The organism is Actinoplanes cyaneus (assembly GCF_016862095.1).
Lineage (GTDB): Bacteria > Actinomycetota > Actinomycetes > Mycobacteriales > Micromonosporaceae > Actinoplanes > Actinoplanes cyaneus.
In genome coordinates this window covers 1-57,671 of the sequence record NZ_BOMH01000030.1, presented here as the reverse complement: position 1 = coordinate 57,671, position 57,671 = coordinate 1, and the positions used below count along the sequence as shown (strand labels likewise).

Annotated in this window: 40 protein-coding genes and 1 pseudogene (1 of these 41 running past the window's edge); 29 read left to right on the top strand and 12 right to left on the bottom strand. The window is 71.8% G+C overall.

What is annotated here, in order from left to right:
* On the top strand, positions 1-1,229 hold the 3' portion of the coding sequence (locus Acy02nite_RS19900; protein WP_203742637.1) for a hypothetical protein. Its footprint begins 52 nt before the window's first position; only the last 1,229 of its 1,281 coding nucleotides appear in the window; the start codon falls outside the window, past its left edge; its stop codon occupies positions 1,227-1,229.
* Positions 1,230-1,285: 56 nt separating this feature from the next.
* On the opposite strand, the gene Acy02nite_RS19895 is transcribed toward Acy02nite_RS19900, so the two are convergent.
* A complete protein-coding gene (locus Acy02nite_RS19895) occupies positions 1,286-2,365 on the bottom strand; it encodes a hypothetical protein (RefSeq protein WP_203742635.1) in 1,080 nt (359 codons plus the stop codon).
* A gap of 1 nt (position 2,366) precedes the next feature.
* Entirely contained in the window at positions 2,367-2,951 is a 585-nt protein-coding gene (locus tag Acy02nite_RS19890) for a hypothetical protein (protein ID WP_203742633.1), read from the bottom strand.
* A gap of 279 nt (positions 2,952-3,230) precedes the next feature.
* Between Acy02nite_RS19890 and Acy02nite_RS19885 the strand changes: the two genes are divergently transcribed.
* The 5 genes from Acy02nite_RS19885 to Acy02nite_RS19865 all read left to right on the top strand — a co-directional run bounded on the left by Acy02nite_RS19885 (position 3,231) and on the right by Acy02nite_RS19865 (position 13,087).
* Positions 3,231-6,032, top strand: coding sequence for a S8 family serine peptidase (locus Acy02nite_RS19885; protein WP_239175033.1), 2,802 nt, complete (start codon positions 3,231-3,233; stop codon positions 6,030-6,032).
* A gap of 106 nt (positions 6,033-6,138) precedes the next feature.
* Positions 6,139-6,309 carry a hypothetical protein gene (locus tag Acy02nite_RS19880; RefSeq protein ID WP_203742632.1) on the top strand — a complete coding sequence of 57 codons (171 nt, stop codon included), beginning with the start codon at positions 6,139-6,141 and terminating at the stop codon, positions 6,307-6,309.
* A 4-nt stretch (positions 6,310-6,313) separates the two neighbouring features.
* Positions 6,314-8,188, top strand: a complete 1,875-nt coding sequence (locus Acy02nite_RS19875; protein ID WP_203742631.1) for a VMAP-C domain-containing protein — start codon at positions 6,314-6,316, stop codon at positions 8,186-8,188.
* A complete protein-coding gene (locus tag Acy02nite_RS19870) occupies positions 8,181-9,176 on the top strand; it encodes an AAA family ATPase (RefSeq protein WP_239175031.1) in 996 nt (331 codons plus the stop codon). Before Acy02nite_RS19875 ends, Acy02nite_RS19870 begins: the two co-directional genes overlap by 8 nt.
* Entirely contained in the window at positions 9,173-13,087 is a 3,915-nt protein-coding gene (locus Acy02nite_RS19865) for an SAV_2336 N-terminal domain-related protein (protein ID WP_203742630.1), read from the top strand. The genes Acy02nite_RS19870 and Acy02nite_RS19865 overlap by 4 nt, the downstream gene beginning before the upstream one ends.
* Positions 13,088-13,092: 5 nt before the next feature.
* Here the strand turns inward: Acy02nite_RS19865 and Acy02nite_RS19860 are convergent, their stop codons facing one another.
* Entirely contained in the window at positions 13,093-17,895 is a 4,803-nt protein-coding gene (locus tag Acy02nite_RS19860; RefSeq protein WP_203742629.1) for a pentapeptide repeat-containing protein, read from the bottom strand.
* A 448-nt stretch (positions 17,896-18,343) separates the two neighbouring features.
* On the opposite strand from Acy02nite_RS19860, the gene Acy02nite_RS19855 reads away from it, so the two are divergent.
* The 6 genes from Acy02nite_RS19855 to menC all read left to right on the top strand — a co-directional run bounded on the left by Acy02nite_RS19855 (position 18,344) and on the right by menC (position 25,343).
* Positions 18,344-20,191 (top strand): SCO2524 family protein, encoded by a 1,848-nt coding sequence (locus tag Acy02nite_RS19855; RefSeq protein ID WP_203742628.1) that lies wholly within the window; start codon positions 18,344-18,346, stop codon positions 20,189-20,191.
* 1 nt (position 20,192) lies between these two features.
* Positions 20,193-21,122 (top strand): SCO2523 family variant P-loop protein, encoded by a 930-nt coding sequence (locus tag Acy02nite_RS19850; protein ID WP_203742627.1) that lies wholly within the window; start codon positions 20,193-20,195, stop codon positions 21,120-21,122.
* The gene (locus Acy02nite_RS19845; RefSeq protein ID WP_203742626.1) at positions 21,119-22,147 is read left to right on the top strand and encodes an SCO2522 family protein; all 1,029 of its coding nucleotides are present in this window, start codon (positions 21,119-21,121) and stop codon (positions 22,145-22,147) included. Before Acy02nite_RS19850 ends, Acy02nite_RS19845 begins: the two co-directional genes overlap by 4 nt.
* Positions 22,131-23,078: an SCO2521 family protein gene (locus Acy02nite_RS19840; RefSeq protein ID WP_203742625.1), complete on the top strand. Its 948-nt coding sequence runs from the start codon at positions 22,131-22,133 to the stop codon at positions 23,076-23,078. The genes Acy02nite_RS19845 and Acy02nite_RS19840 overlap by 17 nt, the downstream gene beginning before the upstream one ends.
* Positions 23,079-23,373: 295 nt before the next feature.
* Positions 23,374-24,207 carry a GNAT family N-acetyltransferase gene (locus Acy02nite_RS19835; RefSeq protein ID WP_203742624.1) on the top strand — a complete coding sequence of 278 codons (834 nt, stop codon included), beginning with the start codon at positions 23,374-23,376 and terminating at the stop codon, positions 24,205-24,207.
* Positions 24,204-25,343 (top strand): o-succinylbenzoate synthase, encoded by a 1,140-nt coding sequence (gene menC / locus Acy02nite_RS19830; RefSeq protein ID WP_203742623.1) that lies wholly within the window; start codon positions 24,204-24,206, stop codon positions 25,341-25,343. The genes Acy02nite_RS19835 and menC overlap by 4 nt, the downstream gene beginning before the upstream one ends.
* Before the next feature lie 212 nt (positions 25,344-25,555).
* On the opposite strand, the gene Acy02nite_RS47215 is transcribed toward menC, so the two are convergent.
* A complete protein-coding gene (locus tag Acy02nite_RS47215; RefSeq protein ID WP_203742622.1) occupies positions 25,556-26,218 on the bottom strand; it encodes a type 1 periplasmic-binding domain-containing protein in 663 nt (220 codons plus the stop codon).
* A gap of 163 nt (positions 26,219-26,381) precedes the next feature.
* On the opposite strand from Acy02nite_RS47215, the gene Acy02nite_RS19820 reads away from it, so the two are divergent.
* The 3 genes from Acy02nite_RS19820 (at position 26,382) to Acy02nite_RS19810 (ending at position 30,937) form a co-directional block, all read left to right on the top strand.
* Positions 26,382-27,569, top strand: coding sequence for a HupE/UreJ family protein (locus tag Acy02nite_RS19820; protein ID WP_239175029.1), 1,188 nt, complete (start codon positions 26,382-26,384; stop codon positions 27,567-27,569).
* A 137-nt stretch (positions 27,570-27,706) separates the two neighbouring features.
* A complete protein-coding gene (locus Acy02nite_RS19815) occupies positions 27,707-29,668 on the top strand; it encodes a purple acid phosphatase family protein (protein ID WP_203742621.1) in 1,962 nt (653 codons plus the stop codon).
* Between the two features lie 75 nt (positions 29,669-29,743).
* Positions 29,744-30,937, top strand: coding sequence for a WxL protein peptidoglycan domain-containing protein (locus tag Acy02nite_RS19810; RefSeq protein ID WP_203742620.1), 1,194 nt, complete (start codon positions 29,744-29,746; stop codon positions 30,935-30,937).
* Between the two features lie 90 nt (positions 30,938-31,027).
* Here the strand turns inward: Acy02nite_RS19810 and Acy02nite_RS19805 are convergent, their stop codons facing one another.
* Both Acy02nite_RS19805 and Acy02nite_RS19800 read right to left on the bottom strand, forming a co-directional pair.
* Positions 31,028-31,969, bottom strand: coding sequence for an ABC-2 membrane transporter-related protein (locus Acy02nite_RS19805; protein ID WP_203742619.1), 942 nt, complete (start codon positions 31,967-31,969; stop codon positions 31,028-31,030).
* Positions 31,966-32,679 (bottom strand): ABC transporter ATP-binding protein, encoded by a 714-nt coding sequence (locus Acy02nite_RS19800; protein WP_203742618.1) that lies wholly within the window; start codon positions 32,677-32,679, stop codon positions 31,966-31,968. Before Acy02nite_RS19800 ends, Acy02nite_RS19805 begins: the two co-directional genes overlap by 4 nt.
* A 107-nt stretch (positions 32,680-32,786) precedes the next feature.
* On the opposite strand from Acy02nite_RS19800, the gene Acy02nite_RS19795 reads away from it, so the two are divergent.
* Together Acy02nite_RS19795 and Acy02nite_RS19790 are read left to right on the top strand one after the other, a co-directional pair.
* On the top strand, positions 32,787-33,905 hold the full coding sequence (locus tag Acy02nite_RS19795; protein WP_239175027.1) for a sensor histidine kinase: 1,119 nt from the start codon (positions 32,787-32,789) through the stop codon (positions 33,903-33,905).
* On the top strand, positions 33,902-34,588 hold the full coding sequence (locus Acy02nite_RS19790; RefSeq protein WP_203742617.1) for a response regulator: 687 nt from the start codon (positions 33,902-33,904) through the stop codon (positions 34,586-34,588). The genes Acy02nite_RS19795 and Acy02nite_RS19790 overlap by 4 nt, the downstream gene beginning before the upstream one ends.
* A gap of 286 nt (positions 34,589-34,874) precedes the next feature.
* On the opposite strand, the gene Acy02nite_RS19785 is transcribed toward Acy02nite_RS19790, so the two are convergent.
* Together Acy02nite_RS19785 and Acy02nite_RS19780 are read right to left on the bottom strand one after the other, a co-directional pair.
* Positions 34,875-36,080 (bottom strand): pyridoxal phosphate-dependent aminotransferase, encoded by a 1,206-nt coding sequence (locus tag Acy02nite_RS19785; protein ID WP_203742616.1) that lies wholly within the window; start codon positions 36,078-36,080, stop codon positions 34,875-34,877.
* A 123-nt stretch (positions 36,081-36,203) separates the two neighbouring features.
* Entirely contained in the window at positions 36,204-36,869 is a 666-nt protein-coding gene (locus tag Acy02nite_RS19780) for a TetR/AcrR family transcriptional regulator (RefSeq protein WP_239175025.1), read from the bottom strand.
* 77 nt (positions 36,870-36,946) lie between these two features.
* Here Acy02nite_RS19780 and Acy02nite_RS19775 point away from each other — a divergent pair, with 77 nt between their 5' ends.
* Positions 36,947-38,377 carry an MFS transporter gene (locus tag Acy02nite_RS19775; protein ID WP_203742613.1) on the top strand — a complete coding sequence of 477 codons (1,431 nt, stop codon included), beginning with the start codon at positions 36,947-36,949 and terminating at the stop codon, positions 38,375-38,377.
* Positions 38,378-38,421: 44 nt separating this feature from the next.
* A pseudogene (locus tag Acy02nite_RS19770) lies at positions 38,422-39,492 on the top strand (benzoate/H(+) symporter BenE family transporter); the annotation flags it as partial.
* 27 nt (positions 39,493-39,519) lie between these two features.
* On the opposite strand, the gene Acy02nite_RS19765 reads toward Acy02nite_RS19770, so the two are convergent.
* On the bottom strand, positions 39,520-40,236 hold the full coding sequence (locus Acy02nite_RS19765; RefSeq protein WP_239175024.1) for a nicotinamide mononucleotide transporter family protein: 717 nt from the start codon (positions 40,234-40,236) through the stop codon (positions 39,520-39,522).
* A gap of 58 nt (positions 40,237-40,294) precedes the next feature.
* Here Acy02nite_RS19765 and Acy02nite_RS19760 point away from each other — a divergent pair, with 58 nt between their 5' ends.
* The 5 genes from Acy02nite_RS19760 to Acy02nite_RS19740 all read left to right on the top strand — a co-directional run bounded on the left by Acy02nite_RS19760 (position 40,295) and on the right by Acy02nite_RS19740 (position 48,929).
* Positions 40,295-41,296: a magnesium transporter CorA family protein gene (locus Acy02nite_RS19760; RefSeq protein WP_239175023.1), complete on the top strand. Its 1,002-nt coding sequence runs from the start codon at positions 40,295-40,297 to the stop codon at positions 41,294-41,296.
* A 33-nt stretch (positions 41,297-41,329) separates the two neighbouring features.
* Complete coding sequence (locus Acy02nite_RS19755; protein ID WP_203742611.1) at positions 41,330-41,974, top strand: ABC transporter ATP-binding protein; 645 nt, start codon at positions 41,330-41,332, stop codon at positions 41,972-41,974.
* An 89-nt stretch (positions 41,975-42,063) separates the two neighbouring features.
* Positions 42,064-45,057, top strand: a complete 2,994-nt coding sequence (locus tag Acy02nite_RS19750) for an FtsX-like permease family protein (protein ID WP_203742610.1) — start codon at positions 42,064-42,066, stop codon at positions 45,055-45,057.
* Positions 45,054-47,990 (top strand): FtsX-like permease family protein, encoded by a 2,937-nt coding sequence (locus tag Acy02nite_RS19745; RefSeq protein ID WP_203742609.1) that lies wholly within the window; start codon positions 45,054-45,056, stop codon positions 47,988-47,990. Before Acy02nite_RS19750 ends, Acy02nite_RS19745 begins: the two co-directional genes overlap by 4 nt.
* Before the next feature lie 186 nt (positions 47,991-48,176).
* Positions 48,177-48,929: a DUF4142 domain-containing protein gene (locus Acy02nite_RS19740; protein ID WP_239175022.1), complete on the top strand. Its 753-nt coding sequence runs from the start codon at positions 48,177-48,179 to the stop codon at positions 48,927-48,929.
* 146 nt (positions 48,930-49,075) lie between these two features.
* Here the strand turns inward: Acy02nite_RS19740 and Acy02nite_RS19735 are convergent, their stop codons facing one another.
* Positions 49,076-49,918, bottom strand: a complete 843-nt coding sequence (locus Acy02nite_RS19735; RefSeq protein WP_203742608.1) for an ABC transporter ATP-binding protein — start codon at positions 49,916-49,918, stop codon at positions 49,076-49,078.
* A 67-nt stretch (positions 49,919-49,985) separates the two neighbouring features.
* On the opposite strand from Acy02nite_RS19735, the gene Acy02nite_RS19730 reads away from it, so the two are divergent.
* From Acy02nite_RS19730 to Acy02nite_RS19715, 4 genes are all read left to right on the top strand, one after another.
* Positions 49,986-50,924, top strand: a complete 939-nt coding sequence (locus Acy02nite_RS19730) for a ribose-phosphate diphosphokinase (RefSeq protein ID WP_203742607.1) — start codon at positions 49,986-49,988, stop codon at positions 50,922-50,924.
* Positions 50,925-51,014: 90 nt separating this feature from the next.
* The gene (locus Acy02nite_RS19725; protein WP_239175021.1) at positions 51,015-53,048 is read left to right on the top strand and encodes a hybrid sensor histidine kinase/response regulator; all 2,034 of its coding nucleotides are present in this window, start codon (positions 51,015-51,017) and stop codon (positions 53,046-53,048) included.
* 158 nt (positions 53,049-53,206) lie between these two features.
* Complete coding sequence (locus Acy02nite_RS19720) at positions 53,207-54,868, top strand: serine/threonine-protein kinase (RefSeq protein ID WP_203742604.1); 1,662 nt, start codon at positions 53,207-53,209, stop codon at positions 54,866-54,868.
* Between the two features lie 46 nt (positions 54,869-54,914).
* Entirely contained in the window at positions 54,915-55,574 is a 660-nt protein-coding gene (locus Acy02nite_RS19715; RefSeq protein WP_203742602.1) for a hypothetical protein, read from the top strand.
* Positions 55,575-55,586: 12 nt separating this feature from the next.
* Here Acy02nite_RS19715 and Acy02nite_RS19710 read toward each other — a convergent pair whose 3' ends face one another.
* Both Acy02nite_RS19710 and Acy02nite_RS19705 read right to left on the bottom strand, forming a co-directional pair.
* Complete coding sequence (locus Acy02nite_RS19710; RefSeq protein WP_203742600.1) at positions 55,587-55,883, bottom strand: PLD nuclease N-terminal domain-containing protein; 297 nt, start codon at positions 55,881-55,883, stop codon at positions 55,587-55,589.
* A gap of 219 nt (positions 55,884-56,102) precedes the next feature.
* Entirely contained in the window at positions 56,103-56,888 is a 786-nt protein-coding gene (locus Acy02nite_RS19705; RefSeq protein ID WP_203742599.1) for an SGNH/GDSL hydrolase family protein, read from the bottom strand.
* A gap of 242 nt (positions 56,889-57,130) precedes the next feature.
* Between Acy02nite_RS19705 and Acy02nite_RS19700 the strand changes: the two genes are divergently transcribed.
* Entirely contained in the window at positions 57,131-57,508 is a 378-nt protein-coding gene (locus tag Acy02nite_RS19700) for a hypothetical protein (RefSeq protein WP_203742598.1), read from the top strand.
* The last annotated feature ends 163 nt before the right edge of the window (positions 57,509-57,671 follow it).

Here is a 57,671-nt window from a genome sequence, read left to right as displayed (position 1 = left end):
CGGTCGGCTGTGCCAAGCAGATCGAGCAGCTCGAGCCGAAGCTGGAGATCAAGAAGGCGGCCGAGGCCCTGGGCGCGACCGGCAAGGCCGGGTTCACCCTCAAGGCCGGCGGCAGCGTCGACGATCTGATCGCGCTGGCCAAGAAGGACGCCGGCACCGGCGCGGACGCGTTCACCGACGAGGACGCGGACATGCTGCGCAAGCTCTACAACTCGTCGTTCACCATCGGCTGGGACAAGGGCGGCGACGGCGTCACCGACGACCGCGGCTCGATCAGCGCGGTGATCGACGGGGTCACCGGGGTGGACCTGCGGGTCATCGACCAGGTGGCCTACGTCAAGGCGCCGGTGGCCGAGCTCGCCGCGAAGTTCGGCGCCTCGAAGGCGGACGTCGACGGGATGCGCAAGGAGCTGGGCTCGTCGATCGACGGCCTGGACACCCTGGTCGACGGCGGCTGGGTCTCGGTCGCCATGACCGACCTGCAGAAGATGAGCGGGGCCGCCGGCGCCGGTGTCACCCCGAGCGCCGACGCGGCGCAGAACGAGAAGGTCGCCGCCGAGCTCAAGGCGAGCGCGCAGAGCCTGATCGAGGGCGCCGACGTGGTCCGCGACGAGAAGGACAAGACGCACCTGACCGCCACCACGTCGACGACGAAGGCGTACGAGCAGGGCAAGCGCCTGGTCGAGTCGCTGTCGAAGATCGGTGGCGAGTCCACGTCCGGCATGGTCGGCAAGACGCTCGGCTCCGAGCTGGACAAGCCGCCGGCGGACAAGCCGATCGTGCTGGACCTGTGGATCGACAACGGTCAGTTCAAGGCGTTCGAGATCAACCTGCTCCAGTTCGCCGAGGGTGGCACCGGCCGGGCGTCCCTGCGGGTCGAGGTCACCTCCGGGGTGGACATCGCCGCCCCGACCGGCGCCAAGAAGGTGGACCTCAGCAAGCTGGCCGAGTCGCTGGGCGCCTCGGGCCCAGGCACGGGCGCGGCCGCCGGTGGCGCCGAGGAGTGGGCCGACCTCATCGGCTCGCAGGCCATGCTGCTCGCCATGACCAAGGGCGGCAAGCCGGCGTCGCACCTCAAGGAGGCCGTCGCCAAGATGACCCTGCCGGGCGTGAGCGCGAAGGTCGTCCGGTCCGGGGTCGCGCAGGTCACCTCGGGCACGAGCGTCGCCTGCGTGACGCTGCCGGCCAGCGCCGACGGGGACCCGAAGGTCGTCGCGCACGCCTGCTGACGTCCGTCACCGCGCACCGTGGAGCCCGTCCCTGTCCCAGGGGCGGGCTCCCGCTGTCACACGGCGGCGCCGCGTGCCTCGGCCTTGCGTTCCTCGAGCGCCTCGTACCAGCGATAGCCCCGGTCCCCGCAGTTGTCCCGGATCGAGTGCTTGAGGCCGGCGGTCCGGGAGTTCAGGGTGCGGACCCGATCCAGGCCGTACGTGGTCAGGTCGTTCAGCGGCCCGACAGACCGGGCCAGAATCGACCCGGCGCTGTCGAGCGCCGGGTCGTGCTGTTCCCGGCGGCCCTGCGGCCGCGCGCACTGCGCCTGGCAGCGGGCCAGGATGTCGGAGAGCAGCCGGGCCGAGGACTGCGCCGAGCGGTACTGCTCGTGCATCCGGTCCGCGCAGTTGAACGACTCGAAGTGCAGGTCGCACAGGGCGACGAAACCGACGTGCACCCGCGCGCCGGAGAGCACCGCGTCGACCTGCTCGGCGATCGACTCCATCCGGGCGGTGTCGGCCCGCAACCGGCTCGCCATCTCCTCCGCGTGCACGGCCGCGGCCCGCACCACGTCGGCGGTCACCGGCTCCTGGTACGGCTGCCGGTCGTGCACGCGGAACCCGATCAGCAGCGTCGCCATCACGAGCGTCGGCGGCGCGAACAGGACGAGGACCGCGATGCCCGAGACCTGCTCGGTCACGCCCACGTGCATGGTGCCGGACAGGTCGGCGTAGAGCAGCGTCCCCAGCATCACCACGGTCATCGAGGCCAGAAGCAGACCGGACCTTCCCGCGTACGCCTCCAGCAGTGCTCTGCGGCGCCGGAGACGCACCGCGGCCAGCGCCTCCGGCGTGCGGTAGACGTCCTCCGGGCACTCGCTCGGCCGGCCGCGCAGCCAGCCCTGTTTCGGACTGCTCAGCCAGATCAGGGCCGCGGCGACCAGCGGTGACAGCAGGGCCAGGCCCCACCAGCCGAGGTGCTGCGGCGTACCGGCGGAAAGGTCCTTGACCAGCAGGTAGATGGCGAAGGCGGGCGCGCACAGGATCCCGATCGGAACCGCGATCACTGTCGCGACGAGCGAGAACAAGCAGGACGCGACGAGGCCCATGCCGATCAGGGAGGCACCGGCGTCGGCGTCCGAGCGGCGGGCCATGTCAGCGGCTCCGGCGGGGGCGCCGGGACCGGGGCGCGGGTGGCTCACCGGGGTCCCAGGCGGGCACGTCGAAGCCGGCCGGCCGGTTGGCGACCGCGCCCGCGCCGTTGAGCACCGAGTCGATCGCGTCGACCATCGAGTTGCTCTGCGCGCCGTGATGGTGCACCAGTTGCACGGTCAGCGTCTGGATCATCTGCATGTAGTACGACTTCTCCCGGCCGCGGGCCCGGGCCATGTCCCGCTGCATGTTGTCCAGAGCGCGGCGGAGACTCTTCGCGCTCAGCTCGGCGTCGCCCAGCCGGGTGCGCATCTCCCGGAGTGCGGACGAGGACGTGCGGCGGCGCTCGGCGAGCTCGGCCAGCCGGATCTCCTTGGCGTTGTCGGCCCGCCGCTCCTCGAGGTCCAGCTTGCGACCCTTGTGGCGCTGGTCCAGCTGCATCTCCCGGTAGTCGACGACCAGTGCGCCGGCCTCGGCGAAGATGCGCGCCGCGGCGCCGAGCGGGCTGAGCGAGTCGGCGACCCGGGCGACCACGTCGCCGAAGACCAGGCCGCCGCCCTGCGATGTCTGCACGAGACTGTCATTCACGGGCCGGGACCGTAACGCCCTGGCCGGGGCGGTCACTGACGGATCTCGGACGACTGCCGCGCACGCCACCCGTTAGGGGCCGCAACTGCGCACGGCGGCGTGCTCCTACCCCGCGCGCGGGATGGCCGCCCGCTGCCCCGGGTGATAACCGGCGCACGCAGATGGACCGAGAGTGATCGGCGCTTTGCGTTCTGTTGATCTCTCGTGGCAACTAGCATCCACGTACATCGAATTGATGTTTATCAGTGGGGGGCTGTCTTGGAAGTCAGGGGACGCAGTGTGCGCCGCGCGGTGACCGGAGTCGCCGCCACGGTGCTGGTCGTGGGTGCGTGGGCGCCCGGTGCCGGGGCGCGGGGACCGCAGGACGTGGAGAGCCGGGCATACGGGCAGATCGGCGCGTTGCAGCAGCTGAAGAAGTCGCTGTCCGGCGCGGAACGCAAACTGGACAGCCGGCTCGCGGTCGAGCTGCGGCAGCGCTCCGGGAAGGTGGCGGCGAGCGCGCTGCCGAAGGTGTCCACCGGGGTCGCGGTCACCAAGGCCGGGACCACCCGGGTCGAGGTGCACGCGAACAAGGTCGGCGACGACCTGCTCGACCGGCTGCGCAAGGCCGGGGCCGGGATCCGGTATCCGTCCGCGGCGACCGGGACCGTGCTGGTCGAGGCGCCGCTCACCGCGCTGACGACGATCGCCGGCTGGTCCGACGTGACCGCTGTCGGCATCGCGCACGGGCTGATCAGCGCCCACGAGACCGACCCGCGGAGCAAGCCCGCCGCCGAGTCGAAGGAGGCCCGGGCGGCCCGGGTCGAGCAGAACGTGCGGGCCGCCGTGTCGAAGGCCGCGGCGGTGGCGCCGAGCCAGGGCTCGGTGGTCTCCGAGGGGGATCGGACGCACGCGGCGGACACCGCCCGTACGCGCTACAAGGTGACCGGCACCGGGGTGAAGGTCTGCGCGCTCTCCGACGGCGTGAGCTCCCTCGCGGCCTCGCAGGCGAGCGGCGACCTGCCGGCCGACGTCGACGTGCTCCCCGGCCAGGAGGGTGACGGCGACGAGGGCACCGCGATGCTGGAGATCATCCACGACGTCGTGCCGAACGCCCGGCTGGGCTTCGCGACCGCGTTCACCAGCGAGGCGAGCTTCGCGGACAACATCCGGGCGCTGCGCTTCACGGCCGGCTGCGACATCATCGTGGACGACGTCGTGTACTACCACGAGAGCCCGTTCCAGGACGGCCTGCCGGCGCAGGCGGTCAACGCGGTGACCGCGGACGGCGCGTTCTACTTCAGCTCGGCCGGCAACGAGGGCAACAAGCTCGACGGGACCTCCGGCAACTGGGAGGGCGACTTCGCCGACTCGGGCCGCGGGATCGGCAAGTTCGCCGGGCAGGCCCACGACTTCGACCCGGGCCCGGGCGTGCAGGTCTTCGACCCGCTCTCGCCGAACAGCGCCCGGCGCGTGACGACACTGTGGTGGGCGGACCCGCTGGCCGCCTCCGCGAACGACTACGACCTCTACCTGATCGACGCGGCCGGCAACGTCTCGGACTTCTCGCAGGACACCCAGGACGGCAACGACGACCCGTTCGAGATCCTGCAGACCGGCGCCGGGAGCAACCAGAAGCTGGCCGTCGTGAAGTACTCCGGCGCTGACCGGTACCTGCAGCTCAGCGTCTTCCGCGGACGGTTCGCGGACTCGCCGGACGGCACGCTCAAGGCGTTCTCGACGCCCGGGATCACCCGCGGGCACAGCGCGGCGGCGAACGCGTTCTCGGTCGCCGCGGCGCCGGCCGCCGAGCCGCTCCCGTTCGACCTGGAGGACGGCGACCCGCCGAACCCGGCCGGGCCCTACCCGAACGTCTTCACCAAACAGTCCAAGCCGGAACGATTCACCTCGGACGGGCCGCGGCGGATCTTCTTCAAGGCCGACGGCACCCCCGTCACGCCCGGCGACTTCAGCGCGACCGGCGGCACCGTGCGGAACAAGCCGGAGATCACCGCTGCCGACGGCGTGCTGACCTCCGTGCCGGACTTCGCGCCGTTCTTCGGCACCTCGGCGGCCGCGCCGCACGCCGCCGCGATCGCCGCGCTGGCGCTCTCCGGCAACCCCGGGCTGACCAACACCGAGATCCGGTCGGCGCTCACCGGGACCGCGCTCGACCTCACCCCCGCCGGTTACGACAACCGCACCGGCTACGGCGTGGTCCGCGCCGACCTGCTGCTGCGCGACACCGGCGCGACCCCCCAGCCCCTGGTGCGGGCCGGGACACCGACGGTCACGCCGGTGACCGGTGACGGGGACGCCTACCTGGAACCGGGCGAGAACGCGACGGTGGCCCTCCCGGCGGTCAACGTCGGCGACGGCACGGCCACCGGCGTCAGCGTCGTGGTCGGCACCGACGACAGCCGGGCGGTCGTCACGCCGCGCGCCGTGTCGTACGGGAACATCGCCGCGGGCGCGTCGAAGTCGAAGAACTTCACGCTCAAGCTCGCCGCCGACTATCCGGTCGGCAAGCCGGTCACCCTGTCCGTGAAGATCACGTTCGCCGGCTACCTCTCCCCGACCACCGGCAGCGTCGTGGTCGCGACCGGGCAGCCGTCGACGACCGTGCGGGACTTCGCCTACACCGGCCCGGCCGTCGCCATCCCGGACAACGACCCGACCGGTGCCTCGGCCACCGTCAACGTCAGCGGGGTCGGCTACGCCTCCGCGCTGACCTTCTCGATCGACGGCACGGCCTGCACCACCAGCGCGGGCTCGGGCATCGACCACACGTACGTCAAGGACCTGGTCGGAACGCTGACCGCACCGGACGGCCGGAAGGCGACACTGTTCGCGCGGGCCGGCGGCAGCGGGGACAACCTGTGCCAGGTGGTGTTCGACGACGCCGCCGCGACGCCGTTCGCGTCCGCGGAGACCGGCGACGCGCCGTTCACCGGGGCGTGGCGGCCGGACGACCCGCTCGCCGCACTGCGGGTCTCGCCGGCGGACGGCGCGTGGACGTTCCACGTGGCCGACCTGGCCGGGACGGATGTCGGGTCGCTGCGGGCGTTCTCGCTGCACCTGACCGGCTTCGAACCGGCGTAGCGCTGACGGCCCGGACGGGGAGAAACCCCGTCCGGGCCTTCTGCCGGGTGTGCCCGGGGCATTACGGTTGCACCAAGAGTGACCTCGTCGAAGCGGAGGGACACGGGTGCGCGAGCTGATCGAGGTGGAACGCCCGGCCGCCCGGGCCACAGTGGAGCCCGGACGGGAGGGTGCCGGCATCGGCTCCGGCGAGAGGTTCGCCGGTCGGCCGGTGATCCCCGGACGGGCCGGCCCGGACGCGCCGCGGGGCCCGTGGCGCGCCGGCGAGCCCGGGTGACGGCGTGTCCGGTCCCACGGTCGTCGACCAGCTCACCGACCACCTGCGCAAGTGCCTGGTCCTGATCTCCGAGCCGGTGGGCGGCAGCGGGTTCTTCATCGCGCCGAACATGATCGTGACCTGCGCGCACGTGGCAGGCGGGCCGGGCAGCCGGGTCACGGTCCGGTGGCGTGGGCAGGAACTGCGCGGACTCGTCAGGTGGGGTTCGGCACCGGGCCCGGGGCACGAGATCTCGCCGTACCCGGATGTGGCGGTCGTCGAGGTCGAGCTGCCGGAGGGCAGCCAGCAGCCGGTGGTGTGGCTCGACGACCACCGGCCGGCGTCGAGTGCGGACTTCGTCGCGCTCGGGCACGCCGACGTGTTCGGGAGGTCGCCCGAGCGGACCACCGGCCGGTACACGCACGGCGGGGAGTACGCGAAGATGATCAGGCTCGTCGGCGACACGGTCGAATCCGGGATGTCGGGCGGCCCGGTGCTGAACATCGAGACCGGCGGCATCTGCGGGATCACCAAGGCGGCCCGGCAGGTGGGTCAGATGTCCGGGGGCGTGGCCGTCCTGATCCGGGCGTTGCGCCTGATCATGCCGGCTGAGGCGTACCGCGCTCTTCGCCGGGGCCACGAGGCGCACCACCGCCGCAATCACGCGTGGTTCCGTGCGGCCGGCAATGGCACGATCGAGGTCCGGCGCGAGTCTCACCTGCGGGAACTCCTCGCCCAGCTGCCACCGATGGGGGACGACGAATACCTGGCGGACTATCGGAGGGTCGCCGGGGACCCGGCCGCCGAGCCGTCGCATCCGCTGCTCGATCACGGTGACGTGGTCGCCGAGCTGGCCGAACTGGCGCGGCCGTCGGACGGGCTGCCGCCCGTCATGGCGTACACGATGCTCCGCGCCCGGTCGGCGCGCGACTCGCTGGCCGAGCAACTCGTCCAGTGGGCGATGATGACCGCGCAGACCTCCGAGGACTGGGAACGGGTGCAGGTCACCCGGTCCGGCGCCGCGACCGCCCCGGCCGCCGGGCTGTCGTCGGTGCTGGTCCACGTGCGTCCGCTGGGCTCGAACCAGCAGCGCTACCGGTGCGAGATCTGGAAGCACGACGGCGTCGCGGTGGCCGCGCTCGACCTCGGGGGACCGGATTTCTCGGCCGGCGAGCTCTGGGCACATCTGCGGGAACACCTGCCCCGTCTGGCCCGGCGCACGTCCGGCGCCCGGGCGCCGATGATCGAGCTGGTGCTGCCGATCGAGCTGCTCGACGAGGCGGTCGAGCACTGGCCGCGACCAGGCCGGCGAACCGTCTCGGTGCTCGGGCTGAACAACCCGGTGGTGGTCCGCGCGGTGGAGAGGTTCGAGCTGGACCCGGCGGAGCCGGACGACGAGGAGGTGCTCGCCAACTGGCAGGAGCGCTGGGACGCGCTGGCCGGTGAGCTGATCGGCGTCGACGCGCCCACCCTGAAGACCGTGGCCTGCGAGGACCGGCTCGACAAGGAGAAGCTGCAGGCCGAGATCGCGCAGAACCGCAGCCTCGGCACGTTGGTACTGCCGGACACCCCCCAGCGGTGGGCCCGGCTGCGCACGGCGCTCGACATCGGCCTGGACAGCGGGATCCCGATCATGCTGTGGCGCCGCAAGGGCTGCGGCGGTGAGACCGGGGTGGACCACACCGGGTGCGCCGGCTCGGAACTGGGCGAGGCGGTCGCGAGGGCGCTTCTCGGGGTGCGGCGCGACGACGTACCCGAGCAGATCCTGCAGATGCGGCAACTCGCGGCCGCCGAGAAGGGGCCGGAGTGCGGGAACGACGTCGTCCTGTTCTGGGACGACCCGGGGCGCCGGGTGAACCGGGCGCTCATGACGCCACCGAGGGGGGACGCGGGTGGGTGAGTTCCGGATCTACCGGGGCACGGGGGAGGTGGACACCGGAGGTGAGCGGATCCTCCGGCGGGCCGGCGCGCCGCCGTGGCGGGAGTTCGACGGCGGGCCCGTCACCGGGTTCGAGCGGGACGCGCCGGTCGGACGGCGGCTACCGGACCGGGCCCGGGTGGCGCCCTACCAGCCCGACGAGAAAACCGTCCGGATGGTCAACGTGGCGCTGCACCTGCGCCGCCCGCTGCTCGTCACCGGCGACCCGGGCACCGGCAAGTCGACGCTCGCCTACGCCGTCGCGCACGAGCTGATGCTCGGCGGCGTGCTGCGCTGGCCGATCACCAGCCGGTCGACGCTGCTTTCCGGTCTCTACACCTACGACGCGGTCGGCCGGATCGAGGAGGCCAGCCTGCGACCGGGCCAGGAGCCGGACATCGGCCGATTCCTGCGGCTCGGCCCGCTCGGCACCGCGTTCGCGCCCTACGAGCTGCCCCGCGTGCTGCTCATCGACGAGATCGACAAGGGGGACATCGATCTGCCGAACGAACTGCTCGACATCTTCGAGGTGGGCGAGTACCGCATCCCCGAGCTGGAACGCGTCGCCGACCGCACGCCGCTGGTGCGGGTCCGCCCGGCCGACGACGGTGAACGGGTGGGTGTCGAGGGCGGCCGGGTGCGCTGCCGGGAGTTCCCGTTCGTGGTCCTGACCAGCAACGGCGAGCGCGAGTTCCCGCCCGCGTTCCTGCGGCGCTGCGTCCGGCTGGAGCTCGACGCGCCGGACGAGCCCCGGTTGCGGGCCATCGTCGAGGCGCACCTGGGCCCCACGACGATGGCCGCCGCGAACGCGCTGATCGCCGAGTTCATGACCCTGCGCGCCACTTCCGCACTCGCCACCGATCAGGTGCTCAACGCCGCGTACCTGTTGCATGTCGCCGGGGGCGAGGGCCAGCCGGATCGCGACGAGTTGGTCAAGGTGGTGTTGCGCGAGCTGAGCGGGCCGGCGTGACCGCTCCGATCGATCGGTGGCTGGCGATCCTGCGAGCAGCCGGGATGGATCTGACCCCGGCCGAGGCCGCCGAAGCCCTCTGGCTGGCCATGCAGGTCGAGCTGTCCCCCGCGGCATCCGAGGCGGACGGTCCGGCGCCCGCCGGGCCGCTGTCCGGGGAGTCCGGCGCCCCGGACGGGCGCGTCGACCTCCGGCTGCCCGTGCCCCCCGTGCCCCCCGTGCCGGACCGGGAGGCGGAGCCGCCCGCCGTGGTGACCACGGCGGACGGGACGCAGGAGCACGTCACCTTCGCGGGCGCCGCGGGCCGGCCGCTGCGTGTGCCCACGGCACGGGCCCTGCCGCACAGCGGCCGCACGATGTACGCGCTGCGCCCGCTGAAACGCCGGTTGCCCTCCACCCGTCAGGTCGTCATCGACGAGGGGGCCACCGCCCGGCAGATCGCCGAACGCGGGATCTGGACCCCGGTCTGGCGGCCCGCGCCGGAGCGCTGGCTGCACCTCACCCTGCTGCTCGACGACAGCTCGGTCCCCGGCATCTGGCACCAGCTCGGCCGGGAGGTGAGCGTCCTGCTGGAACGGCTGGGCGCGTTCCGGACGATGCGGGTGCTGCACCTCGGGCTCGACGCCGCCGGGAGGCCCGGGGTGGTCCGGCCCGCCGGCGCCCGGCCGTCGCTGAAACGGCTCGCCGAACGGCCCGGCGACCACCTTCTCCTGGTGCTCAGCGACGGTATCGGTGAACCCTGGCACGACGGGCGGATGTCCGGGCTGCTCGCCCTCTGGAGCCGGCGCGCGAGCGTGGCGATCCTGCAGCCGCTGCCCGAGCGGCTCTGGTCACGCACCGGGCTGGCGCCGCGGGCCGGCCGGCTGTTCGCGCCGCGGGCCGGGGCGCCGGCATCGGCGTACACCTTCCGACCGGTCATGCGGCGGCGCAGGCCGGCCGGCGGCAGCGTGCCGGTGCCGATCCTGGAGATCGATCCGCGCTGGCTGAGCACGTGGTCACGGCTGGTCGCGGGTCGGGCGCCGGGTGGGATCGACGCGGTGGTGACGCCTGCCGGGGCGGCGCCGCGCACCCGCCGGCCGGTGCAGCAGGCTCCCGGTCTGCCGGCCGCTCGGCGGGTGCGCGACTTCCGCGCCGGTGCATCGCCCGAGGCGGCCGATCTGGCTCGCTACCTGTCGGTCGTGAGGCCGCTCAACCTCGCCGTGATGCGGCTGCTGCAAGCCGTGATGCTGCCCGGCTCGGGGCTGGCGCACCTGTCCGAGGTGCTCTGCGGAGGCCTGCTGAAACCGATCTCGGAGTTGTCCGGCCGGTCCGCTGACGAGCAGCACTTCACGTTCCTGCCCGGCGTGCGGCACGCCCTGCGGGCGCACGGGGAGACGGACGATCCGAGCCGGGTCTACGAGGAGGTCTCCGCCTACCTCGAACGGCATCCGGAGCGGACCGGTGTGCTGTTCACCGCGCTGGCCACGATGCCGGTGGACGAGCCGGGCGAAACCGGTGCGGCCGAGCCCTTCGCGAGCATCGGCACCGACGTGCTGCGACGGTTCATCAGCGGCCTGAACGGCGGTGGGCGGCCGCTGGGCCCGACCCGGAACCGGCTGACCATCCTGCACCTGCGCGAACCGGTGTCTGACGCCGATCTGCCCGAGGGCGTCGCGCCGGACCTGATCGTCGTCACCGGCAGCGTCGCCCGCCGTGCCACCTCGCCCGAGTACCGGACCGCGTACGAGCGGCTCGCGGAACTGAGCGCCGGGCTGGAGCTGCCGCCCGGGCGGATCGTCGTGACACCCGGGCTCACCGACGTCAACGAGGGACTGTGCCTGGCGTACTTCCTCGAGCGGAGCGCGGACGGGCTCGAGCCGATCCCGCCGTACTGGCCGAAGTGGGAGCCGTTCGCGGCGATGACCAAGAACCTGCCCGGCGGCAGCGCGTTCCAGCCACACCAACCCTGGCAGATGTACGAGATCCCGAAGCTGCGCACTGTCGTGGCCGCGCTCAACTCCACCGTCCCGGTCAGCCACCTGCCGGGCGAACGCGATGCTGGCGGCCTCGGCGAGGCTCAGCTGACCTGGTTCGCCGACCGGTTGCGCGACTACGAGGACCGCGGCTGGCTCCGGATCGGCGTCGTCCACCACGACACCGCGGAGCTGGCCGTGCTCGCCCCGCACCTGGACGTGGTGCTGCACGGGCAGGGCGGCGGGGTGCGGGAGCTCGGCCTGACCGGGGTGCCGGCGATCGGGACGCCGGACCGGGCGCAGGTGGTCGACCTGCGTCCGGGGGCGTTGCGGGTGGGTGGGGTGACGCACGAGTTCGGGAACCACTGGTGGCTCGCCGAGGAAGGCCCGCCACCGCCTCCGAAGGCCGCCGACAACCCCACCGACCCGTCCCGGACCGACCTGCTGGCCCGGGTGGCCCAGGCGTACCGGCTCCGCCACCCGGACGTGCCGCTGGTGGAGCGCCGCTGGCAGTCGTCGCCCGACGGTTACCTGGTCGCCTCGCCCGGCGCCGAACGGCACTGCATCGGAGTCTTCGACGGTGAGCCCACGGCCGGCCTCGTCGAGCGTTTCCGGGACGAGGTGGTCCGGCGGGAGGGGCGGGTCCGGGACGCCACGCTGGTCTGCCGCGTGATGCCGGTCGACCCGGCGGTCCGGGACCGCGGGGCGGACCGCGGCATCCGGGTGATCGACTTCGCCGACTTCCAGCTCGGCGACGACCTGCTGCGGTTCGCCGAGGCGCAGGCGGCCCGGCTCGGCGACGACCCGGCCTTCACGCCTGGCCTCTACGTTCCGCCGCTCTACACGCTGCGCCCGGAGACGCCGGGCGACGGCGACCTGCTGGAACTCGTCCGCAGCAGGCTCGCCGAGGCCACCGGCGGGTTCGTCTGGCTCACCGGCGCCGGCGGCACGGGCAAGACCTTCCTGCTTCGGGAACTGGCCCGGCGCATGCACGCCGGCCACGATCCGCTGTTGCCGGTCCTGATCGACCTCCGGAGCTTCGAGCAGGCGTACAGCCTGGACGAGCTGGTGGCGATCCAGTTCTTCCGGCACGGCCTGCGCCGGTTCAACCTGGACGAGTTCCGTTACCTGCGGCGCGAGGGACGCGTGGTGCTGCTCCTCGACGGTCTGCAGGAACAGGTCGCCCGGGCGCTGGACGCCGTGCTGCGCGTCGCCGGGGAGCACACGGCCATCGTCGTCGCGAGCCGCGGGCCGGACCTCCCGGCCGTCGCCCTCGACGCGGACCCCCTGGTCGTGCGCCTGACCGGCTTCGACGACGCACGCATCGCCGACTTCCTGACCCGGCGGCTCGGCTCGCGGCGGCGAGCGGAGGCCCGGCGGAACCTGCTCGGGCGGATCGACGGGCTGGTGGGCATGGTCGGCAACCCGCGGCTGCTGGCCCTGCTGGCCGGTGTCCCGCAGGACCGGCTGCGGGCCGCAACCGACGTTCCGGCCCTCTACCGGGAGATGGTGGGCGAATGGCTGGAACAACCGGGTGACCGTGATCCGTCGTCGCAACGGTGGCAGGCGGTGACCCTGCTGGCCCGCCGGCTGTGGGAGACCGGTGAGCGGGCGCTCGGCGCCGACGTCCTGGGTTCGACGGCCGACGTGCTGGCCCGGCTCGCCGGTCCCGGTGCGCCCCTGCTCCGGGATCCGGACCGCCGTTTCCGTTTCGCCGACCCGTCGGTTCTGGGGTGGCTGGTCGCGCGGGAGATCGCCGGCCGCCTGGAGCTCGGCCCGCGCTCGGGCGGGCTGCGCGTCCTGCTCGGCAGGGAGCTGTCCCCGCTGATGGTGGAGTTCCTCGCCGACCTCGCCGGCCGTGACCGGGTCCGCGCCTGGGCGGCCGAGGCGCTCGCCGACCCGGAGTCACCCGAGGAGATCCGGGCGGCGGCCCGGCGGATGCTCGACCACCCTGTCTGACCCGCTCACCAGAGCCGGTCACCGGGCCGCGCGGGTCTCAGATCCGGCACGTACGGATCGAGGTCGCCCGGATCGAAGCGGCACATGCCCATGGCGTACCAGTACTCGTCGCCCGGCCGCCCGCGCAGGACGTACCGCTGGTCGTGGAAGAGGACCACGGATCCCTTGTCGGCCAGCGGGACGAGGACCGCGTGGGGCGTGGATCGGCCGGTCTCCCAGATCCGGACGGCCTGATCCCCGCCGGCGACCGCCAGCCGCTGCCCGTCGGGGGTGTAGCTCAGCGAGCGGATCCACCCGGGCTGACCGGTCAGGGTGTCGGTCGGCCGCCCGGTCGCGGTGTCCCAGATCCGGATCGTGCCGTCGGTCCCGCCGCTGGCCAGGTGCCCGCCGTCCGGTGAGTAGGCGATGGCGGTCACCACGCCCTCGTGCCCGGTGAGGATCAGCGGTGGATCGTCGACCGTGCTGTGCAGCCGGATCACCCCATCCTCGTCCGCGCTGGCCATCTGGCGGCCGTTCGGGGAGAAGGCGATCGCCCGGACCGTGCTGGTGTGCCCGGCCCGGCTCTGCCGTTTGCCGGTGGGCAGGGGCCAGATCCGGATGGTCCCGTTGGTGCCGCCGCCGACGACGAACCGCCCGTCCGGGGTGAAGGCCACCGCCCAGAACCCGAGAGCGGTGACGGTGCCGTCCTGGCCGGCGAAGATGCGGGGCGCGTCCTTGCCGGTGACGTCCCACAGCCGTACGGTGCCGTCGGCGCCCGCGCTGGCCAGGTGGCGGCCGTCCGGGTCGAACGCGATGGAGTGCACGGCGCCCCGGTGACCGGTCAGCGGCGGCTCGGACTCGCCGGTGCCGACGTTCCAGATCCGGATGCCCCCGTCCGCGCCGGCGGTGGCGAGCTGGTGGCCGTCGCGGGTGGCGGCGATGGCGGTGACGGCCGGGTCCGCGACGGCCGGCTCGGTGAGGACGCGAGGTGGGGTCCCGGCGGCCGGCTGCCACAGCCGTACCGAGCCGTCGCCGGCGCCGACCGCCATCCACGGGTCGTCCGCCCGGCCCGCGAAGCAGAGCGCCCGGGCGTCACCCCCGGCGGGGCGCAGGATCCGTTCCGGCTGCCGGTCGTCGGTGTCCCAGATCCGGACGGTACGGTCGCTGCTCGCGCTCGCCAGATGCTCCCCGTCCGGGTAGTAGGCGAGGGAGTGCACCGGACCGGCGTGCCGGCCGGTCAGCGGTGGCAGCGGCCGGCCGGCCAGGCTGTCCCAGACCCAGATCACACCCTCGTCGCCGGCGCTGGCCAGCCGGCGTCCGTCCGGGTGGAACGCGACGGCGTGGATGCACTGGGTGTGCCCGGTCAGCCGGTGCATGACGGCCTCGGCCCCGACGTCCCAGACCAGCACCTGGCGATCGTCGCCGACGCTGGCGATCCGGTCCCCGGCCGGCGCCCAGGCGACCGCGTGCACCTGACCCGTGTGCCCGGTCAGGAGCTGCGCGGCCCGGCCGGTGGCGGTGTCCCAGATCCGGACTGCCTCGTCGTCCCCCGCGCTGGCCAGGTGCCCGCCGAGCGGGTTGTAGGCGAGCGCGCGGATCCGCCCGCCGTGCCCGGCCAGCGTATGCACGGCCTGACCGGTGGCGGTGTCCCAGATCCGGATGATCTCGTCGTCGCCGGCGCTCGCCAGTTGCTGCCCGTCCGGGCTGAAGGCGAGCGCGCGGATCCGCCCCATGTGCCCGGCGAGCGCGTAGACCGGTCGGCCGGACGTGGTGTCCCAGACCCGCACGGTCTCGTCCTCCCCGGCGCTGGCCAGGAACCGGTCGTCGGGGGTGAGCGCGAGCGCCCACAGCGCCCTGGTGTGACCCGGCAGCGTCCGCAGCATCCGCAACGGCCGGCGGTGCAGCGCGTCCCAGATCCGGATCATGCCGTCCGCGCCGGCGCCGGCGAGCAGCTTCATGCCGGGGACCACCGCGACCGCGTGGATCACGGCGGACGACGCGATCTGCGGCTCCGGGCCGCCGGCCGACGGTAGCGCCGCGCCGAGCGTGTCGGCCTCGCTCAGCGCCTCCGCGTCCAGGCCCTGGGCCGCGACCAGGGCGGCCCGCCGCAGCCGGGTGCCGGCCAGGACGGCGTCGGTCATCTCGGAGCCGAGCAACCGGGCGCCGCTGAGGTCGGCGCCGGTGAGATCGGCCCCGCGCAGCGTGGCCCGGTCCAGCCGGGCGTCGGTGAGGTTGGCGCCGGTGAGCGTGGCGCCGGTGAGGTCGGCGCCGATCAGGCTGGCGCCGGTGAGGTCGGCGTCGCTGAGGTCGGCGCCGGCCAGGAAGCGAGCGGACAGGTCCTGACCGGTCAGGTCCGAGCCGGCCATGTTGAACGGCGACGACGACCGGGTCACGCCGAGGAACCGCAGCACCTCGACCGCGTTGCGCCCGACGACGCGCGAGGTGGGCCGCCCGGCCAGGATCCCCTCGGCCCACTCCCGCATGACGTCCCGGCCGGCCAGCCCGCACAGGAACTCGATCATCAGGGACGACCATCGGTGGCCGACCAGACCGGTCGCGGCGATGCTCTCGCCGACCAGGTGGTTGGCGATCAGCCATTCACGGACCGAGTCGTGCACGAAGGTGAACCGATGATCGCCGACCCGGACCAGGAGCGTGCTGGAGCCGAGCACGTGGGCGCTCTCCTGCGGCTCCAGGGTGGCGGCGTCGCCCACGGTGGCGGTGGTCAGCCGGGACAGGTGGTCCGCCGCGTCGCCGAGGTCCTCCAGGCTCAGGCTTCCGTCGGGCTGGTCCCACAGGCGCAGGGCCAGATGCGTGACGGCCTCCAGGAGGACGGCCTCGCTCGGCGCGTCCGGGCCGAGGCGTTCCAGCCGGTGCGCCTCGTAGGCCAGCCACTTGTCCAGGACCTGCCGGTACAGGTCGGCCGCGGTGATCGGGCCGCCGGCGTTGCTGGCCAGGCTGAGCCGGTCCTCGCCGAGGTCGGTGATGAACGCGAGCATCCGCGGGTTGCGGGAGAGCGGCAGCAGTCTGCGCACCCGGTGCAGCAGGTCGAAGCGGGTCTGCGCGCCCTCGGGATCGCGCAGCTGGTTGGTGAGATAGGCGACGATCTGTTCGTCGTCGAAGTTGGCCAGCCGGACCACCTGGCGGTCCGTGCCGAGCTGCGCGCCGAGCGCGGTCAGCACGTCGGTGTCGGTCAGGAAGTGCTGGTCACGGCTGGTGACGACCACCTTCGCCCGGTCCTCGGCGGCCTGCACGATGGTGTCCAGGTGGTTGGTCGCCCGGTCGTAGCTCACCCGGGTGGCGAGCTCGTCGAAGCCGTCGAAGAGCAGCGTGACCCGGCCCTCGCGGCGCAGGTAGCGGAAGACGTCCAGGTCGAACTTGCGCTGGCCCTGCCGGGCGAGCTGCACCGCCACGAGCTCGTCCAGGCTGTACGCCTTCTCGAAGCCACGGAGGTCGATGAGGACCGGCACGGTCGAGGCGTCGTCCTCGGCCATCCGCCGCGCCAGTTCCTTGAGCAGGAACGTCTTGCCGTGCCCGAACGTGCCCAGGACCACGACCAGGCGGCCGTTGGAGGTGCGGACCCAGTCGCGCAGCCAGGTGAGCAGATCGGTGGCGGGCCGGGCCTCGGACGGCGCGAACGACGGTGGCAGGAACTCGGTGAAACGCTGCGGCACGTAGAGGTCCGACCGGTAGACCTGGTCGTGGGTCAGCTCGGCCGCCTGGTTGCGGGCGAAGAGCGCGAGATCCGGGCCGACCTGGTAATCGGGGAAGGTGATGAGCTCGACGTCGTGGGTCCTGGCGAAGGCGTGGACCTCCGGGCCGGCGGCGTCGCCGGAGTGCACGAGATGGGCGATGCCGGTGCGGAAACGGGCCAGCACCTCCACGAACCACTCGATGTCGGCCCGCGACGGCGTGCCCGCGCACACCCCGACCGGGTACTGCTCCGCCGGCCCCAGATCACCGCGGTTGCGGTCGGGTGAAACCCGCAGGTACGCGAGGTGGTCCGAGTTCTGCCGGTGGACCGGCACGATCTCGGCGCCCTTGTTGCGCAGGGTGCACACCTCGGCCACCTGCGCGGTGAGCCGCCGCATGGCTGGTGGTGGCTCGGGCCGGCGCGGGCGGGGGATCGGCCGGCGCGGATAGGGGTGCGGCAGACGGATCGGCTCGGCACCGGGCGCGGTGCGGACGGTCTCCGGCCGTGCCTCGATGAGCTGCCAGGCCGGTCCGCTGCCGAGGATCGGGACGCCGGCGTCGCCGAGCCGGGACAGGAGGGGCTCACCGGCCTGCCCGTGCAGCACCACATCCAGATGCGGGCCCAGCATCTCGGCGAACCGGCCCGCGTCGGAGATGGCGCCCGGCCCCTCGGGCCGGTGGTGGATCACCCCGATCCGCAGCCAGTCGCGGCGATCGGCGGTGTCCAGCTGGTTGGCGAACCAGTCGATCTGGGTGTCGCCGAGACAGCCGTGCTCGTCCTGCTCCAGGTGGGTCAGCGCCATCGTGGAGTTGAAGCCGGCGACCACGACCCGCAGGGCGGGGAATTCGGTGAGGGACCACGGCTGGTCCTTGGGCAACTCCGCGCCGTGGAACCGGCGGAGCATCGTGGAGAACGGCTGCCATTTCTCCCAGTACGGCGGGACCGCCTTCTCCTCATTGGACTCGCGTCGCATGAAGTAGGCGTGGCACATGCCGCGGTTGACGTCACGGGTGCCGGGGACGAGAACGATGCGCCGGCTCTCGATCCCGAGGGCGTCCCGGAGTGCGCTCAGGAACTGATGAGCGGCCTCGTATTCGCCGGTCGTCGCGCGTTCGGCGAGATCACCGGAGATCATTATCAGATCGGGCGGCGCCGGTGCCCCGGCCGAAGAGAGATCATTGAGCAAATCGTCGACGAGACCGCGGATCTCATGCTGCGAGCGCGTTCCCGCTTCGGGGGAACGCACGGCGGCCGGAAAGTCCCGGCAGTGCAGGATCATGATCGGTGACGTGGCGTAAACCGGCGTTCTCCCAACTTGCGGGAGCCCTCTCCTGAGGTCGAAGGCCTTCGGAGCGATCTCGGATGACCATGCGAGTCACGAGACTAGCAAGCATTGATGATCCATTGCAGGGGTTTCCCTGATACGGATTAACGTGACTAATGTCCACAATGTTCGGGGTCCCCGGCGGGGCGGTGAGAGGATATGCTACGCCGCAGAAGATCGGTGATTCCTGAGGTGTCGCGCGACTTTGGCCGGTCGCAAAGCACATTTACCAGGGCGAATGAACGGTGGTTGCCGACCGATGAGACTCCAGCCGCGCCAGGAATTGCTGTCAGTGTGGAAGTCGATATCACGCTGGTGCGGCCCGGCCCGGTCCTTCAACTGGGCCGACCGCGGCGGGCGGAATTCGATCAGCGACGCCGAGTTGCTGCTGTGCCTGTTGCTGCCACCGCAGCGGCTGACCGAGATCCGCTTCGACCGGCCGGACACCACCCAGTCCGACGTGCTGCAGGCGCTCGGATCGTTCGGCGGGCCGGTCGACATCCCGCAGCGGGTGGTCGAGCTCATCGGGAGCTACCTCGCGACGTACACCGATCCCAAGACCCAGCTTCCGGTGTTCGCCGGTGGCAACTATCTCACCACCGCGCCCGACGACCACCGTGAGCCGACCGAGGAGCAGCTCGAGCTCGAGGTGGTGGACGCGTTCGCCACCTCGGTGGTGCTCTGCAGCGCGGTGATCCGGTTCCTCCGCGACTACCGCGGGCAGGTTCAGCGCAGGGGTTATCTGGACGAGATCGCGCGGGTCGAGGGGGAGACCCAGAAACGGCTCACCGCGGCGATGGCCGGCCTGCAGCGCAGCTTCACCATCAGCGTGTTCGACGCGGACAGTCCGCAGGGCAGGGTGCTGCGGGAGACGTCGTTCCCAGGCTCGGACTACTCCGGCGACCTTGTCGGCCGGATCCGGCGTTCGCTGCGGCCGGTCATGGCCGGTCTGCGCGAGCTGGGAACCTTCAACGACCAGGTCGACGACCTGCTGGACAACCGAGGGGACAAGCTGTTCGAGTGCGGATGGTCCTGGGGCGTGGTGCAGGGCGCGCCCGAGGTGAAGACCTCCATCGGCACCTTCAACGCGCCGGGCCCCGCCGAGCCGGCGCCGTATCTCTACTTCACCGTGGTTGCGATCGACGGCATCCGGGACCTGTTCTCCCAGGAGACCAGGCTGGCGGGCCTGCTCAACGAGGAGCAGCAGTCATTGGCCCGCGTCCTGCAGTTGCAGTGGGACCTGGCCCAGCGGTACTGGTCGGCCGTCGCCACCCTCGGCGATCAGCGATGGCCGGTCGAGGAGCTGCCCTGGCGGACCACCGACGAGGAGGAGAGCGACTACTACAGCCTCCTGGTCGTCTCCCTGGTCCGGCATGCGCTCGCCGACCGCGGCGCACCCGACGCCGACCTCGCCCGGATCACCAACGTCCTGTCCGATCTGGCCGACCGCGGCCGGATCCGGCGGCGCCCGCTGGCCGACGACCCCGCGCTCCAGATGCACCAGCCGGGCCGGTGGGTCACGCTCGTCGGCGCGGACCAGGTGGGGGCGGACTCCCCGCCGATCGGCTGGCGGCTCGGCGAGCTGTCCAGCCTGCTCCTCGGCCGCGTGCTCGCGATCGCGGCGCAGGTCAACAACCCGCAGCAGGAGGCCCGTCTGGTGGGGCTGGCCGACGACATCTGGCGGCATCTGCACCAGCGCCGCCTGGGTGACGACACCCCCGGCGCCGGCCTTTGGGACGACCCCAGCAGCGTCTACCCGACCCTGCCCCGCCGGGACAAGCCCAGCTGGTACCACACCACCCGGGTCGTGCAGTGCATGAGCACCGCCGCGGAGTACATCCAGCGTGAATCCCCACCCGGCTCCCGATTGTCCGAATATGCGGCTGACCTCCTCGGCGAGGCCGAGCGGGTCTTCGACAAGGAGCAACTGCGCAACTCCAGCGGCGGCGGCCCCGCTCTGCGCGACAGCCTCACCAAGCAGGGCATCGGCATCCGCCGCGCCCGTCAGTTGATGGCGACCCGGCCGGGCAGCGCCGTCGCGATCCTCCACGCGGTCCTGCGCGAGCTGGACAAGCTCGCCGCGGCCCGGGAAGCGGCTGGGGACTAGGGTGCTGGTCTTCGCGGCCTCCGACAAGGGCGGTACGGGGAGGTCGGTCACGAGTTGCAACGTCGTGTACCGCAGCGCCCTCTCCGGCTCCGACGTCTGCTACCTGGACTTCGACTTCGGGTCCCCGACCGCCGGATCGATCTTCCAGATCAACGATGTCACCCGGGGCGTCCGGCGTGGCGGTATGCACTCCTACCTGCTGGAACCGGACATTCAGACGACCGGCGAGCCGCACCGCATCGACGTGTGGACCCAGTCGTCACGGGCCAGTCTGCGGCAGCGGCCACCCGGCTCCGGCAAGCTGATGCTCTTCCCCGGCGATCAGGACGGCGGCGAGTTCGGGCCGGACAAGGAGGCGCTGCGCCGCTGCGTGCACCTGCTCCAGGCGCTGGACGAGGAGTTCGACATGTGCCTCATCGATCTGAGCGCCGGACGGTCGTACGCGACGCAATTGGTTCTCGAGGCGACAGCGGATCCCGCCCTTCGTGGCGTGGCGGCCCGCTGGCTGGTCTTCCACCGGTGGACCCGGCAGCACATCCCGGCCGCGGCGGGGCTCGTCTACGGCAAGGACGGGATTCTCGACGTCGGGGTGCGGGCCGGCCACGACAAGGACGAGTTGCAGGCGGCGATCAAGTTCGTCCGGACCGCTGTGGTCGACCCGGACTCGATCGAGCTGAGCGGTCTGCGCCCGGCGCAGGTCGCCTGGCTGCGTGACTGCGACGAGGATCTGGGTCAGCTCGCCGCGAAACACCAGGTGGGCCGCCGGGCGATGCTGGGCGAGGTCCCGCTCGACCCGGTGCTGCAGTGGCGCGAGCAGCTGATCTCCGACAACGATGTGGTGGCGCGGGACATCGCCAACAACGCGACAGTGGACGCGTTCGACGACCTAGCCCGCAAGCTCGCGGCAGACGAGGAGTGGGCCAGCCTATGAGAGACGGCACCGGATTCTCCGAGTCCACCGCTGACACCCGGGTGGAGAAGACGCCGCTGTCCCACCTGTCGGTCGAGCTGGGCCACTTCTACGCCCCGGACCTGGAGCTGGACGAGCACTTCTTCATCGAGCACTTCCGGCGGATCGGCGTGTGGTTCGCCGCCGCCCGGTCCGCCGCCGAGAACGCGAACCTGCGAGCCCCGCGGATCAGCACGTGCGTCCTCATCGACGACTATTTCGGACTGCCGGAGCCTCCCGTGGCCCTGATCCCGAAACTCGTGGCGGCGGCCCGCAAGGCAGGACTCGAGATCGATTATCTGGTACGGGAATCGGGCTGCGCCAACAACGTGGCCGGCGTCGCCCGCAACCCGGCGGAGCCGGAGACCGGGCCGCCCGGGCTCTCCCTCGCCGAGCTGGTCGAGGCACGTCTGGTGGAGGATCCGCCCCCGAACACGACCGCGGCCCGGCCGCCGGTGAGCCACACGGGCTGGCTCTGCAACGGGCAGCGGTCACCGGCGACCGAGACGCACGAGGCGATGAAACGGCCCACGGCGTGGCGTCCGCCGGCCGAGAACGCCGCGGTCAACCACTCGATCTTCGCCGACATCGAGCTGTGGCGGGAGGAGGCCGACGGCCGGCTCTGGTCGTGCGCGATGCTGGCGGCCGTGTGGCAGTTGCTGCGGCTGGGACTGCTGCGCGACAACGGGCGTTCGGTCGCGGTGCCGCACCCACCGCCGCCGGACCTGCCGGACAACTGGTCGGCGCTCCCGATGGTCCTGCGGATCAACGATCGGGCGGCGCCGTTCAACGCGTACCGGGCGATGACCGTCTGCGCCCCGCTGTTCCTGCCCATCGAGAACGCCGTGCGGACGATCCTGCAGCAGGTGGCGGTGGACCCGGCCGTGCTCGGCCAGGTCAGCGATCGGGCCAAGGGGGAGGGGATCTCGCTGCCGCTGGAAGTGGTGGACCGGATCGAGTACCTGTTCGTCGACACCGGGCCGGTGCGCGGTGCTGATCCTGGGTGAGGTTCTGACCGCGGCGCTGCGCCACTCCGGTGGCATGCCCCGCGACCGCGTCGAGGACGCACTGGGGCTGCTGGCCGGCGAGCGGGTGAGGACGTTCGAGCGGCCGATCAGTTACGCGGTGAGCCCGAAGACCTACACCGGCGTGGACTGCCGCATCGTCGCCCGCTCGGGCGCCAAGGTGCGGGGTGTCGGCACGCTCATGGGCCGGGCCTGCCTGACCGGCGGCCGGGTGCTGCAGAGCTCCGCGGTGACCCGGATCGAGCCGGTCGCCGGTGGTTTCCGGCAGCCCTGGTCGCACTACCTCGCGCGTCTCGGGATGGTGGAGGCGCTGGGCCGGCCCGACCTGCCCGGGACGGCGGATGCCCACCTCCTCGCAGACCGGTCGTCGTCGATGATGGGCATGGGCGCGCTCTGCGTCCGCCTGCTCACCGGGATCCAGGGCTCCCCGGTGCTGGACCGCAAGCCGCCGGTGCGGGCCCGCCGGACGGTGCTGCGCTGGGCGGCGACGATCAAGGACGGCGCCGAGGACGTGAAGTGGCACTTCGCCGTCCGGGAGGACGGCCTGCGCACGGTCCGGCTGGAGCTGGGCCCCGCGCAGATCGACGACATCGTGAATCTGTGTGAAGATCTTGCGCTGCACGACTGGTTGCTGACTGCGCTGATGTCCATCATCGAGCAGAGTCAGATCGGTGTGGAACAGCCCGCGCAGAGCGTCGTCAAACTTCGGCCCGCCGTCGATCACCTGCTCCATCTCTGGATGCCGGCGGCCCGGCTCGACGGGTTCGCCCTGTCGGTCTGGGAGGGACTCGAGAGCCGGCCCGGCCTGTCCCGGCAGTGGGACGCGTCGGTGCGCCGGGTCCGGGATCAGATGGCGATGGCGGCGGCGTTGGTCAACAATCGGCCGCCGGAACGCAAGCAGCTCTTCGGCTGAGCTCTGCCGGACACGAACGGATTACCTCGTGGCCGCGAGTGACCACCACTGTCCCGGTCCTCCTGGATCATCGCCATCGGTGCCACGCGCTGCGGTTTTATAGCGGTCCGTGCATAACGCAGACTTGGCGCGTTTCTGGCCGTTACGGCGGGTAAGCTTGTTGGACACACCATTAAGTGGGTAGGGTCCGCTTCTGTTTCGCGAGAAATGCCAAGCGGGCGTGGATCATGGGCCCGGAATTGCGGCTGGACGCGAAACTTTTTCATGTTCAGTGGCTTGGGAAACGGCGGGTGACGTGTTGCATACCGGAAGCGCCGTAACCGACCAGGTGCGGCATGCCGCGCCCGGCTGGGATGCCGACGTGGAGATGCTGCGGACCGCGGGGCAACTCGAGGCCGCCGCGCAGTTGTTGTGGAACGTGTGGGGAGCGCGGACCGAGGCCGAGCGCACCGAGGTGATCAGCACCAGCCTGTTACGGACGCTGTTCCACACCGGCAACTACGTCGCCGGGGCGTACGTGCACGGCGAGCTGGTCGGCTGCGCCGTCGGCCTGTTCGGCTCACTCGCGTCCAACGGCCGTCCGGACCACCTGCATTCGTCCATCGCGGGCGTGGTGCGTGCGAAGAGTAACCGCGGTGTCGGTTACGCCATGAAGCGGCATCAGCGGCAATGGGCACTGGAGCGGGGTCTGAAGTCGATCCGGTGGACGTTCGACCCCCTGGTGTCCCGCAACGCGTATTTCAATCTGTGCAAGCTGGGCGCCACCGTCGCGTCGTACGAGACGGATTATTACGGCAAGCTCAAGGACGGCGTCAACAACGGCCAGGACACCGACCGGCTGCTCGTCAACTGGGACCTGTGCGACAACTGGGTCGAGCGCGCGATGACCGGCGAGCTCGGGCAGAAACGGCGGCACGCCCTCACCCCCGCGGAGTCCGAGGTGATCGAGATCCCGGACGACATCGCCCAGCTCCGCGAGGATGATCCACTCCGCGCCGAGGTCGAGCGGGACAAGGTCCGTGAGCACTTCCGGTCCCTGCTGTCACGCGACTACCGCGTGGTGGGTATGGACAAGGGTAAGAACTATGTCCTGCTTCCCGTCGGCGTAGAAGCGGGGTACGACGAATGAGGATCGCGCGAATCCGGCTGCACTGGGTGCGATTACCACTCGTGACGCCGTTCCGGACGTCCGTTTACACGGAGTTCGACCGCGAGGCCCTCCTGGTCAGCGTCCACACCACGGACGGCGTGGTCGGCTGGGGCGAGTGTGTCGCGATGGCCGAGCCGGTCTACTCGCCGGAATACCTCGAAGGCTGCGTGCGGGTCCTGCGTGAGCGGCTCATCCCGCTGGTCGAGCGGCTCGTCGAAGTGACCGCCGAGAACGCCCGGGCCGCGTTCACCGCCGTCGACGGAAACCCGAACGCCAAAGCCGTCCTCGAGATGGCGATCCTCGACGCGCAGCTCCGCCGGAAGGGGATGTCGCTCGCCGGGTACCTCGGCGCGACCCGCACCTCCGTGCCGGCCGGCGTCTCCCTCGGCATCATGACCCGCGACGAACTGCGGGAGGCTGCCGATCATTTCTGGAACCGCGAGCACTACCGGCGGATCAAGCTCAAGATCAAGCCCGGGTGGGACGAGGAACCCGTCCGCCTCGTCCGGGAGTTCCTCGGCCCCCACGCCGCCCTCCAGGTCGACGCGAACGGCGCCTACACGCTCGACGACGCCGGCCACCTCGCCCGGCTCGACGACTGCGACCTGGTGATGATCGAGCAGCCGCTCGACGCTGACGACGTCGACGGGCACGCCTTGCTCGCCCGGCGCCTCAAGACCCGGATCTGCCTGGACGAGCCGATCGTCTCCGCGGCGACCGCGGCGCACGCGATCGACGCCGGCGCGGCCGCCATCATCAACATCAAACCCGGCCGGGTCGGGGGTTACCTCGAGGCGCGCGACATCCACGACGCCTGCGGCGCGCGGGGCGTGCCGGTCTGGGTCGGCGGCATGCTGGAGACCGGCATCGGGCGGGCGGCCAACGTCGCCCTCGCCGCCATGGAGCACTTCACGCTGGTCGGCGACCTTTCCGGGTCGGAGCGCTTCTACAAGCAGGACATCACGCCGCCGATCGTGGTGCGGGACGGTCACATCGCGGTCCCGGCCGGGCCGGGCATCGGCATCGAGCCCGACGAGGCGGCCCTCGGCGAGGCGACCGAACGGACCGAGTGGATCGATCTCGCCGCCGGGGTCGTGACCGGTCGCGCCCGCTGACCACGACCGCACCGCGGCTCCGGGTTTCTAACCCGGACCAGATCACCACCATTTCCCGTACGCGGTGAGCCGCGCGTCCGATCTGTCACTGGCCGGGGCCGTCCGCGTGTTGCCGGGCTCGTCCGGTGGGGGTGTCCGCGCGCTGCCAGGCCTGTCCGGTGGGGTTTCCGCGCGCTGCCGGGTCCGTCCGGCCGGGTCCGCCGCCCGCGGGGTCAGCGGAGCCAGACGATGATGCCGGTGACCTTGTGCAGGACGGCGGCGACTCCCGCCCGGACGGCGTTGCCGCAGCGTTCGGCGGTGAAGGACGCCGGGTCGTAGGTGGAGGCGGAGCCCAGGCCCTCGCCGCGGAAGGACGCGCCGGCCCAGTCAGCGGCGGTGACGTTGCCGGTCGGCTCGGCCAACTCGGCGCCGACGACCAGGAACTGCTGGTCCAGGTGGCTGGCGGTGACGATCGCGAGCGGGTCGACCAGTGAGTCGCCGGCGCTGACGATCAGATCGGGGCGAAGCTTGATCGCCTCGCTGATGCTCGCGATGGGGTCGTGGGCGCCGGCGACGATCGTCCGCAGATCGGCCTTCTCGCTCCGGGCCCACTCGTTCACGGCGGTGACCAGCGCTTTCGTCGGCGCGTCGTCGCCGACGGTGAGCAGCACCACGCGGTAGCCCTCCGGCGGGTGCACGCCGGACCACGAGCCCGGGGCCGGCGTGATCGTGCTCTCCGGCGCGGGACTGGCCGAAGGGGCGAGGAAGCCCGGGCCGAGGGAGCCGACGGGGGTGGGCGCGGCGTGGGGCTCGGACCATTCGTCGCCGGAGCCGCAACCGGTGATCAGCATGGCGGCCGCGGCGAGTGTGGCGACGGCCCGGAACGGGTGGCGCAAGGTGGGTCTGCCTCGTGGTGGGGGGTGGTGACGCCCCTTCCTACACCGGATCCGTGGCGTATCAAGACCGGTGGACCACCTTGTCGCCAGTGGTTCGCCTACCGTCTCGATCTTGTTCACCGGAGACGTGCACGGTGCTCAGGCCACATCCGAAGGAGCCACCGTGTTGCGCCGTGCCATTGCCACCGCCGTCCTGGGGGTCGCCGCCACGGCGACCGTCCTGCTGAGTGCCGAGCCGGCGCTCGCCCACGGCTTCAGCTCCACCGTCTACGTCGACGTGACCGCGGGAGACGCCGGTCACGTCCGTACCACGGTGGAGCTGGAGTACGACCTGTTCATCGTCTCGGCCGCGGACTACGAGAAGGACGACCCGCTGTTCCGGGCGGGGACCGACGCGTTCGAGGCCGAGGACGACGCGGCGATGGGGGCGGCGCTGAACGCGCACCGGGACTCCGCCGTCAGGTACGTCACCGAGCGCCTCGGGGTGAAGTCGGCGGGCGCGGCATGCACCGGCACGCCCGTCGGGGACTTCGTCATGGAGGTGCGCGAGGCTGTTCCGTACGCCAGATTGGTCCTCGACTGGAATTGCCCGCAAGCCTCGGACGCGCACGAGGTGCACAGCGGGCTCTTCCCGGACACCGAGACGTATGTCAAAGGCGTCAAGACCATCGTCACCTACGAGCTGGACGGCCGGACCGGCAGCGCGGCGCTCGACGCGAACAAGCCGTCCTTCTCCACCGGGCAGTCGTGGGAACAGCGGTTCGGCGAGTTCTTCCTGCTCGGGGCCGAGCATCTGCTCACCGGCATCGATCACATCCTGTTCCTGCTGGCACTGATCGCCGGTTCCCGCCGGTTGCGGGAGATCGTGCTGGCCGCGACCGCGTTCACGGCGGCGCACTCGGTCACGTTCATGCTCGCGGCGCTGGGCCTGGTCGACGTGCCGGCGTCGGTGGTGGAACCGATCATCGCGCTCTCCATCGCGGTGGTCGCGGCGTGGCATCTGTGGCGGCTCCGCACTCACGTGCCCGACCTCCCGCCGGGCCGCGGCCTGGATCGTGCCGGGTGGACCCGTCTGGGCGTGGTGTTCCTGTTCGGGCTGGTGCACGGTCTCGGGTTCGCCGGGGCGCTCGGCATCGACGAGGCCTTCTCCTGGACGCTGCTGTGGTCATTGCTGGTGTTCAATGTCGGCATCGAGGCGGTCCAGCTCGGTGTCATCGCCGTGGCCTTTCCGCTGCTCATGCTGCTGCGACGTAGGTCACGGCGGGCCGGGCTGTGGACCACCGCCCTCATTTCGGCCGGTGTGTCCGTGATGGGGCTGGTCTGGTTCGTGCAACGGATCACGCAGGGCTGAGGTCTTCCGGTGGGTGCCACCGATGCTCTTGATCTTGTTAACTCCCGGTTCATCCGACCGGACCAGCTTGATCTCGCTCCCCAGAACTTTCTCAGCGGGAAGCCATCTCTCTCATCCGGAACAAGGAACGGACACCGATGAGAACCAACCACTCGAAGCAGGCCTCCGGGTTTGCTCGGAACCGTGTGGCCGCAGGGGCCACCGCGGTCTTCCTCGGCATGGCGGTTGCCCTCGGCAGCGGCCTTGTCACCCCTGCGGCCGCGGCGGACAGCTCCGTCTCCGCGGTGATCCTCGGGGTGGGCGCCAACGAGGCGCAGCGCATCGTGACCTGGTACTCCAGCGTGGACACCGCGCAGCAGATCCAGGTCGCCCCTACCGCTTCCCTGGTCAACGGCGAGTTCCCGGCGAACGCCGTGACCTTCGCCGCGACCGGCGCCGCGAACATCGCCACCAGTGGTGGGTACAACCGGCACGCGACGATCACGGGCCTGCGGGAGAACACCGCGTACACCTACCGGGTGGGCTCCGAGGGCGCCTGGTCGTCGGCGTACCAGTTCAAGACTCAGGACTTCGAGGGCGACTACGACTTCCTGTTCTACGGCGACCCGCAGATCGGCGCCTCCGGCAACCTGGCCAAGGACCAGGCCGGCTGGGAGGACACGCTGGCCGTGTCGACCGCCGCCAACCCCAACGCCGAGCTGCTGGTCTCCGGCGGCGACCAGGTCGAGACCGCGAACACGGAGTCGCAGTGGAACGCCTTCCTGGCCTCCGACAAGCTGCGTCAGTACCCGTGGGCCGCGACCATCGGTAACCACGACGTCGGTGGCAAGGCGTACGAGCAGCACCTCTACACGCCCAACACGGACCGGTCGACCTCGTACTACGCCGACAACTCCGGCGCCACGACGTCGGGCGGCGACTACTGGTACATCTACAAGGACACGCTGTTCATCGACCTGAACAGCAACTCCTACGACAGCAACAAGGGCGGCGGCGACGCGGCCCACGTCGCCTACGTGACCGACGTGATCAACAAGCACGGTGGCGACGCGAAGTGGACCGTGCTGGTCTACCACCACTCGATCTACTCGGCCGCCTCGCACGCCAAGGACGGGGACAACAAGGTACGCCGGGTGGACTTCCCGACGACCTTCTCCAAGCTCGGCGTCGACCTGGTGCTGCAGGGCCACGACCACGTGTACACCCGCAGTTACCTGATCAAGAACGGTCAGAAGGCAGACCCGGCCGAGCAGCCCGGTCAGTCCGAGGTCTTCGCCGGCCCCGGCGGTGTCCTGTACGTGACCGCGAACTCGGCCTCGGGTTCCAAGTACTACGACATCACCAAGCCCGACTCGAGCGGGACCAGCGGCGCGGGCAACGGCCCGGACCCGCTGAAGCCGGAGAACTACTGGTACAACTCCGTGCAGAACCAGGAGCACGTGCGGTCGTACATCAAGGTCGAGGTCCGCAACGACAAGCTAGTCGTGGCGGACGTCCGGAGCGGCACCTGCGCCGCCCCGAACGCCGCGGTCGAGCTGGGCAGCTCCTGCTCCAACGGCTCGGACAAGGGCGTCGGCACGGTTGTCGACAAGGTGACGGTGCACCCGTACCACGGCGACAACCAGGACATCCAGGTGAACGTCCCGACGCTCGCGCCGGGTGAGTTCGGCTGGACCATCGACGGCAAGAACGGCCTCGTCGACCTGGGCACCGCCACCGCGGACGAGGCGTACAACCTCGCCGCGAACGGCAAGATCAACCCGATCAAGGTGTCGGACAGCCGGCGCACGCTCTCCCCGTGGTCGATCTCGGCCAACGTGGGGGACTTCACCGACGCCGGCAAGAGCATCGCCGGCTCGGCCCTGGGCTGGACGCCCTACCTGGTGTCCAACGGCGCCGGCGCGAACCCCGGCCCCGCTGTCGCGAACGCGGTCGACAACGGCAAGGGCCTCGCCGAATCCAGCGTGCTGGGCTCGGCCGCGCAGGGTCACGTCCGTGGCTCGGCGACGCTCGGCGCCTCCCTGAGCTTCAAGGTCCCGGACAGCGTCGACAAGGGCAACTACCGCACCACCCTGACGATCACCGCGCTGAGCAGCTGATCGTTCGACCGGAAGTGGGAGCGGGCGCTGCTTCTGGCGGCGTCCGCTCCGCCGTACCCCCTCAAGGATCTCGACATGCGTCTCAGTCTCGCCGGGCGGACCTCCGCACTCCGTAAAACCGCCTCCGCGGTGATCGGGCTCAGCTTCGTGGCCGCTTGCGCGGTCGTCGGCCTCGGTGCCGGCCCCGCCCTGGCCGAGGGCGATGACGTCACCTGGGCCGTCCGGACCGCCTCCAACACCTACGGCAACGACCGTTCCAGTTACAGCTACGCCGTGAACCCCGGCGGGTCGGCCGAGGACGGGCTCGTCGTCGCGAACAAGGGGGACACCCCGCTGGCCCTCGCGGTCTACGCCGCGGACGGGCTGACCACCTCGACCGGGCAGCTGGACCTGATCGCGCGGGACAAGAAGTCCACCGGGATCGGCATCTGGGTCGCGGCGGACACACCGACCGTCACCGTGCCGGCCGGGAAGACCGTCGAGGTGCCGTTCAAGGTCACCGTGCCGGCGAACGCCACCCCCGGTGACTACGTCGGTGGCATCGTCACGTCGCTGACCGCGCCTGATGCGACGGCTCAGGTCAACGTGGAGCGTCGCCTCGGCATCAAGATCAAGCTGCGGGTCGGCGGCGCGCTGGTGCCCTCGCTCGCTGTCGAGGACCTGAAGGTGGCCTGGTCCGGCGCGGCCCTCGCGCGCGGCGACGCGACGGTCACCTACACGATCCACAACACCGGCAACGCGGTGGAATCCGCGAAGCAGGCCGTCGCGATCACCGGCCCGTTCGGCCGGCTGCGTACCGAAGCTGGCGCCATCGCTGCCCCGCCGGAACTGCTGCCCGGCGAGAGCTGGAAGGTGTCCGTGCCGGTGCACGGCGTGGCCCCGGCCGTGCTGCTCACCGCGACCGCCGAACTGACCCCGATGGTCACCGACGAATCCGGCTCGACCACGGCCCTCGCCCCGATCACCGCGACGGCCCACGTGTGGGCCCTGCCGTGGACCCTCACCGTGCTGCTGATCGTCCTGATCGTGGCCGTGATCGCTCTGATCTGGCTGCGGCGCCGCAGCCGCGTCCGCCGCAAGGCCCGCGAGGAGGCGCGGATCGCGGAGGCCGTCGAACAGGCGCTCAAAGCGAAGTCCGCCTCCACCGATTCCTCTCCGGGGGCGTCTGCCCCCAACGGCTCCTCCACCGGGGACGTCGCTCCGGTCGGCGAAGGCCGGCGCGTGACGGCTCCCGCTTCGCCGGGAGCCACGGCGTCCGACGACGCCTGACCGATCCGTTTCCCCGCTCGGCCCGCGCATCAGAGGTGCGGGCCGGGCGTATTCTCTCTGACGCATCGCGTCTCCCCGTGTTCAGTCTCGCTAGTGGGCCGCGCCCTGAATTCGCCAGAGGCCGACCGCTGCCAGCAGCAATGCCAGGCTCAGGTAGAGCACGGACTCCAGCCACTGGAACGTCCAGTAACGGCTCACCGGCTGGTAATCGACGTCGACGTGCAGGTTCAGCGCGGCGAGGCAGTCCGGAGCCTTGTCGAGCGAACCCGCCACGCAGACGCCGTAGGTGTCGTCGGAGACCCGGGAGCCGTCCGCCGTGCGCAGCTCACTCGTGTTGATGACCCAAGCGCCGGGCATTTTCAGCCCGGAGATCTCCGGATGCTGCCCCAGGAAGCTCAGATTGCGCACCACCTCGGCGGTGATCGGCACGGACAGGCGCTCGGGTGCCATCAGGTGAGGGCGGATCACGTTCGGTATGAGCGCCTGAGTCATGACGAGCACCACCAGGGTGACAGCCATCGCGGGAACGGTCCGCCGGATCAGCAGACCGGCAACGGCCCCGAGGACCAGGGCGAACACCCCGTACGCCACGGGGGCCAGATTCCTCGTACCGAAGAAGATCGTGGAGAAGCGGTCTCCGGTGAACCGGTCGAGGGGGCCGGCCGCCCAGGTCAGCAACGCGCTCACCAGAGCACCGGTGATCACCGCGGCGAGCCCGGTCAGCAGCAGCTTGACGGTCAGCCATCGTCGCCGGGTGATGCTCTGGTTCCACACCAGGCGGTGCGTGCCCGTCTCCAGCTCCCGAGCGGCCAGCGGCGCGCCCCAGAACAAACCGATCAGCGCGGGCGTCAGCAGCAGCACCGCGTCCAGCAGATAGACCCGGCCCTGGAACTGCTCCCGCAGCTCGGCGCCGGAATAGTCACCGCCGCGGATCTGCCGGCCGAGCACCACCAGGCAGCCCGCCAGCAGGATCAGCGCGAACGCCGCGACGAGAGCCTGGGCCCGGAACTGCCGCCAGCTCAGCCAGATCATCGGACAGCCTCCTTGAGGTAGGCCAGCACCAGCGACTCCAGCGAATCCGCGCCGGTGACCAGGGTGTCGACGTCGCCGGCGACCCTGACCCGGCCGCCCGCCAGGACGACCAGGTGGTCACAGACCCGCTCGACGTCGCCGAGCAGGTGGGACGAGAGCACCGCGGACGCGCCCAGCTCGGTCACGGACTCCACCAGGTCGCGCAGGAACGCGTCACGGGCGAGGGGGTCGAGAGCCGCCGCCGGCTCGTCGAAGATCAGCAGCTCGGGCCGCTTGGCGACGGCCAGGGTCAGGGCGAGCTGGGCGCGCTGGCCGCCGGAGAGCCGGCCGGCCTTCTGCCCGGGACGCAGGCCGGAGCGCTCCACCCGGCGGCGGGCGAGCGCGGCGTCCCACCGGGGGTTGAGCCGTGCGCCCAGACGCAGGTGCTCCTCGACAGTAAGAGAGGAATAGACCGGGGTGTCCTGAGCGACGAACCCGACCCGGGCCAGATGGGCGGCGGTCGCGCCGGGCCGGTTGCCGAGCACCTCCAGGGCGCCGGCGGTGGGCTCGATCAGGCCGCAGGCGAGCTGCAGCAGCGTGGACTTGCCGGCGCCGTTCGGCCCGACCAGGCCGGTCACCCGGCCGGCCGGCACGTCCAGGTCGCAGTCGGTCAGGGCTAGGTGTTTGCCGTATCGCTTGGTGAGGCCGGCGGCCTTGAGCACGGAGGACATGCCGACCATCGTGCTGATCCGGGCGGCTCCGCACACCCTTCCAAAGAGGGGGTGGGCAGTACTTTCGGCCGGTACGGCAGCCCGGTGCCCGCCGTACTGTGTCGGCTGTGGAGATTCGCGGACGGCTCGTCGAGATCGCGCTGGGCACCGTGATGGTGGTCGCGGTGCTGCTGACCGCTGCCGCCATCGCGACCACCTGGGGTGGGTGGTATTGGTTGTTCGGTGCGGCGATGGGGTTGTGCCTGAGCGCGATCGCGCTCGCCCGCCGTCGAAAGCCGGTCGTCGCGGCCACCGTCGGCCTGGTGACGGCGATGGCCGCGGTCCTCGTCGCGCGCCTTGCCGGTCTTCCGCGGGAGCCGGGGCCGGCCGGGATCCTCGCGCTCGCGGTGCTGGTCGGGATGGTGGTGCGGAGGAGTTCGTACTCCAAGGCCGTGGCCGTCGTCGCCGGCGCGCTGACAGTGGTCTTCCTGGTGTTCCTGGCCAGCCGGCCGGTGGGCGGTGAGGTGAACGTGGTGGCCGCGCTGAACGCGTTGGGCTGGGCCGGGGCGATCGCGACCGGGCTGGCCCTGCGCCTGGCGGATCGCACGAAGAAGGAGACCGAGGAGAGGGTACGTCGTGACGAACGCCTGGCGCTGGCCCGCGAACTGCACGACATGGCGGCTCATCATCTGACCGGGCTCGTGGTGCAGGCCCAGAGCGCGCGGATCCTGGCGCGGAAACGGCCCGGCGAGCTGGACGAGTCCCTTCAGGAGATCGAGAGCGCCGGGTCGGATGCGCTCACCGCCATCCGCCGGGTGGTCGGGCTGCTGCGCGACGACGATGCGGAGCTGTCCGCGCAGTCGGCGCCGGAGCAGGTGCGTGAGCTGGTCCGGCTTTTCGAACGGCACGGGCCACCCGTGCGGCTCGACCTGCCGCAGGAGACGGAGCGCTGGTCGCCGCGGGTGACCGGGACGGTTCATCGGGTGGTGCGGGAGTCGCTGACCAACATCGCGCGGCACGCTCCACAGGCGAGCGAGGTGGACGTCACCGTCGAACAGGACGACGGGAGCGTCCACGTGCGGATAGCGAACGACGGAGCGGCCACGGGGCTTCCGGCGCGGTGCGGGGGATACGGTCTGATCGGCATGCGTGAGCGGGTGGAGGCGCTGGGCGGCACCTTCCGGGCCGGCCCACGCGACGACACGGGGTGGCTGGTCGACGCCAGGCTCCCGGCGGCCGACCGATGACGATCAGGGTGCTGATCGCGGATGACCAGGAGATGGTCCGCAGGGGTCTGCGCGTGATCCTGGACGACGAGCCGGAATTCGAGGTGGTCGGCGAGGCCGGGGACGGGATCGAGGCGCTGCGGCTGGCCCGGCGGCTGCGGCCGGATGTCTGCCTGGTCGACATCCGGATGCCGGGCATGGACGGGGTCGAGGTGACCCGTGCGCTGGCCGGCCCCGGGGTGCGGGATCCGCTGCGGGTCGTGGTGGTCACGACGTTCGGTGAGGACGAGTATGTCGACGGCGCGCTGCGGGCCGGGGCGGCCGGGTTCCTGCTCAAGGGCGCCAGCCAGCAGCTGCTGGTCGAGGCGGTCCGAGCGGCGCACAGGGGCGAGGCGCTGATCTCGCCGGAGGTGACCGCACGCCTGGTGCGGGAGCTGAACGCGACGCGGCCGGCTCCCGGAACGATCCGGCACAGCCTCACCGACCGGGAGTTGGCGGTGGCGCGGGAGATCGCTCGCGCGCGGACAAATCCTGAGATCGCCAAAGTCTTGTTCATCTCGCTCAGCACGGTGAAGGGACATGTGGCATCGATCCAGAACAAGCTGGGGCTGTCCAACCGGGTCGCGATCACCAACTGGGTCCGCGACAACGGCCTGAGCGGCGAGATCCCGGCCCCGGGCCGGGTGAGCCCGGGTGCCGAATGAGCCCCGGGCCGCAGGCAGAGTGAGCCGCGAACTGGGCGAGCTGCGCGGGCTGGGGTGAGCCGCGGGCTTGGTGAGCCGCGGGTTGGGTGAGCCGCGGGTTGGGTGAGGCGCGGGCTGGGTGAGCCGCGGGCTGGGTGAGCCGCGGGTTGGGTGAGCCGCGGGCAGGGTGAACTCCGGGTAGGGCGGGCCGCTGGCAGGGCGAGTTCCGGGTCGGGTGACCTCGAACCGGGCGAGCCCGGGACGGGGTGCCGGCCCGGATGAGCCCTCCCCGCGGCCCGCGCCCGGGTTACTGGTGGTACGTGGAGAGGAACGTGCGGATTCGGGAGACGGCGTCGTCGAGGACATCGGTGGCGGCGAGAAAGACCAGGCGCAGGTGGTCCGGGGTGTTCAGATTGAAGCCGGAGCCGTGCGAGATGAGCAGGTGCTGCTGTTCGAGCAGGTCCATCACCAGGCGCTCGTCGTCGTGGATCTTGTGGACCTCGGGGTCGAGCCGGGCGAAGAGGTAGAGGGCGCCGGCCGGTTTCACGCAGTCGACGCCGGGGATGTCGACGAGGGCGCGCCACGCGTGGTCGCGCTGTTCCACCAGGCGGCCACCGGGGCGGATCAGCTCCTCGATGCTCTGGTAACCGCCGAGCGCCGTCTGGATCGCGTGCTGGGCCGGCACGTTGGGGCAGACGCGCATGTTGGCGAGCAGTTGCAGCCCGTCCAGGTAATCCGACTCGGCGCTGTTGAAGCCGCTGGTCGCGAGCCAGCCGGAGCGGAAACCGGCGGCCCGGTAGACCTTGGACAGGCCGCCCATGCTGACCACCGGCACGTCCGGCGCGAGGGCGGCGAGCGTGTGGTGCGTTGCTCCGTCGTACACGATCTTGTCGTAGATCTCGTCGGCGAAGATCAGCAGACCGTGCCTGCGGGCGAGCTCGATCATGCCCAGCAGCACGTCCTGGGAGTAGACGGCGCCGGTCGGGTTGTTCGGGTTGATCACCACGAGCGCGCGGGTGCGTTCGGTGATCTTCGACGCCATGTCCTCCAGGTCGGGCGCCCAGTCCGCGCTCTCGTCGCAGCGGTAATGCACCGCCCGGCCGCTGCACAGGTTCACGGCGCCGGTCCAGAGCGGATAGTCGGGGCTCGGCACCAGCACCTCGTCACCGGTGTCGAGCAGCGCCTGCAGCACCATCACGATCAACTCGGAGACCCCGTTGCCGAGCAGCACGTCGTCCGGCTGCACACCGGTCACGCCGAGCGTCTGGTAGTGCTGCGCGACCGCGACCCGCGCCGAATAGATGCCGCGCGCGTCGCTGTACCCCTGAGCGGCCACGATGTTCTGCACCACGTCGGCGACGATCGGCTCCGGCGTGGCCAGCCCCCACGGCGCCGGATTGCCCAGGTTCAGCTTGAGGATCCGGTGCCCGGCGGCCTCCAACTCCTGTGCCCGGCGCAGCACCGGGCCACGAATGTCGTACCGGACGCTCTTCAGCCGCTGCGCCTGCCGCATCGGACCTCCTCCACGAGACGTAGGTCCGATGCTAGGCGGTGCTTCGCAGCGCGGCCGCAGCCCCGGCCGCGCCGCGAAACACCACCTGAGGCGTGTTGACGTCCGGCCGGGCCTGCGGCGTGGTCAGGAGCGCTGCGCGGCCATCGTCTCGACGGCGGACATCAGCAGGTCGATGCCGAAGACGTAGTACCGCTCGACGTCGGGTGCCCGCCTGTAGGTCTTCGCGAATTCGATCATCATCGGGAACCTGTCGGCCGGCAGGCACTCCATCTGGATGCGCTTCTGCCGCCGCCACTCCTCGGCCTGCTCGGCCGGCACGTTCGCCGGGCAGTCCGGCTGCGAGGCGACCAGGCCCATCGAGCCGGTGAGCAGGTACATCGCGATCCAGTACGCCTCCTCGACGTCGAACCCGGCGTCGGCGAGCAGCGCCAGGGTGTCGTTGGTGGCGCGGGTGAAGCTCGGCGTCTGCGTTTTGTCGGTCGAGTGCAGCAGGTCCGGCAGGGACGGGTGGGCGCGCATGACGCCCACCACAGTCTCGACGATCGCGCGGAGTTGTTTCTGCCACGGATCGCCGGCGCTGCGGTCGGCCCGGACGTCGGTCAGCACGTGGTCGACGATGCCGAGCAGGAGCTCGTCCTTGTTCTTGAAATGCCAGTACAGCGCCATCGGGGTCACGCCCAGCTCCTTGGCCAGGCGACGGATGGTGATCGCGTCGACGCCCTCCTCGTCGGCGAGGCGCAGGGCGCGCTCGGCGACGGTCGCCCTACTGAGTCGTTCCGCTGGGGTCACTTGACAACCATACAACGTACAGGTCTCATGTACGAGGTACATGTACGTCGTACAGGTACGCCGTATAGGGGGAGACTGTGGAAAAGAACCGCCGGTGGTGGGCGCTGGTCGCTGTCGCGCTCGGCACCTTCATGACGTACCTCGACAACAACGTGGTCAACGTCGCGTTGCCGAGCATCCAGCGCGAGCTGGGCCTGAGCATCTCCGGGCTGGAGTGGATCACCAGTGCGTACATCCTGGTCTTCGCCGGCCTGCTGCTGGCCGGTGGTCGTCTCGGCGACGTCATCGGCCACCGGACGGTCTTCCTGTCCGGCCTGGGGATCTTCACTGTCGCGTCGCTCGCGGCCGGTCTCGCCGGCAGTCAGGAGCTGCTGATCGGCGCCCGGGCGGTGCAGGGCATCGGCGCGGCGCTGCTCTCACCCGCGGCGCTCGCGCTGATCCAGGAGTTCTTCCCGGATCCGAAGGAGCGCGGCACGGCGATCGGCATCTGGGGCGCGGTCGGCGCGCTCGCCCTCGCGATCGGCCCGCTGACCGGCGGGGTCCTGGCCCAGCACGTCTCCTGGGGCTGGATCTTCCTGATCAACCTGCCGATCGGCGTGGCCACCTACGCGCTGTCGATGATGACGATGCCGCGCGGTGCCCGGCAGAACCACCAGAAGTCCATCTTCCGGAAGATGGACCCGTTCGGCCTGGTCACGTCCTCGGTCGCGCTCTTCGCCCTGACGTACGGCCTGATCGAGGGCGACGCCAAGGGCTGGACCTCCGGCACGATCCTCGGATCCTTCGCGGTCGCCGCCGTCGCCGCGATCGCCTTCGTCGTCCAGCAGGGCCGCACCGAGGACTCGATGGTGAACCTGGCCTTCTTCCGGCTGCGCCTGTTCACCGGTGGTCTGCTCGCCATGGGTCTGTGGGCGTTCGGAGTGTTCGGCATCTACTTCTACATGGCCATCTACCTGCAGAACGTGCTCGGCTTCTCGCCGACCGAGGCCGGCGCCGGTTTCGTTCCGCTCGCTCTGATCACCGCGGTCGGCGCGATCCTGGCCCCGCGCTTCGAAGCCCGCTTCGGCGTGGCCCGGGTGACCGCTTTCGGTCTGCTGGTGATGGGCGCGGCGATCGCCGGCATCGCGCAGTACGGTGAGGGCACCCGATACCTCGACCTGCTCCCGTGGTTCGCGCTCTACGGCGTCGGCGGTGGCCTGCTGATCCCGCTGAGCAACGTGGTGATCGGCGCCCTGCCGAGCGACCGGGCGGGCATCGCGTCCGGCATGCTCAACGTCTCCCGCGAGGTGTTCGGCCTGCTCGGCGTGACGGTGCTGGGGGCGATCCTGAGCAACCGGGCCGGCGCCGCGACCGGCACCGAGCTGCACCGCTACCTGGCCGGCTATCAGTTCTCCCTGCTGGTCGCCGCGGTCCTGATCCTGGTCGGGGTCCCGGTGAGCCTGTGGATGCTGCGCAGGGCAGAGCCCGCGCCGGAGCCGGCGGTGGTCCCTGTGCTTGAGACGGTCTGACGCTGCGTACGGGAGAGGTCGGCCGCCCGTGGTCGACTTCTCCCGTGAAGGTAAGTGCGGTGGTGGCCGGCCTCGTCGCCGTCCTGGTCTCGTTCTCCGGCCCGTTCGCGGTGGTGCTCGCCGCCGCCTCGGCCGCCCACCTGACGCCGGTCCAGATCACCTCGTGGGTCTGGGCCGTCGCCATCGGCAGCGGACTCTCCGGGCTGGTGCTGAGCCTGGTCACCCGGATGCCGGTGATCACCGCCTTCTCGACGCCGGGCGCGGCGCTGCTGGTCGGCTCGCTCGGCGCGTACCGGTATTCCGACGCGGTCGGCGCGTTCCTGTTCGCGGCGGCCGGGATGACGATCCTCGGCTTCTCCGGGCTGTTCGGCCGGATCCTCGCCAGGGTGCCGCGGGGCATCGTCGCGGCGATGCTGGCCGGGATCCTGCTCCCGTTCGCGCTGGACGCGTTCCGGCAGCTCCCGGGTGCGCCGGCGGTGGTCCTCGCGGTGCTCGCGGCGTACTTCCTGGGCCGGCGCCTCCTGCCGAACTACGCGGTGCTGCTGGCGCTCGGCGCGGGCTCGGTCACCGCCGCGTTGCGGCACGAGCTGCACCTGGGCGGGGTCAGCCTCGAACTGACGCTGCCACATCTGACCGTGCCGACGCTGAACTGGTCCGCCCTGGTCAGCATCGGGCTGCCCCTGCTGATCGTGACGATGGCCGGGCAGAACGCGCCGGGGCTCGCCGTCCTGCGGGTGAGTGGTTACCACCCGGATGATCGGCTGTTGCTCGGCGGGACCGGCATCGTGTCGGTGCTGCTCGCGCCGTTCGGCAGCCACGGGATCAACCTGGCCGCCATCACCGCGGCGATCTGCACCGGCGAGCAGGCACATCCCAACCCCCGCCTGCGGTACGTCGCCGGGGTGGCCTGCGGTTTCTTCTACCTGGTCTGCGGTTTCCTCGGGACCGGCCTGGTCGGCTTCTTCACGGCGCTGCCGAAGCCGCTGGTCGCCGCGGTCTGCGGGGTGGCCCTGCTCGGCGCGCTGCTGAGCAGCCTGGCCGGCGCGCTGGAGGACCGGACGTCGCGGGAGGGCGCCCTGGTGACGCTGGCCGCGACCGCCTCCGGGATGACCGTCGCGCACGTCGGCTCGGCGTTCTGGGGCCTACTCGCCGGTGTGGGCGTGCACCTTGTCCTGCAGTGGCGGCAGCGGCTGCCGCGAGATGCGCAGCCAGACGACGAAACCCCAGATCACGAAGCCGGCGTAGACCGCGTAGAGCACCGCTGACGGGTAGTAGCCGAAGTGCAGCAGCTCCGGGACGCCGACCAGGTCGACGGCGATCCAGCAGAGCCAGAACTCGACCCAGCCGCGGGCCATCGCGTACGTGGCGAGCATCGAACCGACGAAGATCCACGAGTCTGCCAGGTAGTACCACCAGGGCACCGGGAAACCCGCGCCGACCTCGCGGAACACGAAGAAGCAGGCGATCACGGCGAGGAGCGCTGCCGAGACCAGGACGAGCCGCTGCCGATGGCCGGCCCAGTGCGGCACCACCGCGACGCCCTGGCCGAGCCGGCGGTTGCGGCGCCACAGCCACCATCCGTACACGCTGGTGAGCAGGAAGAACACCTGGCGGGCGGCCTGGCCGTACAGGGGAGTGCCCTGGTCGTTGCCGACGGCCTGACCGAGGAAGACGGTGAACAGCAGAATGTTGCCGACGATGCCGACCGGCCAGGCCCAGGCGCTGCGGCGCAGGCCGAACAGCGCCGAGGAGAGGCCGAACGCGTTGCCGACGATCTCCCGCCAGTAGATCGCCTGATCCGCGGTCACCTGCCACTTGGCGGTGTAGAACGCGGTCAGCAGGTCATCGAGCCAAGTCACGGCTCATGGTAGGCCCAGGCGAGTTTCCGGCCGGTTTCCGCCCGGGCATAGTGAGGCGGTGACGACAGCGATCTCCTGCCCCGTGCGGACCCGCCTCTACCTGCGGGGGCGGGTGACGAGCCAGGATTTCGCGTACGAGGATCTGGCCGCCGGCCTGCGTGAACACCCCGACGCGGTGGCCTGGCTGGACCTGCTCGAGCCGTCCGCGGCGGACCTCGCCACCGTCGCCGCGGACTACGGGCTGCACCCGCTCGCGATCGAGGACGCCCTGGCCGAGCACGAGCGGCCCAAGCTCGACCGTTATCCCGATCACCTCTTCGTCAACGTCTACGCGGTCTCCGTGCCGAGCGCCGAGGAGAAACCGCGCAAGGTGGAGATCAGCGCCTTCGTCACCAAGCGGGTGCTGATCACCGTGCACAAGGACAAGGGCGACGTCGACCTGCTGACCGAGCGCTGGGACCGGGAGACCGACGCCGCGCTGGCCACCTCCGGGGGCATCGATTTCCTGCTGTACGGCCTTTTCGACGTCGTCGTCGACAGTCAGTACGCGGCCGCCCGCACGATCGACGAGTCGATGGACTCGATCGAGGACGCGATGCTGGGTGAGGGCGGCGCACCCCGTTCGGTGCGGCTGCGGGGTTTCGCCGTGCGCCGGACGCTGGCCCAGCTGCGTCGCGCGGTCGCGCCGATGGAGGACGTGGTCGCCCAGATGCTGCGGCCGGACGGTGACCTGGTCGACGACAGCCTGCGCCCCTACTACCGCGATGTCGAGGACCACGCCGAGCGCGCCCTCGAATCGATCGAGCACTCGCTGACCCGGGTCAACGAGCTGCTCGACGCCGACCTCGCCGAGCAGAGCAACGTCCTCAACGACGTCACCCGCAAGCTCGCCGCGTGGGCCGCGATCATCGCCGTGCCGACCGCACTGACCGGCTATTTCGGACAGAACCTGCCCTATCCCGGTTATCAGCAGCGCTGGGGTTTCGTCGAGAGCACGGTGCTGATCGTCGTGGCCGGCGGCGCCCTCTACTTCTACCTCAAGAAACGTGGCTGGCTGTAGTAACGTCCCTCATTGATCGGGGGTAGCGAATACATGGAACTGAAATCGGTGGATCTGGGGTATGCGAGCGGCGAGCCCGTCCTGCGTGGCGTGACCGTGACCGCCCGCCCCGGCGAGGTGCTGGCCGTCACCGGAACTTCCGGAGCCGGCAAGACGACTCTGCTCAACGCGATGGCCGGCCTGCTCCCGCCGCGGTCCGGCACGGTCACCGTGGACGGCTCGCCGCTCGGCGGGCGGGACGCCGCGGTCGGTCGCGGCGTCGTGCTGATCCCGCAGGAGAACGGGCTCGCCGCGATCCTGACCGCGGCCGAGAACGTGTCCGTCGCCGTGATCGCCACCGGCGGCTCGCCGGCCGACGCCCGCCGCCGGACAGCCGACGCGCTCGCCGCCGTCGGCCTCGCCGGCCAGGCCAACCAGCTGATCGAGGAGCTCTCCGGCGGTCAGCAGCAGCGCGCCGCGATCGCCCGCGGCCTGGCCCTGCAGGGTGTGGTGGTGCTCGCCGACGAGGTCACCAGCGAGCTGGACGCGGCGAACCGGCAGAAGGTCCTGGAGCTGCTCCGGGCCGAGGCGGACCGCGGCGCCACCGTGGTGCTGGCCACCCACGACCCGGAAGCGGCCGCCAGTTGCGACCGTGAGCTGCACCTGGCCGACGGGGTGGCCGGGTGGGCTCGGCCCTGACGCGCTCCGGTTGTCCACAGGGCGAAACTTCCGGACACCACGGAAGGCGATGAGCGCGTAACCTCCCCGGTGACCCGGGGGGAGGATCGATGTTCGCGCTCGTTCTCGGCGCGGTGCGGACCAGGACCGCGCAGGTGCTGACCATTCTCGTGCTGGCCCTGCTGGCCGCCGCCGTCGCGGTGGCCGGTCCCTGGTTCGCGTTCGCGGCCGCCGGCCGGTCCGCGGCCACCGACCTCGCCGCGGCGGACGCGGCCGAGCGGGTGGTCTCCGCCCAGCAGGCGATCACCACGCAGGGCGAGCCCGGCCCCGCGCTGGAGCAGTTCACCGCCCGGGTGCGCGAGGAGCTGCGGCTGCCGGTGACCCAGCCGACCGGCGGGCTCGCCATGTCGATGAACCTGCGGCAGGGCGCTGACGACGCCCCGATCCGGCTGGCCTACCGGGAGGGCCTCTGCGAGCACGTGCGCCTCGACGGCCCGTGCCCCTCCGCGCCGGGCGAGGGCGCGATCAGCGAGGAGACCGCCCGGCGGCTCGGCGTGGCCCGCGGCACCACCCTGGCGGCCGGGTCGTCACTGGTCAGTGGCGTGGTCGCGGTCAAGGTCGTCGCGCTCTACACCCGGCTCGACCCGGACGGGCCGTTCTGGGCGCCCGAGCTCGCCCACGCGGTCGCCGGTCTCGACCCGGTGTTCGTGCCGCTCACCGCGTTCCGGGAGAAACCACTCTGGAACCCCACGGCGACGTACGACGTGGTCCTGCCCGACGAGCTGATCCGCACCGACGGTGACCTGGCCGCCAAGCTGGCCGCCGCGGACAACCGGCTCGGCGTCGACGAGTTGCAGGTCACCGTCAACTCCCGGCGCCTGCTGTCCACCATCGAGCGGGATCGGTCCACGGTGCTGCGTGGCGTGCTCACCGCCGGGGTGCAGCTGATCGTCCTCACCTGGTTCGCGATCGGCCTCGCCGGGCGGTATACGTCGCGTGATCGCCGGGCCGACGCCGCCCTGCTCAAACTGCGCGGGGTGAGCCGCTCCGGCACACTGCGGCTGGCCTGGGGTCAGCACCTGGTGCCGCTCGTCGCCGGCGTGCTGCTCGGCGCGCCGGCCGGCTGGCTGCTGGCGCGTGCCCTGACCGGCCCGGTCACCGCGGCCGCCGACCAGCGGGCGGCGCTGATCTGGTCGGCGATCGCGGCCGGTGCGGTGCTGCTCGGCGGCCTCGCCGTCCTTGCCCTGGTCGAGGCGTCGCTGCTCGGCCGGCCGGTGGCGGTCCTGCTGCGCCCGGCAGCCGGCGGCGGCAACCCGTGGTGGTCGCTGCTGGCCGACGCGCTGCTGCTGACGATCGCCGCGGCCGCGCTCTTCCAGGCCGGCTCCGGCAGCCCGGTGGTGGGCGTGGACGCGGCCGCCCCGGCCCTGGTCGCGCTCGCCGTCGGCCTGGTCGCCGCCCGCCTGCTCGGCCGCACCGCCGCCCGCACCGGCCGGGTGGCGCTGCGCGGGGGGCGGCTGCGGCTCGGGCTGAGCGCTCTGCAGATCTCCCGCTCGGCCGGCGCGGAACGCCTGTTCGCGCTGATCGTGGTCGGGATCGCGCTGTTCGTGACGGCGGCCGGCGGCCAGTGGGCCGAGCGGGAGAGCCGTGCCGCCCGCAGCACCGCCGACCTGGGCGCGGTCCGGGTCCTCACGGTGCCCGGCACCAACCGCACCGCCCTGCTCGACGCGGTTCGCCGGGCCGACCCGGGCGGCCGCGAGGCGATGGCCGCCGTGGTCGGCCTCGACAACCAGCTGCGCGTGCTCGAGGTCGACACCACCCGGCTCGCCGCGGTCGCCGCCTGGCGAGCGGAGTACGGGGCGGTTGCCACGCTGCCGGCGACCACCGCCGCGGCGAACGAGCCCGGCCTGCCGCCGATCACCGGTAACCGGCTCACCCTGAGCTTCCGGCGGGACGGCCCGGAACCGGTCGCGCTCGGCCTGACCCTGCGCCACGAGGCCACCGGCGCGCCGGTCACCGTCTCGTTCGGCGTGCTCGGGGCCGGCGAGGGGACCGCGGTGGCGCCCGTGACCGGCTGCACCGCCGCGCCCGGCTGCCGCATCGTCAACTGGTCGCTGACCACCCCGCCGGACCAGAACGGGCGCAACCGGCCCCCGCCGCAGGGCGCCGCCGTCGCCCTGCGCGAGCTGCGGCAGGACGGCGCCGAGCCGGTCGTGCTGGACCGGGCCACGCTCGCCGACATCGGCCACTGGCGGCCCGGCACGGCCGGCTCAGCGCTCGACGTGGCCGCCGCGGACGGGACGTTGCGGCTGGCCGCCGACGACAACAGCGGCAACCTGCAGCACGTCGGGGCGCAACTGTGGGCGGCCGGCACGCGCGGGCCGGCGCCGGTGGTGCTGGCCGGGCCCGCCCCGGAGGACTGGCGGTACGGCGATGCGCTGCTCACCGCGTACGGGGAGCCGGCGCCGGTCCAGGTGACCGCGACCGTCCCCGCGCTGCCGGTGGTGGGCCGCTCCGGCGTGATGGTCGACCTGGACGTGACACGCCGGCTGGCCGGGGTCGCCGACGCCGGCGGTCAGTTCCAGGTCTGGCTCGCGCCCGGCGCCCCGCCCGGCATCGTCGACGCGCTGACCGCCGCGGGCCTGACCATCGGCACCGACACCACCGCCGGGCAGCGGGCCGACCGGCTCGGCGATCAGGGGCCGGCCGCGGTGGTCCGGTTCGCGCTGCTCGCCGGGACGGCCGCGATGCTGCTGGCCGCGGTGGCTGTCGCGGTCGGGGTGACCGCCGAGCGCCGCTCGCTCGGCGATCAGCTGCACGCTCTGCGCCACCAGGGACTGCCGGCCCGGGTCGCGGCGGCCGCCGGGTTCGCCGGGCCGGCCGCGCTGATCGTGGCCGGGGTCCTGACCGGGGTGCTGGCCGCGATCCTGAGCGTGGCGGCGACCGGCAGCCCGGTGCCCGACTTCACCGACGGCTGGCGGGTGCTGGGCGGGTTCACACCGCTGGCACCCGGCGTGACGGTGCTGGCAGCTCTCGCCGCGCTGGTGCTCTTCGGCCTGGTGGTCTGGTTGACCCTGCGCTCGCTGATCCGGGGGTTGCGGCGATGATGACGCTCGTTCTGGCGATGGTCTGGCACCGGCGTGGCCAGGCGATCACGCTCGCGCTGCTCTCCCTGCTGGCGGTGGCCTCGGCGGTGGCGGCTCCGGCGTACCTGATCGCGGTCGGCCGGGCGGTGGCCGCCGGCCAGATCGCGACGGCGTCGACCGGTGAGCTGACGCTGACCGTGCGCGGCGTGCAGGACACGACGACCGGCGGTGGCTCCGGGGACGAGTTCACCCAGATCGGCGGGGCCCTGATCGCGCTGCCCGGGTTCACGTACTACTACTCGCGGGAGACCCCGACGGTCGGCCTGGAGCAGACCGATCGGTACCCGTCGCGCCTGGTCTTCCGGCAGGACGTCTGCACGCATGTCCGGATCACCGCCGGGCGCTGCCTGTTCGGCGAGAGCGACGTGCTGGTCGGCGAGCAGACCGCGAAACGGCTCGGCCTGGCCCCGGGCGACGCGATCACGGTCTCCGCGGCGATCCCGGACAGCTCGGCCGGCGTCCCGCGGTATGTGGCCGCCGGCAAGCCGAAACCGCTGGTCGTCGCGGGAACCTACCAGGCTGTGCGGCCCGGGGAGACGTACTGGGGACGGCACGGCTACTTCGTCAGCGGCCCGGACGTCGGGCCGGGTGAGCCCCTCTTCACCACGTCGATGACGTTCCCGGCGATGGACCGGACCCGCACCGAGATGTCGATCGACGGCATCGCCGCGTCCGGGACGCTCGACGCCGGCCGGCTCGCCGGGCTGCGCTCCGAGCTCAACCGGCTGAACGACGCGGCGGCCGAGGTCGACGAGACCCTGCAGATCGACACCGACATCCCGCGCCTGCTGGACCGGATCGACGAGGGGCGCGCCGGGTCCCGGCTCCTGGTCCCGGTGCTGGCCGTGCCGCTGGTGCTGCTCGCCGGTTTCAGCATCTACCTGACCGTGGGGTATGGCGCCGAGGGCCGGCAGAGCGAGCTGGCCGTGGTCGCGCTGCGTGGCGCCCGGTGGTGGTCCCGCTGGTGGCTGGCCGCGGGGGAGAGCCTGATCGCGGTGCTGGCCGGGTCGGTGGCCGGCTGCCTCGCCGGGCAGCTGCTGATCAACGTGGTCGCCGCGATCCGGTTCCCGGGCATCGGCCAGGACGCCGACTGGTCGTCACTGCGCTACGCCCCGATCGCCGCCCTGATCGCGCTGCTCGCCGCCGTCGCGGCCCAGCGCCGCCAGCTGACCCGGCCGGTCGCCGGCCTGCTCCGGCGGATCCCCGCGCCCGGCTCCGGGCGGGTGCCGTTCGGCGAAGCGGTGCTGCTCGTGCTGGCCGTGCTCGCCGGCGGCCAGCTCTACCTGTCGAAGGGCTCGCTGACCGGGATCGGGCTGTTCGCACCCGCGTTCGTGCTGCTCGTCCTGGCCCTGCTGCTGTCACGGGCGCTGCTGCCGGTGATCGGCCGGGCCGCGGCCCGGGCGCTGCGCCGCGGCCGGCTCGGCCCCGCCCTGGCCGGCCTGCAACTGACCCGCCGGCCCGGCGCATCCCGGCTGTTCGCGTTGCTGGTGGCGGCCGCGGCGGTGGCCGGGTACGCGGGCTGCGCGGTCGACACCGGGGTGCGCGGCCGCGACACCCAGGCACGGCTCGGCTCCGGCGCGGAACGGGTGCTCTCCGTGGAGCCGGTCTCCGGGCGGCAACTGCTCGCCGCCGTCCGCGCCGCCGACCCGGACAAGACCTGGGCCATGGCGGTCACCCAGCTCTCCAGCGGCGGGGACACCGCGGTGACCGGCCTGGTGGTGGACGCGGCGGCCCTGGAGAAGGTGGCCATCTGGCCGTCGGACGGGCCTTCCGCGCGTACGGTCGCGGAGCGGCTCCGGCCGGTCGACGCGCAACCGACGGTGATCGACGGGCCCGAGCTTGCCGTCGACGTCACCAGCAGCAGCGACAAGTTGCAGCTCTCGGTGTCGGTCTCCTCCGTCAGCGGCGAGACGGTGGTGGATCTGGGGCGGCTGCGGGCCGGGCGGGCGACGTACCGGCAACGGCCGCAGGTCTGCGCCGGCGGCTGCCGGATCAACGGCATCCAGGTCGGCGGGAGTGGGCGGGACAAGGTCAAGGCCCAGCTGGTGATCCACTCGCTGGGGGACAGGTGGGCGGTCTCCGGCAAGGCGGCCCGGCTCACGACCGGCCCGGAAGGCCTCGCGCTCGAGCTCGACGTCTCGCCGGCGTACGCGGAGGTGGCCCGGCTCCGACCGGCCGGGGTGCCGGATCCGCTGCCCGTCGCGTACGCGGGAGGGGCTCCCGAGGTGGTCCAGGGACTGGCCGACGACCCGGTGCGGATGACGCCGGCCGCGGCGCTGCCGGTGGTGCCGAGCCTCGGGCGCCAGGCGTGGATGGCCGACCTGGGATACGTCGGCATGCTCGCCTCCGGGACCCGGCGCGCGGCGGCGGCGCAGGTCTGGCTGAACCGGGCGGCACCGGCCGACGCGATCGACCGGCTCACCGCGCAGGGACTCACCGTCCTCGACGACACCGGGACAGCGGCGGTACGGGAGCGGCTGGATCAGCAGGGGCCGGCGCTGTCACTCGGGTTCTACCTGCTCGCCGCCGGGCTGGCGACGCTGCTCGGCGTGGGCGCGCTGGTGCTGACCGTGGCCGTGGACCGGGGGCGGCGGGCCGAGGACCTGATCGCGATGCGGGTCCAGGGTCTGCGGCGGGGACCGGCCGGGCAGGCGACCTTCTGGACGTACCCGGTGCTGGTCACGGCGGCGGTCGTGGCCGGGATGCTGGTCGGGTTCGCGGGCTGGTGGCTGACCGGGTGGGCGCTGCCGCTGGCCGGGGTGAACCCGCCGGACCTGCCGCTGCCGGGGCAGCCGCGGGCCGGGGTGCTGGCCTGGTGGGCGGCCGCGATCCTGCTGCCGTACCTGGTGGCCGCGGTGCTCGGCGGCCGTGACCTGCGCCGCCGGGTCGGCTGATCCGCACATACCGGGTCACGAGATTTCTCGCCAGAGCCGAAAGACCCTGGCGAGATTGATCCACGGGCGTTCCTGATCCGTTCTCGTGCATGAACAAGCTTTGCGAGAGCTGTGGAGGAGGTTCGTGTGGTCGCCATCGAACTGGGAACGCGTCTGCGTCACGTGACGTGGGCTGCCTTTGCGGTAGTGGCGTTGTTGCTCCTGCCGCCGCGCGCGGCGCAGGCCGCCGAGGACCCGGGCGTGCCGGTGCCGCCGAACCAGCTGATCACCGACACCGGCGAGGGCGAGGTCTCCGCGGCAGACCGGGACTTCGCGAACAAGGTGCGGCTCGCCGGGCTCTGGGAGATGCCGGCCGGCCAGATGGCCCAGGAGAAGTCGGACGACCCGCGGATCAAGTCGATCGGCAAGGAGATCGCGGCGCAGCACACCGTGCTCGACCAGATGGTGCGGACCGCCGCCAAGAAGCTCGACCTCGACCTGCCCGACAAGCCGAACGCCGACCAGCAGGGCTGGCTCGGCGAGATGCGCGCCGCCGAGGGCAAGGAGTTCGACCAGATCTTCGTGGACCGGCTGCGGGCCGCGCACGGCAAGATCTTCCCGGCGATCGCGACGATCCGGGCGAGCACCCGCAACGACACGATCCGGAAGCTGGCGCAGCGGACCAACCAGTTCGTGGCGACGCACCTGACCCTGCTGGAGAGCAGCACGCTGGTCGACTTCGACGAGCTGCCGACCGCGCCGCCGCCGGCCGCCGCCACGGCTTCGGCCAAGGACACCACGGCGGTGCTCTCCGCGAACCAGACCGCGACCGGTCAGCAGTCGTCGCAGGTGACCACCCCGGTGGTTGCGATCGTGGTCGTCGCGGCGTTCGGGGTCGCCTTCCTGGTAACCCGCAAGATGTGGCCGAGCAATTCCCGCCGTCGCCGCCGCTACTACTGACCGGCCGGTGCGCCAGTGCCGGGTCTCGGCTGGCGCTCACGGCTGGAAAACGCTCGTTCCGGGACCATGAGTGCCAGCCGGGATGCGGTGGCGCTGCAGGGGAGGGAGCTGCGGCGGGGGTTGCGTCGGTTACGGACTTGTGCGGGTCAGGCGGCGGTCTCGGAGCTGCCGGGGACGAGGGTGACCTCGCCGTCGATGTGCTGGACGGTGAACAGCGTCCCGGGCGGATAGGAGCCGAGGACCTCGGGCGGGAGCTGGACCGTGCCGTCGCCGGCGACCACCGCGAAGTCCTGCCCGTCGCGGCCCTCCGCCCCGACCCGGCCGTCGCGGATGGTGACCGCCCGGCCCAGGCGCGCCCCGACCTCGTTGTCGTGGGTCACCACCACGATCGTGGTCTCCCGCTCCTGGTTCACCGTTTCGAGTGCGTCCAGCACCTCGTCGCGGCCGGCCGTGTCCAGCCGGCTCGTCGGCTCATCGACCAGCAGCAGCCCCGGGCCGGTCGCGATGCCGACCGCGAGCGCGGCCCGCTGACGGCCGCCGGGGGTCAGGTCGGCCAGCTTGCGACGGCCCTGACCAGGCAATCCGACCAGGTCGAGGATGCGGTCGGGATCGTCGAGCTTGATGCCCCGGGTGTGCGCCGCGCGGCGTTGCGCGAGCCAGATGTTGCGGTGCAGCGTCGCGTACGGCAAGAGGTTGCGCGCCGCGCCCTGCAGCACCACCCCGATCTCGGTGCCGCGGAGCCGGGAGATCTCACTGTCGGCGAGCTTGCCCAGATCGTAGGTGCCGACGTTGATCCGCCCCGCTGACGGGCGCATCAGGCCCGCGAGCAGCGCGATCAGCGTCGACTTGCCGGACCCGGAGGGCCCGACCAGGGCAAGTGTCTCCCCGGGGGCGATGGAGAGGTCGACCCCGGCCAAAGCCACCACGTCCCCCGCCTCGGCGCGGTAGATGTGCACCACGCGCCGGCACGCGACCGCCAGTCCGTTCATGAGAGCACGCTAGCGTCGACCGAGGTGTCCTGACGACCCCGTACCGCGCGCCTCTTAGCATGTGCCCGTGCGCGACATCGCCGTTTTCACCGGATCCGCCCATCCCGACCTGGCCGCGGAGATCTGCGAGCACCTCGGGGTGCCGCTTCTGCCGACCAGGATCTCCCGGTTCGCCAACGACTGCATCGAGGTGCAGCTGGAGGGGAACTGCCGGGAACGCGACGTGTTCCTGATCCAGCCGCTCGTCCCCCCGACCCAGGAGCATCTCGCCGAGCTGCTCTTCATGCTCGACGCGGCCCGTGGCGCGTCGGCCGGCCGGATCACCGTGGTCCTGCCGCACTACGCCTACGCCCGCTCGGACAAGAAGGACGCCCCGCGCATCTCGATAGGCGGGCGCCTGGTCGCCGACCTGCTCACCACGGCCGGCGCCAACCGGGTGCTGGCCATGACCCTGCACTCCCCGCAGGTGCACGGCTTCTTCAGCATCCCGGTGGACCACCTGCACGCGCTGCGCGAGCTGGCCCACCACTTCCGGGGCTACGACCTGAGCAACACCGTGGTGGTCTCGCCGGACCTGGGCAACGCCAAGGAGGCGGCGGCCTTCGCCCGGCTGCTCGGCATCGAGGTCGCGGCCGGCGCGAAGCAGCGGTTCGCCGACGACAAGGTGGTGATCAACTCGATCATCGGTGAGGTCGGCGACCGGGACGTGATCGTGCTCGACGACGAGATCGCCAAGGGCAGCACGGTCTTCGAGCTGCTCGCCCGGCTGCGTGAGCGCAACGTCCGCAGCGTCCGGGTGGCGTGCACGCACGGCCTGCTCACCAACGACGCGGTGCAGCGACTGGCCGCGGAGAAGGAGGTCGAGGAGATCGTCTGCACCAACACGGTGCCGATCCCGCCGTCCAAGCGGCACCCGAAGCTGACGGTGATCTCGGTGGCGTCCGCGCTGGCCGAGGCGATGCGCAGGATCCACAACGGCGAATCGGTGAGCGCCCTCTTCCACTGAGAGAGCACCGCCACCAAGAAAGCGTCGCCGGATTCCGCCGAACACCCCGCACGCCCGTCACTCAACACGAAAAATGTGCACATGGGTGTCATGGCTTACCCCCTCCGGTACGCGCTCGCCGATCTTGCCCTCGCGCTCAGCCGCGCCGCGGCGGATCCGGCCGAGGTGCGATCCACCGCTGCCCGTGCCGCCGCCGACATGATCGGTGACGGCGCGGGCGTCCAACTGCTGCGCGACGACGGCCACTACGAGCAGATCGCGTACCACCACCTGGAGGACAGCCGTTCCGGGCCGCTGGCGCGGGCGCTGAACCGGGCCGGCCAGGCGCCCGACGACGAGTACTCCACCACGCTCGCGGCCAGCCGGCGCCCGATCGTGCTGGCCGGGGACTCGGCGGCCGCGCTGGCCACCCCGGAGCACGGCATCACGGCCGCGGTGATGTGCCCGGTGATCGTCGACAACACGTACGCCGGATATCTGATCCTGACCCGGCACACGCCCGACGCCTTCTACTCGACGCCGGAGGTGGAACTCGCCCGGGACATCGCGGGTGAGCTCTCGCTCGCGGTGGCCGGCGCCCGCGCGCAGGAGCGGCTGCGCGCGGCGGAGGAGCGCTACCGCCGGGTCCTGGAGACGATCCCGGAGGGGGTGCTGCAGCTCGACCCGGAAGGCGTGGCGACCTACGCGAACGAGCCGATCGGCGTGGTCCTGGGCATGCCCCGCAGCGAGCTGATCGGGGTGTCGCTGCGCGGCTTCCTGGACAACGTGGGCCAGAAGGAGCTGGACCGCCGGATCGTCGAGTGCAAGCAGGGCCGGTCCACGGTCGGCGCCACCCGGATGATGCGCGCCGACGGATCCCGGCGCAGTGTGCGGATGAGCATGATGCCGGTCCGCGACGACAACGGCGAGTTCGGCGGCGTGCTCTGCATGATCACCGACACCACCGACCACATCGACGCCCGCGGCCTCAAGCGGCAGCTCGACCACCTGCGCCGGCTGGACAGCCTGGGCCAGCTGATCGGTGGCCTGTCGCACGACTTCAACAACCTGATGACGGTGGTGGCGGGCTCGGCCGACATGATCCTGTCGCAGACCGAGGAGGGCTCCTCGCAGCACGCGCTGGCCAAGGACATCATGGACGCGGTGTCGACCGGCCGCACCCTCACGCACCAGCTGCTGGCGTTCGGGCGCAGCGAGGGGAACCGGCCGGAAGTCATCCCGATCCCGGATCTGCTCACCGACGTGCAGTCGCTGTTCTCCCGGACCCTCGGGGAGCGGATCGGGCTGGACCTGACCTTCGGCCCGGATGTCTGGCCGGTGAAGGCGGAACGCGGCCCGCTGGAACAGGCCCTGGTCAACCTGGCCGCGAACGCCCGGGACGCGATGCTGCACGGCGGCATGGTCCGGGTCGCGGCCACCAACGAGGTGGTCGAGCCGGGTCAGCTCGCCGAGGGCGCGCCGAACGGCAAACTGGTGCATCTGGTCGTCACCGACACCGGCGTCGGGATGGAGGAGGAGATCCGCAAGCGGGCCCTCGAACCGTTCTTCACCACCCGTCCGACCGCCGCGGGCCTGGGCCTGGCCACCACCGCCGGCATCGTGCAGAACCTGGGCGGCCACATCGAGCTGGAGTCGCGGCCGCGGATCGGCACCACGGTGCACATCTACCTGCCGGCCGCCGAGGAGCAGAAGCAGCCGGCGGGCGAGGGCAAGACCAGGTCCGCGGTGATCGGCCGGGTGCTGATCGTCGAGGATCAGCCGGATGTGGCCCAGCTCGTGCAGCGGCTGATCGCGCCGGCCGGCTACGAGATCGCGGTCGCCACCGACGCGCTCACGGCGGTCACCCAGGTCGCCTCGGGGGCCCGGCCGGACCTGCTGATCACCGACGTGGTGATGCCGACGATGACCGGGCCGGAGCTGGCCGGGGCGCTGCGCACGCACCAGCCGGACCTGCCGGTGCTCTACATGTCCGGCTACACCGCGGCGTCGCTCGGCCCGCAGCTGCATCTGGACGAGAACAGCATGCTGCTGGAGAAGCCGTTCACCCGGTCCACGCTGCTGGGCGCGATCCGGTCGCTGTGCGGCCCGCAGCCGAACCCGGCCGGCTCGGGAACCGGCGGGTAGCGGGGTCCGATCGGCTGAACGACATCGGCGGGGATTCGTGACGGTTCGGGGGCCAGTCCTCCCGGACCGTGCGAATATGCCCGCGAAGACTTGCCAGTTCATGCGGACAAATCGCAATATCTCGGGGCATTGCCGTCAGGCGGAAGGATCCCCGAGTAATGCAGGATTCCACGGACAGCGAGCCACTCGCCGGACGGAGTGTCGGTAGTTCGTACCGGCTCGTGAAACCGATCGGGCAGGGCGCGACCGGCACCGTCTGGGAGGGCGTCGAGAGCGCCACCGGCGAACCGGTCGCCGTGAAGCTGCTGCACGAGAGCCTGCTGCGCCAGCCGCGGCTGGTCACCCGGTTCGTGCAGGAGCGCACGATCCTGCTGATGCTGCGGCACCGCAACGTGGTCCGGGTCCGCGACCTGTTCAGCGTCGGCGAGACCCTCGGCCTGGTGATGGACCTGGTGGCCGGCGGCAGCCTGCGCGGCCACCTGGAACGGGTGCGGACCGTGCCGCCCGCCGAGGCTGCCCGGCTCGCCGCCCAGGTCGCCGACGCGCTCGCCGAGGCGCACGAGCTGGGCATCATCCACCGGGACCTGAAACCGGACAACATCCTGGTGCTGCAACGCGACGGGAGGCTCGACACCCGGCTGACCGATTTCGGCATCGCCCGGATCCTCAACGTGCCGAGCATGACCACGCCCAACGCGGTGGTCGGCACGCCGCACTACATGGCGCCCGAGGCGTTCCACGGGGCGACCCCGAGCCCGGCCACCGACGTGTACGCGCTGGGAGTGCTGCTCTACGAGCTGGTCTCCGGGCAACCGCCGTACCTGAGCGACTCGGTGCCCGAGCTGATGCGCATGCACGCCGAGGGCCGCCCGGAACGCCGCGACGGCATCCCCGACGAGCTGTGGAAACTGATCAGATCCTGCCTCTCCGCCAAGTCCCGCCAGCGCCCGGCCGCGCCCTCGCTCGTCCGCGAGCTGCGGATGCTGGCTCGCAAGCTCGACGGGGTCCCGGCGCTGCCGCCGCCCGAGGCGCCGCGCCTGCCGCCGGCCGACCCGGACGACATGGCGGTCGACCCGCCCGAGCTGCGCCGTGCCGTCCAGCCGCCGCGGCCCGGCCGGCACGCGGTGGCGCCACCGGCCCGCCGCCCCCGCAACGCCGCGCCGGGCCATCGCTGGATCCGCTCCAGCGCGACCGCCGCGATCCTCGCCGGGGTGCTGCTCGCGACCGGCGTGACCACCTCGGTCCGGCGCCTCGCTCCCGATCAGGGCGCCGCCCGGCCGACACCCACGGCCGCGCCCTCCAGCCATCCGGTCCCGGCCGCGGCGCCGGCGAGCGCGAGGCACGCCGCACCCTCGAAGAAGCCGCGGTCCAAGGCCGCTTCGCCGACCAGAAAGCCGATTCGCGTACGGACGAAGCCGGCCGTCGAAACTCGGAAACCGCATCCCGAGCGGGACGTCCGGGGCCCGTGGCAGTGCGCGCCCGGCCTGATGATCGACCTGGCCACGCGCAGCCCGCTGGCCCCGCGCCCGTGCCACTCGCTCGGCCGCACCGTGCAGTTCCAGGCGTCGCTGACCGCGCCGGCCGGTGGACGCGCGCGCATCGAGGTGACCCTGCGCGACGCCGACACGGGGCGGACCGTTGCCGGACCGGCCACGTGCGACGGGCTCGCGTTCACCCAGGGATCGATGACCCGGGAGTGCGGGCCGGCGGGCGCCGCACCCCGGCGGGGACGCAACTACACGGTCGTGATGGCGTTCCGCTACGAGCGCGACGGGCGTACCGCTACCAGTACCGCGAGGGGGCGGGTCTTCCAGTGGTGACCTGAGCCACTAAGATCCATCGATACGCCGGGAGGGGGTTTCCGCGATGAGCTTTGATCTGTACGTCTGGCACGAGCCGGAGGCGATCACGCCCGGGCTCGCCGAGAGCAAGCTGCGACGCCGGCACGACGGGGAACCGGGGATGTTCCGGCCCCACCCCGCGGTGCGCCGGCTGCACGACGACCTGGTCAGACTCTTCCCGCCGGGCTCCGGCGCGTGGAGCGTCACCCCGGAGCCGTCCGACACGCTGCTCGCCCTGACCATCGCCTGGTCCCGCGCCGGCGAGGTGGGGGCGGCCGTGGTGGCGCTCGCCCGGGAGCACGGCCTGGTCTGCTACGAGCCGCAGTCCCACCTGCTGAACCCGAACGCCGCCGGGCACATCGCCGGGTTCACGCTCAGCTCGGCCGGGGCCGAGGATCCCGACCCGACCCCGGAACGCATCGAGGGGCGGATCCGGGCGCTCGGGCCGGACGACCACTTCCTGATCCTGGAACGGGCCGACGGATGGTTCGTGCAGGTGGGATATGGGCCGGCGGCGGGCGCGGAGCCGGGGCGGTACGCCCTGGAGTATCGGGAGGGTCATCCCGAGAAGCACTACCGGACCGAGACCGCGGATCCGGACGAGGCCACACGCCTGCTGACCGACTTCCTGGCGGGGGACGAGGCCTACAAGCGCCGGCACGTCTGGCGGCCGCTGTTCACCTGAGCCGCCGGCCGTTCAGCGGTTGCGGATCGACTCGGCGAGCATCCGGAGGAACTCCGGGTCGTCGTCGGGGCCGATCGGCACTGCCTGCGTGGGCAGCGCCGGGCCCGCGGCGCCCGGCCCCGTGTTGATCGTGCGGCCGGCGCGGAACCACGCGATCGGGCCGGCCACCGGGCAGAGCACGACGAGGGCCAGCCAGGCGTTGCGCGGGAAGTGCTGCACGCGGTCGCGGTCGGTGACCAGGCAGTCGATCACCGCGACCACGGTCAGCGCGACGGTGACGAGGAAGAGCAGCAGGTTCAGGCGGGCCATGCCGGGAGATTCTGCCGACCGGCGGCGGCCACCCGGGTTCGTGACCGGTTGTCATGCCGTTGCGGTCGGTCGTAAGCGCCGGCTCGCCCGGCGGCGCCGTTGCGGCCCGGTGCCCGGCGGCGTCGCGGATGCGCGCCACGGGCGCGGGGTCTTGGCGTACCGGGAGAAGCCTTTGATCGTGGGCGGCGGGTTCGTCGTCACCCGCCGCCCGGCGATCGGTCAGGAGACGGCGCTGGTCAGGGCGGGTAGGTAGCCGAGCGTGTAACCGTTGGCGTTCGGATGGTACGAGTTCTGCGGCGGGATGATCGTCAATCCGTTGAGGTACGGTCTCGCCGCGCACACGCCGTGTCCGGTGAAGTTCCCGCGGACGTCGGCGAAGGTGAAGCCGAACGCGGTCGCCCGTGCCTTGATCATGTCGTCGAGGGTCTGGGCACCGCTGTTGATGGCCTTGCGCTTGGTCATGCTCATCTCGCAGAGCGCGGCCGAGGTGTCGAAGATGTTCGGGTAGGAGAGCACGACCACCTTCGCGCCGGGGGCCTTGTTCCTGATCGCGGTGTAGGTGGCGTTCAGCTTGCCGGGCAGGGTGTTCGCGACGTAGGCCTTGCCCTCGTTCACCTTCGCGGTGCACGTGGCGTCGCTGCTGGTCAGGCATGTGAGCACGGTCGGGGCGAAACCGGCGTCGTTGCCGCCGATGGTGATGCTGACCAGGTCGGCGCCGCTCTTCATGGCCGGCACCTGGCTGTCGAGCACGTCGTCGGTTTCCGCGCCGCTGCAGGCCAGGAACTGGAACGTGGCGGGGCTGTTCCTGGTCGCCCACTGCGCCGCGTAGCTGTAGTTGCTACGCAGGCAGAGGCCTGATTGCCCGGGCGCGCCGACCCCGGACGAGTAGGAGTCGCCGAGGGCGACGTAGTCGACGCCGGCCGCCTGGGCGGGGGATGCGGCGGCGACGGTGAGCGCGAGGACGGACGAGGAGACGAGACAGGCGAGGACGGTAGCCCTACTCATCGGTGGCCTCCGATATCCATATGCGGATCTCTGGGGCCGAAGCGCTTCGGTTACCGCACAGTAAGTCAAGGTGGAGAGAAATGGAATCCAGTGATTTTCCCGTTACATGGGAGTAACATGCATCGATGTGACCTGGGGTTATCGCCTTGGGTGATGTTACATGGGCAGATCGTGACGGGCTCTCAACCGCTGCGAAGCGGCTCTTCAGCGTGTCTCCAGATTGGCGCGTTACGTTCGATCGCATGGAAGAGAACCGGGCCCGCCGCGTCGTCGAGCAGCTGCGCGGGCGCAACGTCTTCGCCCATCTGAAACTTCCGTATGCCGGCCTCACGCAGTACGGGATTCGCGTCGTCATGCCCGACGGGCGCGAGGCGGTCTGGGACAACGACGGGACCGCGGGGCTCGAGGCGCAGGTCATGCGGGACGGGGTCCTGGTCGGGTTCGTGCCGTCGATCCCCGGCTCGGAAAGCTTCACCGACGAGCAGATCGTCGACGCCATCGCCGCCGCGGACTATGACCAGCCGATCGGGCGTTCGTCGCCGTCCGCCAACCGGCGCCCGACACCGCCGCCTCCGCCGCCGAGCCTGGCGCAGCGCTTGCGCACGACGTTCGGCGGCTGACGGGCCAGGCGCTGACCTTCCGGTCGCTGTGCCCGCGCTTGCTTCTTCCGGGTACGGCCGTGGCCCGCGCCCGCGCTTGCTTCTCCGGGTACGGCCGCGGCCCGCGCCCGCGCTCTCCGCGCCGCTACCTCCGCCGTGCTCCCGCCCCTGCCGCGCCGCCGCC

Bases quoted from the DNA above. Each gene is read 5' to 3' on its own strand.
- Acy02nite_RS19895 (WP_203742635.1), bottom strand. From the start codon at position 2,365: ATGGCCCGCCGCTCGGACGCCGACGCCGGTGCCTCCCTGATCGGCATG.
- Acy02nite_RS19750 (WP_203742610.1), top strand. From the start codon at position 42,064: ATGTTCGCGCTCGTTCTCGGCGCGGTGCGGACCAGGACCGCGCAGGTG.
- Acy02nite_RS19735 (WP_203742608.1), bottom strand. From the start codon at position 49,918: ATGAACGGACTGGCGGTCGCGTGCCGGCGCGTGGTGCACATCTACCGC.
- Acy02nite_RS19805 (WP_203742619.1), bottom strand. From the start codon at position 31,969: ATGATCTGGCTGAGCTGGCGGCAGTTCCGGGCCCAGGCTCTCGTCGCG.
- Acy02nite_RS19710 (WP_203742600.1), bottom strand. From the start codon at position 55,883: ATGGCCCGCCTGAACCTGCTGCTCTTCCTCGTCACCGTCGCGCTGACC.
- Acy02nite_RS19810 (WP_203742620.1), top strand. From the start codon at position 29,744: ATGCGTCTCAGTCTCGCCGGGCGGACCTCCGCACTCCGTAAAACCGCC.
- Acy02nite_RS19715 (WP_203742602.1), top strand. From the start codon at position 54,915: ATGAGCTTTGATCTGTACGTCTGGCACGAGCCGGAGGCGATCACGCCC.
- Acy02nite_RS19755 (WP_203742611.1), top strand. From the start codon at position 41,330: ATGGAACTGAAATCGGTGGATCTGGGGTATGCGAGCGGCGAGCCCGTC.
- Acy02nite_RS19855 (WP_203742628.1), top strand. From the start codon at position 18,344: ATGAGACTCCAGCCGCGCCAGGAATTGCTGTCAGTGTGGAAGTCGATA.
- Acy02nite_RS19725 (WP_239175021.1), top strand. From the start codon at position 51,015: ATGGCTTACCCCCTCCGGTACGCGCTCGCCGATCTTGCCCTCGCGCTC.
- Acy02nite_RS19790 (WP_203742617.1), top strand. From the start codon at position 33,902: ATGACGATCAGGGTGCTGATCGCGGATGACCAGGAGATGGTCCGCAGG.
- Acy02nite_RS19700 (WP_203742598.1), top strand. From the start codon at position 57,131: ATGGAAGAGAACCGGGCCCGCCGCGTCGTCGAGCAGCTGCGCGGGCGC.
- Acy02nite_RS19845 (WP_203742626.1), top strand. From the start codon at position 21,119: ATGAGAGACGGCACCGGATTCTCCGAGTCCACCGCTGACACCCGGGTG.
- Acy02nite_RS19785 (WP_203742616.1), bottom strand. From the start codon at position 36,080: ATGCGGCAGGCGCAGCGGCTGAAGAGCGTCCGGTACGACATTCGTGGC.
- Acy02nite_RS19815 (WP_203742621.1), top strand. From the start codon at position 27,707: ATGAGAACCAACCACTCGAAGCAGGCCTCCGGGTTTGCTCGGAACCGT.
- Acy02nite_RS19800 (WP_203742618.1), bottom strand. From the start codon at position 32,679: ATGTCCTCCGTGCTCAAGGCCGCCGGCCTCACCAAGCGATACGGCAAA.
- Acy02nite_RS19705 (WP_203742599.1), bottom strand. From the start codon at position 56,888: ATGAGTAGGGCTACCGTCCTCGCCTGTCTCGTCTCCTCGTCCGTCCTC.
- Acy02nite_RS19720 (WP_203742604.1), top strand. From the start codon at position 53,207: ATGCAGGATTCCACGGACAGCGAGCCACTCGCCGGACGGAGTGTCGGT.
- Acy02nite_RS19745 (WP_203742609.1), top strand. From the start codon at position 45,054: ATGATGACGCTCGTTCTGGCGATGGTCTGGCACCGGCGTGGCCAGGCG.
- menC (WP_203742623.1), top strand. From the start codon at position 24,204: ATGAGGATCGCGCGAATCCGGCTGCACTGGGTGCGATTACCACTCGTG.
- Acy02nite_RS19860 (WP_203742629.1), bottom strand. From the start codon at position 17,895: ATGATCTCCGGTGATCTCGCCGAACGCGCGACGACCGGCGAATACGAG.